At 70.1% G+C, this 56,422-nt stretch carries 55 protein-coding genes (2 of these 55 only partly in view); 30 read left to right on the forward strand and 25 right to left on the reverse strand.

Annotated elements, in window-relative coordinates; translation table 11 throughout:
• From B2515_RS00305 to B2515_RS00320, 4 genes are all read left to right on the forward strand, one after another.
• Positions 1-338, forward strand: partial view of a tetratricopeptide repeat protein gene (locus tag B2515_RS00305; RefSeq protein WP_293872567.1) — the 3' portion only. It extends 628 nt beyond the left edge of the window; the window shows 338 of its 966 coding nt (coding positions 629-966); the start codon falls outside the window, past its left edge; its stop codon occupies positions 336-338.
• Entirely contained in the window at positions 301-1,314 is a 1,014-nt protein-coding gene (gene tilS, locus B2515_RS00310) for a tRNA lysidine(34) synthetase TilS (protein ID WP_293872569.1), read from the forward strand. Before B2515_RS00305 ends, tilS begins: the two co-directional genes overlap by 38 nt.
• A gap of 103 nt (positions 1,315-1,417) precedes the next feature.
• Complete coding sequence (gene ftsH, locus B2515_RS00315) at positions 1,418-3,400, forward strand: ATP-dependent zinc metalloprotease FtsH (protein WP_414711344.1); 1,983 nt, start codon at positions 1,418-1,420, stop codon at positions 3,398-3,400.
• A 78-nt stretch (positions 3,401-3,478) separates the two neighbouring features.
• Complete coding sequence (locus tag B2515_RS00320; RefSeq protein WP_293872571.1) at positions 3,479-3,859, forward strand: hypothetical protein; 381 nt, start codon at positions 3,479-3,481, stop codon at positions 3,857-3,859.
• Positions 3,860-4,038: 179 nt separating this feature from the next.
• On the opposite strand, the gene B2515_RS00325 is transcribed toward B2515_RS00320, so the two are convergent.
• Entirely contained in the window at positions 4,039-5,109 is a 1,071-nt protein-coding gene (locus B2515_RS00325) for a DUF3667 domain-containing protein (protein ID WP_293872573.1), read from the reverse strand.
• Positions 5,110-5,171: 62 nt separating this feature from the next.
• On the opposite strand from B2515_RS00325, the gene B2515_RS00330 reads away from it, so the two are divergent.
• The 13 genes from B2515_RS00330 (at position 5,172) to B2515_RS00390 (ending at position 14,630) form a co-directional block, all read left to right on the forward strand.
• On the forward strand, positions 5,172-6,431 hold the full coding sequence (locus tag B2515_RS00330) for a glutamate-5-semialdehyde dehydrogenase (protein WP_293872575.1): 1,260 nt from the start codon (positions 5,172-5,174) through the stop codon (positions 6,429-6,431).
• 36 nt (positions 6,432-6,467) lie between these two features.
• Complete coding sequence (locus B2515_RS00335; protein ID WP_293872577.1) at positions 6,468-6,728, forward strand: CopG family ribbon-helix-helix protein; 261 nt, start codon at positions 6,468-6,470, stop codon at positions 6,726-6,728.
• Positions 6,719-7,003: a type II toxin-antitoxin system RelE/ParE family toxin gene (locus tag B2515_RS00340; protein ID WP_293872579.1), complete on the forward strand. Its 285-nt coding sequence runs from the start codon at positions 6,719-6,721 to the stop codon at positions 7,001-7,003. Before B2515_RS00335 ends, B2515_RS00340 begins: the two co-directional genes overlap by 10 nt.
• Positions 7,000-7,620 (forward strand): nicotinate-nucleotide adenylyltransferase, encoded by a 621-nt coding sequence (locus B2515_RS00345; RefSeq protein WP_293872581.1) that lies wholly within the window; start codon positions 7,000-7,002, stop codon positions 7,618-7,620. Before B2515_RS00340 ends, B2515_RS00345 begins: the two co-directional genes overlap by 4 nt.
• A gap of 58 nt (positions 7,621-7,678) precedes the next feature.
• Positions 7,679-8,020, forward strand: a complete 342-nt coding sequence (gene rsfS / locus B2515_RS00350) for a ribosome silencing factor (RefSeq protein WP_293872643.1) — start codon at positions 7,679-7,681, stop codon at positions 8,018-8,020.
• Position 8,021: 1 nt separating this feature from the next.
• Complete coding sequence (locus tag B2515_RS00355) at positions 8,022-8,444, forward strand: 23S rRNA (pseudouridine(1915)-N(3))-methyltransferase RlmH (RefSeq protein ID WP_293872644.1); 423 nt, start codon at positions 8,022-8,024, stop codon at positions 8,442-8,444.
• A 2-nt stretch (positions 8,445-8,446) separates the two neighbouring features.
• Positions 8,447-9,670 carry a murein hydrolase activator EnvC family protein gene (locus tag B2515_RS00360; protein ID WP_293872583.1) on the forward strand — a complete coding sequence of 408 codons (1,224 nt, stop codon included), beginning with the start codon at positions 8,447-8,449 and terminating at the stop codon, positions 9,668-9,670.
• A gap of 110 nt (positions 9,671-9,780) precedes the next feature.
• The gene (locus B2515_RS00365; protein WP_293872585.1) at positions 9,781-11,115 is read left to right on the forward strand and encodes a S41 family peptidase; all 1,335 of its coding nucleotides are present in this window, start codon (positions 9,781-9,783) and stop codon (positions 11,113-11,115) included.
• Positions 11,112-11,606, forward strand: a complete 495-nt coding sequence (locus B2515_RS00370; RefSeq protein WP_293872587.1) for a disulfide bond formation protein B — start codon at positions 11,112-11,114, stop codon at positions 11,604-11,606. The genes B2515_RS00365 and B2515_RS00370 overlap by 4 nt, the downstream gene beginning before the upstream one ends.
• Positions 11,603-12,139 (forward strand): demethoxyubiquinone hydroxylase family protein, encoded by a 537-nt coding sequence (locus B2515_RS00375; protein WP_293872589.1) that lies wholly within the window; start codon positions 11,603-11,605, stop codon positions 12,137-12,139. The genes B2515_RS00370 and B2515_RS00375 overlap by 4 nt, the downstream gene beginning before the upstream one ends.
• Positions 12,140-12,150: 11 nt before the next feature.
• Positions 12,151-12,645, forward strand: coding sequence for a hypothetical protein (locus tag B2515_RS00380; RefSeq protein WP_293872591.1), 495 nt, complete (start codon positions 12,151-12,153; stop codon positions 12,643-12,645).
• Between the two features lie 73 nt (positions 12,646-12,718).
• Positions 12,719-13,219 carry a DUF2306 domain-containing protein gene (locus B2515_RS00385; protein ID WP_349676221.1) on the forward strand — a complete coding sequence of 167 codons (501 nt, stop codon included), beginning with the start codon at positions 12,719-12,721 and terminating at the stop codon, positions 13,217-13,219.
• Between the two features lie 4 nt (positions 13,220-13,223).
• Positions 13,224-14,630: a hypothetical protein gene (locus tag B2515_RS00390; protein ID WP_293872595.1), complete on the forward strand. Its 1,407-nt coding sequence runs from the start codon at positions 13,224-13,226 to the stop codon at positions 14,628-14,630.
• Here B2515_RS00390 and B2515_RS00395 read toward each other — a convergent pair.
• Positions 14,621-15,259: a DedA family protein gene (locus B2515_RS00395; protein ID WP_293872597.1), complete on the reverse strand. Its 639-nt coding sequence runs from the start codon at positions 15,257-15,259 to the stop codon at positions 14,621-14,623. The genes B2515_RS00390 and B2515_RS00395 overlap by 10 nt on opposite strands.
• A 76-nt stretch (positions 15,260-15,335) precedes the next feature.
• Between B2515_RS00395 and B2515_RS00400 the strand changes: the two genes are divergently transcribed.
• Positions 15,336-16,130 carry an aldo/keto reductase gene (locus tag B2515_RS00400; RefSeq protein ID WP_293872599.1) on the forward strand — a complete coding sequence of 265 codons (795 nt, stop codon included), beginning with the start codon at positions 15,336-15,338 and terminating at the stop codon, positions 16,128-16,130.
• 80 nt (positions 16,131-16,210) lie between these two features.
• Here the strand turns inward: B2515_RS00400 and B2515_RS00405 are convergent, their stop codons facing one another.
• The 7 genes from B2515_RS00405 to B2515_RS00435 all read right to left on the reverse strand — a co-directional run bounded on the left by B2515_RS00405 (position 16,211) and on the right by B2515_RS00435 (position 25,567).
• The gene (locus B2515_RS00405; protein WP_293872601.1) at positions 16,211-17,617 is read right to left on the reverse strand and encodes a UdgX family uracil-DNA binding protein; all 1,407 of its coding nucleotides are present in this window, start codon (positions 17,615-17,617) and stop codon (positions 16,211-16,213) included.
• Positions 17,618-17,825: 208 nt separating this feature from the next.
• Entirely contained in the window at positions 17,826-18,311 is a 486-nt protein-coding gene (locus tag B2515_RS00410; protein ID WP_293872603.1) for a hemerythrin domain-containing protein, read from the reverse strand.
• 63 nt (positions 18,312-18,374) lie between these two features.
• Positions 18,375-19,622 (reverse strand): putative DNA modification/repair radical SAM protein, encoded by a 1,248-nt coding sequence (locus B2515_RS00415; protein ID WP_293872604.1) that lies wholly within the window; start codon positions 19,620-19,622, stop codon positions 18,375-18,377.
• Positions 19,623-19,659: 37 nt separating this feature from the next.
• A complete protein-coding gene (locus B2515_RS00420) occupies positions 19,660-23,052 on the reverse strand; it encodes a chromosome segregation SMC family protein (protein WP_293872605.1) in 3,393 nt (1,130 codons plus the stop codon).
• 572 nt (positions 23,053-23,624) lie between these two features.
• A complete protein-coding gene (locus tag B2515_RS00425; protein ID WP_293872606.1) occupies positions 23,625-24,353 on the reverse strand; it encodes a thioredoxin domain-containing protein in 729 nt (242 codons plus the stop codon).
• Between the two features lie 21 nt (positions 24,354-24,374).
• Positions 24,375-25,055, reverse strand: coding sequence for a DsbA family protein (locus B2515_RS00430; RefSeq protein WP_293872607.1), 681 nt, complete (start codon positions 25,053-25,055; stop codon positions 24,375-24,377).
• Positions 25,055-25,567: a DUF721 domain-containing protein gene (locus B2515_RS00435; RefSeq protein ID WP_293872608.1), complete on the reverse strand. Its 513-nt coding sequence runs from the start codon at positions 25,565-25,567 to the stop codon at positions 25,055-25,057. The genes B2515_RS00430 and B2515_RS00435 overlap by 1 nt, the downstream gene beginning before the upstream one ends.
• A 26-nt stretch (positions 25,568-25,593) precedes the next feature.
• Here B2515_RS00435 and B2515_RS00440 point away from each other — a divergent pair, with 26 nt between their 5' ends.
• From B2515_RS00440 to nudC, 3 genes are read left to right on the forward strand one after another with little or no spacing between them, the layout of a single operon-like run.
• On the forward strand, positions 25,594-26,670 hold the full coding sequence (locus B2515_RS00440; protein WP_414711345.1) for an A/G-specific adenine glycosylase: 1,077 nt from the start codon (positions 25,594-25,596) through the stop codon (positions 26,668-26,670).
• Positions 26,667-28,007, forward strand: coding sequence for a serine hydrolase domain-containing protein (locus B2515_RS00445; protein WP_293872609.1), 1,341 nt, complete (start codon positions 26,667-26,669; stop codon positions 28,005-28,007). The genes B2515_RS00440 and B2515_RS00445 overlap by 4 nt, the downstream gene beginning before the upstream one ends.
• Positions 28,004-28,876: an NAD(+) diphosphatase gene (gene nudC / locus B2515_RS00450; RefSeq protein ID WP_293872610.1), complete on the forward strand. Its 873-nt coding sequence runs from the start codon at positions 28,004-28,006 to the stop codon at positions 28,874-28,876. The genes B2515_RS00445 and nudC overlap by 4 nt, the downstream gene beginning before the upstream one ends.
• 7 nt (positions 28,877-28,883) lie before the next feature.
• Here nudC and B2515_RS00455 read toward each other — a convergent pair whose 3' ends face one another.
• From B2515_RS00455 to B2515_RS00485, 7 genes are all read right to left on the reverse strand, one after another.
• Positions 28,884-30,194, reverse strand: coding sequence for a glycoside hydrolase family 130 protein (locus B2515_RS00455; RefSeq protein WP_293872611.1), 1,311 nt, complete (start codon positions 30,192-30,194; stop codon positions 28,884-28,886).
• 92 nt (positions 30,195-30,286) lie between these two features.
• Positions 30,287-31,537: a DUF885 family protein gene (locus tag B2515_RS00460; RefSeq protein WP_293872612.1), complete on the reverse strand. Its 1,251-nt coding sequence runs from the start codon at positions 31,535-31,537 to the stop codon at positions 30,287-30,289.
• Positions 31,534-35,298, reverse strand: coding sequence for a LamG-like jellyroll fold domain-containing protein (locus tag B2515_RS00465; protein WP_293872613.1), 3,765 nt, complete (start codon positions 35,296-35,298; stop codon positions 31,534-31,536). The genes B2515_RS00460 and B2515_RS00465 overlap by 4 nt, the downstream gene beginning before the upstream one ends.
• Positions 35,299-35,557: 259 nt before the next feature.
• Positions 35,558-36,871: an MFS transporter gene (locus B2515_RS00470; protein ID WP_414711346.1), complete on the reverse strand. Its 1,314-nt coding sequence runs from the start codon at positions 36,869-36,871 to the stop codon at positions 35,558-35,560.
• Between the two features lie 43 nt (positions 36,872-36,914).
• Positions 36,915-37,718 (reverse strand): 2-keto-4-pentenoate hydratase, encoded by an 804-nt coding sequence (locus tag B2515_RS00475; protein ID WP_293872615.1) that lies wholly within the window; start codon positions 37,716-37,718, stop codon positions 36,915-36,917.
• Between the two features lie 89 nt (positions 37,719-37,807).
• Positions 37,808-39,244, reverse strand: a complete 1,437-nt coding sequence (locus B2515_RS00480) for a mannitol dehydrogenase family protein (RefSeq protein ID WP_293872616.1) — start codon at positions 39,242-39,244, stop codon at positions 37,808-37,810.
• A complete protein-coding gene (locus B2515_RS00485; RefSeq protein ID WP_293872617.1) occupies positions 39,241-40,707 on the reverse strand; it encodes a UxaA family hydrolase in 1,467 nt (488 codons plus the stop codon). Before B2515_RS00485 ends, B2515_RS00480 begins: the two co-directional genes overlap by 4 nt.
• A 128-nt stretch (positions 40,708-40,835) precedes the next feature.
• Between B2515_RS00485 and B2515_RS00490 the strand changes: the two genes are divergently transcribed.
• The 6 genes from B2515_RS00490 to B2515_RS00515 all read left to right on the forward strand — a co-directional run bounded on the left by B2515_RS00490 (position 40,836) and on the right by B2515_RS00515 (position 47,943).
• Positions 40,836-41,867 carry a LacI family DNA-binding transcriptional regulator gene (locus B2515_RS00490; RefSeq protein WP_293872618.1) on the forward strand — a complete coding sequence of 344 codons (1,032 nt, stop codon included), beginning with the start codon at positions 40,836-40,838 and terminating at the stop codon, positions 41,865-41,867.
• A gap of 97 nt (positions 41,868-41,964) precedes the next feature.
• Positions 41,965-43,434 carry a glucuronate isomerase gene (gene uxaC, locus B2515_RS00495; protein WP_293872619.1) on the forward strand — a complete coding sequence of 490 codons (1,470 nt, stop codon included), beginning with the start codon at positions 41,965-41,967 and terminating at the stop codon, positions 43,432-43,434.
• Positions 43,435-43,461: 27 nt separating this feature from the next.
• Positions 43,462-44,301: a 5-dehydro-4-deoxy-D-glucuronate isomerase gene (gene kduI / locus B2515_RS00500; RefSeq protein ID WP_293872620.1), complete on the forward strand. Its 840-nt coding sequence runs from the start codon at positions 43,462-43,464 to the stop codon at positions 44,299-44,301.
• Positions 44,302-44,501: 200 nt separating this feature from the next.
• Positions 44,502-45,257 carry a 2-dehydro-3-deoxy-D-gluconate 5-dehydrogenase KduD gene (gene kduD, locus B2515_RS00505; RefSeq protein WP_293872621.1) on the forward strand — a complete coding sequence of 252 codons (756 nt, stop codon included), beginning with the start codon at positions 44,502-44,504 and terminating at the stop codon, positions 45,255-45,257.
• 120 nt (positions 45,258-45,377) lie between these two features.
• Positions 45,378-46,388, forward strand: coding sequence for a sugar kinase (locus tag B2515_RS00510; RefSeq protein WP_293872622.1), 1,011 nt, complete (start codon positions 45,378-45,380; stop codon positions 46,386-46,388).
• Positions 46,375-47,943: a carboxylesterase/lipase family protein gene (locus tag B2515_RS00515; RefSeq protein WP_293872623.1), complete on the forward strand. Its 1,569-nt coding sequence runs from the start codon at positions 46,375-46,377 to the stop codon at positions 47,941-47,943. The genes B2515_RS00510 and B2515_RS00515 overlap by 14 nt, the downstream gene beginning before the upstream one ends.
• Here B2515_RS00515 and rarD read toward each other — a convergent pair.
• Positions 47,940-48,839, reverse strand: coding sequence for an EamA family transporter RarD (rarD, locus tag B2515_RS00520; protein WP_293872624.1), 900 nt, complete (start codon positions 48,837-48,839; stop codon positions 47,940-47,942). The genes B2515_RS00515 and rarD overlap by 4 nt on opposite strands.
• Before the next feature lie 60 nt (positions 48,840-48,899).
• Entirely contained in the window at positions 48,900-49,325 is a 426-nt protein-coding gene (locus B2515_RS00525) for a cupin domain-containing protein (RefSeq protein ID WP_414711347.1), read from the reverse strand.
• A 109-nt stretch (positions 49,326-49,434) separates the two neighbouring features.
• Between B2515_RS00525 and B2515_RS00530 the strand changes: the two genes are divergently transcribed.
• Positions 49,435-50,391, forward strand: coding sequence for an alpha/beta hydrolase (locus B2515_RS00530; protein ID WP_293872625.1), 957 nt, complete (start codon positions 49,435-49,437; stop codon positions 50,389-50,391).
• Positions 50,392-50,431: 40 nt separating this feature from the next.
• The gene (locus B2515_RS00535; protein ID WP_293872626.1) at positions 50,432-50,662 is read left to right on the forward strand and encodes a hypothetical protein; all 231 of its coding nucleotides are present in this window, start codon (positions 50,432-50,434) and stop codon (positions 50,660-50,662) included.
• Positions 50,663-50,818: 156 nt separating this feature from the next.
• Here B2515_RS00535 and B2515_RS00540 read toward each other — a convergent pair whose 3' ends face one another.
• The 3 genes from B2515_RS00540 to B2515_RS00550 form a co-directional block, all read right to left on the reverse strand.
• Positions 50,819-52,120: a M20/M25/M40 family metallo-hydrolase gene (locus B2515_RS00540; RefSeq protein ID WP_293872627.1), complete on the reverse strand. Its 1,302-nt coding sequence runs from the start codon at positions 52,118-52,120 to the stop codon at positions 50,819-50,821.
• Positions 52,120-52,602 (reverse strand): hypothetical protein, encoded by a 483-nt coding sequence (locus B2515_RS00545; RefSeq protein WP_293872628.1) that lies wholly within the window; start codon positions 52,600-52,602, stop codon positions 52,120-52,122. The genes B2515_RS00540 and B2515_RS00545 overlap by 1 nt, the downstream gene beginning before the upstream one ends.
• Positions 52,603-52,975: 373 nt before the next feature.
• Positions 52,976-53,380, reverse strand: coding sequence for a MarR family transcriptional regulator (locus tag B2515_RS00550; RefSeq protein ID WP_293872629.1), 405 nt, complete (start codon positions 53,378-53,380; stop codon positions 52,976-52,978).
• Between the two features lie 285 nt (positions 53,381-53,665).
• Here B2515_RS00550 and B2515_RS00555 point away from each other — a divergent pair, with 285 nt between their 5' ends.
• Positions 53,666-54,187: a gamma carbonic anhydrase family protein gene (locus B2515_RS00555; protein WP_293872630.1), complete on the forward strand. Its 522-nt coding sequence runs from the start codon at positions 53,666-53,668 to the stop codon at positions 54,185-54,187.
• A 1-nt stretch (position 54,188) separates the two neighbouring features.
• Here the strand turns inward: B2515_RS00555 and B2515_RS00560 are convergent, their stop codons facing one another.
• The 4 genes in view from B2515_RS00560 to hmgA are tightly spaced (at most 37 nt apart) and all read right to left on the reverse strand, a layout consistent with a single transcriptional unit that may run on beyond the window.
• Entirely contained in the window at positions 54,189-55,154 is a 966-nt protein-coding gene (locus B2515_RS00560) for an alpha/beta fold hydrolase (protein ID WP_293872631.1), read from the reverse strand.
• A gap of 37 nt (positions 55,155-55,191) precedes the next feature.
• Positions 55,192-55,548 carry a Rieske (2Fe-2S) protein gene (locus tag B2515_RS00565; protein ID WP_293872632.1) on the reverse strand — a complete coding sequence of 119 codons (357 nt, stop codon included), beginning with the start codon at positions 55,546-55,548 and terminating at the stop codon, positions 55,192-55,194.
• The gene (gene maiA, locus B2515_RS00570; protein ID WP_293872633.1) at positions 55,545-56,174 is read right to left on the reverse strand and encodes a maleylacetoacetate isomerase; all 630 of its coding nucleotides are present in this window, start codon (positions 56,172-56,174) and stop codon (positions 55,545-55,547) included. The genes B2515_RS00565 and maiA overlap by 4 nt, the downstream gene beginning before the upstream one ends.
• Positions 56,171-56,422: the 3' end of a homogentisate 1,2-dioxygenase gene (gene hmgA / locus B2515_RS00575; RefSeq protein WP_293872634.1), read on the reverse strand. The gene runs 1,038 nt beyond the window's last position; only the last 252 of its 1,290 coding nucleotides appear in the window; its start codon lies off the right edge, out of view — the gene reads right to left on this strand; it ends in the stop codon at positions 56,171-56,173. Before hmgA ends, maiA begins: the two co-directional genes overlap by 4 nt.

Here is a 56,422-nt window from a genome sequence, read left to right on the forward strand (position 1 = left end):
AATATCCGCAGGCCGAGGCGCAGCTCAAGAAGGTGGTCGCCACCTATCCCAAGCACCGCCGCGCCAGCTATGCGCAGAACCTGCTCGGCCGCTCCTACCTCGATGAGGGCAAGCCCAGCCTCGCGTCGATGGCTTTCTACGACAATTACAAGAAGATGCCCGACGGCGAGCGCGCGCCCGACAGCCTCTATTATCTCGCCCAAGCGCTGATGAAGCTCAACAAGCCGGCCGATGCCTGCAAGGTGTACGGCGAGCTCACCGACGTCTACGGCAGCAAGGTTTCCGGACAGATGAAGGCCGATGTCGAGAAGGGCCGTACCGCCGCCAAGTGCAAGTGAGCCGCTGGCCGAGCAGGCCGACCGGTTTCGTCACGACCTGATCCGCACGCTAGGGCATGAGCCCCGCGGGGCGCTGCTCGTCGCCGTGTCCGGCGGCCCGGACAGCATGGCGATGCTGACGCTCGCCGCCGCCGCCTTCCCTGACGGCGTCCACGCCGCGACGGTCGATCACCGGCTGCGCGCGGATGCCGCGGCGGAGGCGGCGATGGTGGCGGCGCATTGCGCGCACCTCGCCGTCCCTCATGCGACGCTCGTCCCCGCGCAGCCGATCGCCGGCGCCAGCATCCAGGCGGCGGCGCGCCATGCCCGTTACGCGCTGCTCGCCGATCATGCGCGTGCGATCGCGGCGGAGGCGCTGGCGACCGCACATCATGTCGACGATCAGGCCGAAACCTTCCTGATGCGCGCGGCGCGCGGATCGGGCATCGCCGGTCTCGCCGGGGTGCGGCCGCGCACGACGATCGGCGCGGTGACGGTGATCCGGCCGCTGCTCGACTGGCGCCGCGCCGAGCTGCGCGCGATCGTCCGCCGGGCGGAGGTGCCGTTCGTCGACGATCCCTCCAACCTCGATCCGGCACACGACCGCACTCGCTTCCGCCGCCTGCTCGACGCCAACGAATGGCTCGGCCCGCCGCAGATCGCCCGCTCCGCGGCGGCGCTGGCGGAGGCGGACGGCGATGTCCGCGCGATCGTCGACTGGCTGTGGTCGAGCCGCGCGACGGTCGCCGGTCCGGTCGTGCGCGTCGACGTCGCCGACCTGCCGCGCGAACTCACCCGTCGCCTGGCCCGCCGCGCGATCGGGCTCGTGATCGAGACGGCCGGGATCGCCGCACCGAGGTGGAGCGAATCGGCCAATATCGAATCGTTGCTCGACGCGCTGGCGGCCGGAAAACGGGCGACGCAGGCCGGCGTCGTGGTCGGCCCTCAGGGCGGCGCGTGGCGCTTCCGCCCCGCTCCGGCGCGCCGTTCGGGCTGATCGACGCCGGGCGATCGCCAAATCGCCCGGATTCCTCGCCGGGCACCACGAATCCGGGCATCCGTTCCATTGCCATTAACCCGCATGCGCTTATCTTGGCGGGATGAACGACAACGACAAGCAGCCCCCGAACGGCAGCGGGAACGACGGCGGCAACAATGGCGGCGGCAGCCCCTGGATGAAGAGCCTGCTCATCTGGGTCGGCATCCTGCTCGCGCTGGCTTTGTTCGTGACCATATTCGACGGCCGCACCAGCGCCGGCGCCGGCAATACGGTCGCCTATTCGAAGTTCCTCGATCAGGTCGACGAAGGCACCGTGAAGGATGTCGCGATCAGCCGCGACGTCATCACCGGCACCTATTCCAGCGGCGACAAGTTCCGGACCTATCCGATCCAGGACCCGACGCTGGTGCCGCACCTGCGCCAGAAGAACGTGACGATCGCGGCCAAGCCCGACGAGGGCACGTCGATGTGGATGCTGCTGCTCTATCAGTCGCTGCCGTTCCTGCTGTTCCTCGGCATCGCCTTCTTCGTGCTCAAGCAGATGCAGAAGAATACCGGTGGCGGCGCGATGGGGTTCGGCAAGAGCCGCGCGCGCATGCTGACGCAGAAGGAAGGCAAGGTCACCTTCGACGATGTCGCCGGCATCGACGAGGCGCGGTCGGAGCTGACGGAGATCGTCGACTTCCTCAAGGACCCGACCAAGTTTGCGCGTCTCGGCGGCAAGATTCCCAAGGGCGCGTTGCTGGTCGGTTCGCCGGGCACCGGCAAGACGCTGCTCGCCCGCGCGATCGCGGGTGAGGCGGGCGTGCCGTTCTTCACCATCTCGGGCTCGGACTTCGTCGAGATGTTCGTCGGCGTCGGCGCATCGCGCGTCCGCGACATGTTCGAACAGGCCAAGAAGTCGGCGCCGTGCATAGTCTTCATCGACGAAATCGACGCGGTCGGCCGCCATCGCGGCGCCGGCCTCGGCAACGGCAACGACGAACGCGAACAGACGCTCAACCAGCTGCTGGTCGAGATGGACGGCTTCGAGGCCAATGAGGGGATCATCATCGTCGCGGCGACCAACCGTCCCGACGTGCTCGACCCCGCGCTGCTGCGTCCCGGCCGCTTCGACCGCCAGGTCGTCGTGCCGCGCCCGGATATCGAGGGCCGGATCAAGATCCTCGAAGTCCATATGAAGAAGGTGCCGCTGGCGCCCGACGTCGACGCCCGCGTCATCGCGCGCGGCACGCCGGGCTTCTCGGGCGCCGATCTCGCCAATCTCGTCAACGAGGCGGCGCTGACCGGGGCGCGCAAGGGCAAGCGCCTCGTCGCGATGGCCGAGTTCGAGGAGGCCAAGGACAAGGTCATGATGGGCGCCGAGCGCCGGTCGATGGTCATGACCGAGGACGAAAAGCGCATGACCGCCTATCACGAGGCCGGCCATGCGATCGTCTCGATCCACGAACAGGCGTCCGACCCGATTCACAAGGCGACGATCATCCCGCGTGGGCGTGCGCTCGGCATGGTCATGCGCCTGCCGGAACGCGACAGTTACAGCTACCATCGCGACAAGATGTACGCGAACCTCGCGGTGGCGATGGGCGGCCGCGTCGCCGAAGAGATCATCTTCGGTTACGACAAGGTGTCGTCCGGCGCGTCCGGCGACATCCAGTACGCCACCGGGCTCGCGCGCGACATGGTCACCAAATGGGGCATGTCGGACAAGGTCGGGCCGGTCGAATATGCCCAGCCGGAGGGCGAATCCTTCCTCGGCTATTCCTCGTCGCAGCCGGTCCGCATGTCGAACGCGACCGCGCAGTTGATCGACGACGAGATCAAGGGCATCGTCGAGGGCGGGCTGACCCGCGCCAAGCAGCTGCTGACCGAGCATGTCGACCAGCTCCACCTGCTCGCCGGCGCCCTGCTCGAATATGAGACGCTGTCCGGCGACGAGATCAAGAAGCTGATCGCGGGTGAGGAAATTGGTCGTCCCGATCCCTCGGGACCCAAGTCGAGCGTGCCGCGCGCCGGCACCTCGATTCCCAAGACCCGTCGTCCCGGCGGCCCGTTCGGCAATCCGGCACCGCTCGGCGCCTGATCCCGTCTTCGCGGCGCGGTTCATCGCGCCGTCAGCCGGATGCGATTAATCGGCGGCATTCCACCCGGAGTGCCGCCGATGTCGCGTAAAGTCCTGATCGCCCCCGCAATCGTCCTCAGCCTGATCTCGCTCGGGATCGCCGCCCCCGCCTCCGCCGCGATGACGGTTGCCACGTTCCTGACGAGGGCGGCACCACTGCGCGCCAACCCGTTCACCGCGCTGACCAACCCCGATTATCGGGTCCTCAAGGCAGAGGCGGACGCCGCAACCCGGCAATTGCGCGCCGAGGGCGCGGCGCGCGTCGCCGCGGGCAAGCGCCCGATCGCCTGCATGCCCGATGGCGAAAAGATCGGCATTCTCCAGATGCTCGGCGGCTTGGACGCGCTGTCCCCGGCAGAGAAGAAACTGCCGCTCAAGGACGGCTATGCGAAGGTTCTGGCCAAGACCTACCCCTGCTAATGCGGCGAGGGGTGGCGCTTGCGGCATCGTTTGCCCGTTGCCCACCGGCCGGGCACCCCGCTGCACGATCGCCGGACACCATTCCGCCCCGTCCTACACCGGTCGGCGCCTCTCCAGCCGCCCGCGAACGCACGGCGCAATCGTGGTCCTCTTGCCCATGTCGCCGCGCCCGCGACGGTTCAGTCGGTCAGTCCGTGCAGCGTCAGCAGCACGAGGAACAGCAACAGCGCCGTCCACGCGAAGACCAGCAGCACCGCGGTCCGCCACGCCGCCGATCGCTTGCGCAGCGAATAGGCGCCGCGCAACTGCCGGAACATGTGCACCGGGGGCAGCACATAGACCGCCAGCACCAGCCAGCCGGCACTCACCCCGACGACCCCCGCCAGCATCAGCGCGATGACCATCAGCATCATGAAGGCGAGGCTGTAGGTGACGAAGATCGCATGATCGTACAGCCCGAACCGCCGCCGCCACAGGAACAGCAGCGCGACGAGCGGCGTCGAGATCGGGATCAGCAGCCAGCTGTATTTGTACGTGCTGGTCTGCAGCTTGTAGAGGGCGAGGCCGGGGTTCTTGTTCGCCTTGTCGATGCCGTGATCAAGCGACGCCCAGCCGGTCTTGAACGTGGTCAGCTTGAAATCGGTGTCCGATGCATCGCCCGCCTGCGTCTTCTTCAACGCATCGCGCGTGGTGCGCAGCGCGGTGATCTCGCGGTCGATCTCGACCGTCGGCCTGCCCGCCGCGGCTAGGGTGGCGCGCTGTCCCTCCGCCTTCTCCAGCGCCGCCTCCGCCTTTTCCACCCCGCGGGCGAAGCCGACCATGTTGCGGCTCATCGATTCGGGCGACACCGCCTCGGCGATGTCCCCGCCCAGCGCGCTGATCGTCGCGAACATCAGAAAGACGGTGAACAGGAACAGCGCCAGCGGCGACACGAACCGTGCCCGCTCGCCCGCGACGTAGCGGCGGGTCAGGTCGCCCGGCCGCCACAGCAGCATCGGCAGCGTCCGCCAGATCTTGCCCTCGAAATGGAAGACGCCATGCGCGATCTCATGGCCGATCGCGCCGACCGAGCGATGGACGTGCGCCGATTGCCCGCAGGCATGGCAATGCGCCCCGATCAGGCGCGTCCCGCAATTGAGGCATAGCCCGCCATGCGCATGGCCGGAGCCTTCCCCCGCGTGCGGCTCCACCGACCGGGCGGCGAGCGCGCCCGTGATGAAGTCCCCTGCTGCTGTGATATCCCCCGACATGGCGCCGAGCCTAGCAATCCTCCGATCATGGCGCGAGAGGCTTTGACGTGGTAATGAATGCCATGGCCGACGCAGACAATCCGACCGAAATGATCGCCGACATGGGCTGCCGCGCCCGCGATGCCGCACGCGCGCTCGCCGGACTGCCGACCGCGACCAAGGCGGCGGGCCTGCGCGCCGCGGCCACCCGGTTGCGCGCCGCGGAGGCGGACATCCTCGCCGCCAACGCCCGCGACGTGGCGGCAGGCGCGGCGAGCGGGCTGACCGCGGCGCTGCTCGACCGGCTGAAGCTCGATCCTGTGCGGGTCGCCGGCATGGCCGCGGGGGTCGAGGCTGTCGCCGGCCTCGCCGATCCGGTTGGCCAGACGATCGACCGGGTCGAACGGCCCAACGGCCTGTCGTTGTCGCGCGTCCGCGTGCCGATCGGCGTGATCGGCATCGTCTACGAATCGCGGCCGAACGTTACCGCCGATGCCGCCGCGCTCTGCGTCATGGCGGGCAATGCCGCGATCCTGCGCGGCGGGTCGGAGGCGCGGCACAGCAACCGCGCGATCCACGCCGCGCTGGTCGCCGGCTTCGCCGATGCCGGCCTGCCTGCGGACGCGGTGCAGCTGGTGCCGATCACCGATCGCGCGGCGGTCGGCGCGATGCTGGCGGCGGAGGGGGCAATCGACCTTATCATTCCGCGCGGCGGCAAGAGCCTCGTCGCGCGCGTCCAGGCCGAGGCGCGGGTGCCGGTGCTCGCGCATCTCGACGGCATCAACCACGTTTATATCGATGCGTCCGCCGATCCCGACATGGCGCGCGCGATCGTCGTCAACGCCAAGATGCGCCGCACCGGCGTCTGCGGGGCGATGGAGACGCTGCTGATCGATCGCGCCTACCCGCAGACGGGCGCATTGGTCGCCGCGCTGGCCGAAGCGGGGTGCGAGGTGCGCGGCGATTCCGCCATCGCCGCGCTCACCGGCGTCGCGCCGGCGGCTGCGGCGGACTGGGACACCGAATATCTGGACGCCATCGCCTCCGTCGCGCTGGTCGATGGTGTCGACGAGGCCATGGCGCACATCGCCCGCCACGGCTCGCACCACACCGATGCGATCGTCGCGGCGGACGAGGCGGTGGCCGAACGCTTCCTCGCCGGGGTCGACAGCGCGATCGTACTGTGGAACGCCTCGACCCAGTTCGCCGACGGCGGCGAATTCGGTCTGGGGGCGGAGATCGGCATCGCCACCGGCCGCCTCCATGCGCGCGGCCCGGTCGCGCTGGAGGGGCTGACGACCTACAAATGGGTCGGCCGCGGGACGGGGCAGGTACGCGGCTAAGTTGAGAAGCCGGCGCGGGCGGTCTATAGGACCCATATGGCCAACCTTCAGCCGCTCCATGCCGACATCGATGCCGAGACGATGGCGCTCGTCGATCGCGTCGCGCGGCGACGGGGCATGAGCAGTCAGGCATTTGCGGCGCAGGCGATCCGTAGGGCGGCGGAAAGCGATGACGATTTCGACGCGTTCATCCAGGTCGGCGTCGATTCGCTCGATCGCGGCGAGGGCATTCCGCACGAACAGGTGATGGCCGAACTCGACGCGATGATCGCCAAGCATCGGGCACGATGCGGGTAATCTGGTCGCCGCCGGCGCTGGACGACCTGCGCGGCATCGACGACTGGCTGACGCGGGAGGCACCGCCCGGCTTCGCCTTGCGGACGCTGGCGGCGGTGCGCCATCGCGCCCGGTTTCTCGAGGATTTCCCCCGCGGTGGCCGTCCGATCGCCGATGGTCACCGCATTCTGCGCGTCCATGAGACGCCCTATCTGATCCGCTACCGGATCGTCGACGCGGTCGTGGAGGTCATTCGCGTCCATCACGAACGCGAGGACTGGCAGCTCGAACCGTGACCCCCACCGGCCTGCTCGGCGGCTCGTTCAACCCGGCGCATCGCGGTCATCGCGGCATCACGCTGGCGGCGATCCGCGCGCTCGATCTCGACGAGGCATGGTGGCTGGTGTCACCCGGCAATCCGCTGAAGGCGGGCGCGCGCGACATGGCGCCGCTTGCCGCGCGCCTTGCCTCGGCCCGGCGGATGGCGCGCCGCGCGCCGATCCGCGCAAGCGATATCGAGGCGCGGCTGCACACGCGCTACACGCTCGACACATTGCGCAAGCTCCAGCGCCGCTACCCGAAGCGGCAGTTCATCTGGTTGATGGGGGCGGACAATCTGGCGCAGTTCCACCGCTGGCGCGACTGGCGCGGGATCGCGCGCACGATGCCGATTGCGGTGATCGCCCGTCCGGGGTATGAGCGTTCGGCCCGCGCGAGTGTCGCGATGGGTTGGCTGCGGCGCTTCCAACGGCCCGCATGCCAGGCGAAGCATTGGACGACGTGGAGATTGCCGGCACTCGTGCTGTTGCGCTTCCGCCCCGACCCTACCTCCGCGACCGCGGCCCGAGCGGCCGATCCCGACTGGCACCGGCATTTTCCGGGCCGGCAACCCAGGAGTCACCTTGGCGAGTAACCCCCAGGCCGTTCGACCGGCCGACCCGGCCGAAGTCGAGGCCTTGCACCGGCTTATCATGGCGTCGCTCGACGACGACCAGGCGGAGGAGGTCATCACGATCCCGCTCGCCGGCAAATCCTCGATCGCCGATCATATGGTCATCGCCAGCGGGCGGTCGACGCGCCAGGTCGCGTCGATGGCGCACAAGCTTGCCGAGAAGATCAAGGCGGAATTCGGCCGCAGCGTACGGATCGAGGGCCTGCAGACCGCCGACTGGGTGCTGATCGACGCGAACGACGTCATCGTCCACCTGTTCCGGCCCGAAGTGCGCACCTTCTACAATCTCGAACGGATGTGGCAGTTCGGCGATACCGTCTCCTCGTCGCTCAAGCCGCTCCCGCCCACGACCGAGGCCTGACATTCTCCTCCACATCGTGGCGCGCGGACGGATCGGGCGCTCGCCCGAATCGGAGCTGGTCGACCGCTATCTGAAGCGAATCGTCTGGCCGACGCGCGTCACCGAACTCCCCGATACCGGCGGCAAGCTGCCCGCGCTCGATCCGCAGACCGTCCGCGTCCTGCTCGACGAAAAGGGCGAGGTGCTGGGATCGATCGACTTCGCGCGCCGGCTGGAACGCTGGCGCGACACCGGCACGCGTGAAATCCGCTTCATGATCGGCGCGGCGGACGGCTTCGGCGATGCCGAGCGGGCGGAGGCGGACCTGCTCCTCTCGTTCGGCCGCGCGACCTGGCCGCACATGCTCGCCCGGGCGATGCTGGCGGAGCAGCTGTTCCGCGCGACGGCGATCCTCGCGGGCCATCCCTACCATCGGGAGGGGTGACGGTGGGGACGGTCCTGTCCCGGACCCGCCACGCGCGGCGAGCGGGAAAGACGACGCCGAAGCGTGACGGCACGCGCACCGCGTGCACGGCGCTGGCGCTCCTTGCCCTGACGCTCCCCGCGCAGGGCCAGACGCCGCCAGACCAACGTCAGCGCCTCGCCGCCGCCAAGCGCGACGCCGCGATCGCCACGCGGAAAGCCGCAGACCTCGCCCGCCGCGCCACCGCCGAACGCGACGCCGCCGACAGGGCGCGCGCGGAGGAAGCCGCGCTCGCCGCCCGCGTCACCGCCGCCGAGGCGACGCTGTCCGCTGCCCGCGCGCGACAGGCGATCGTCTCCGGCCTGCTCGCCGACCAGCAGTACGCGCTCGGTGTGGCGCAGGCGCCGGTCGCCCGCCTGCTCGCCGCGCTGACCGCGCTCGCCCGCCGCCCGACGGTGGTCGCGATCGCGCAGCCCGGGTCGGTCGACGATCTCGTCCATGTTCGCGCGGTGCTCGGCGGCGCGCTGCCGATCGTCCGCGAACGGACGCAGGCGGTCCGCCAGCAGATCGCCCGCACCCGTGCGCTGGAGGCGGATGCCGCGCTCGCCGCGGTGGCATTGCGCGACAGCCGTGCGCGGCTGGAGGCGGATCGCACCGCGCTCGCGCAGCTGGCGGCGACGCATCGCCGCCGCAGTCAGGCGCTGGGTCGCAACGCGATGAGCGAATCGGACCGGGCGCTGGCACTCGGCGAGCGCGCGCGGGACCTCGTCGAGCAGCTCGACAGCGGCGATGCGGCGCGGGCGACCGCGGCCGGTCTCGCGACGCTGCCCGGTCCCTTGCCGAGGCCGCTTGCGCCCGGAACGGTCGCGCCGCGCCGGTCGGAGGGCGTCTACCGGTTGCCGGTGCGGGGCCGGCTGGTCACCGGGCTGGACGAAATCTCCGATTCGGGCGTGCGGTCGCGCGGGCTGACCTTCGCGGTCGCGGCGGCGGCGCCCGTCGTCGCGCCCGCGGCCGGCGTCGTCCGTTATGCCCGCGCGTTCCGCGATTATGGCGTCATCGTCATCATCGACCATGCCGATGGCTGGACGACGCTCGTCACCGGTCTGGGGCGGGCCGGCGTCGCGCGCGGGCAGCGCGTGGCGGCCGGGGCGCCGATCGGCGTGGCGGGCGGGGGCGAGGATCCGCGCGTGACGGTCGAACTGCGCCGTCGCGGCCGGCCGATGGACATCGCCGCGCTGCTCGGCTGAGCGGGAACGGGACCCCTCGTCGGGTCAGCCTGCATTCAGCGTCGCTGCGCTTTGCTCCGCGTCGATAAAGAGGCTAAACCCCCAGAGTTTTCCCGCCTTCAGGATGTTCGATGGCCCGTCCGCTGCTTACCGCGACCGCAATCCTCGGCTCGCTGTCCCTGATCCCGCTCGCGACGCAGGCGATGGCGGCGGTGGACACCGATACCTATCGCGAATTCGACCAGTTCCTCGACGTCTTCAACCGGATCAAGGCGGATTACGTCGACAAGGTCGACGACCAGAAGCTCATCAAGGGCGCGATTCAGGGCATGCTGTCCAGCCTCGACCCGCATTCGAGCTATGTCGACGCGCTCGATTACGACAATCTGCGCATCCAGACCGAGGGCAATTACGGCGGCCTCGGCCTCACCGTCCAGATGGAGGATGGCGCGGTCAAGGTGGTGGCGCCGCAGGAGGATACCCCCGCCTATCGCGCCGGCGTCAAGTCGGGCGACTATATCACGCATATCGACGGCAAGCTGATCTACGGCGAGACGCTGGACGAGGCGATCGGGCTGATGCGCGGCAAGCCCGGCACCAAGATCAGCCTGACATTGGTCCGCCCCGGCCAGGACAAGCCGGTCGATGTGACGATGAATCGCGAGATCATCATCCAGAAGCCGGTGAAATGGGAAGTCCGCGGCGATGTCGGCTACATCAACATCAACACCTTCTCCGAAAGCACCGGCGCCGACACCCGCGCCGCGATCATGGCGATCGACAAGAGCCTCGGCCATCGGCCGCTGGGTTATGTCGTCGATCTGCGCGACAATGGCGGCGGGCTGCTGACGCAGGCGATCGCGGTCAGCGACGCCTTCCTGGACCATGGCGAGATCGTCTCGCAGCGGGGCCGCGAAAAGGCGGATATCGAGCGCTATTTCGCCAAATCGGGCGACGATGCGCACGGATTGCCGGTGGTCGTGCTGACCAATCCCGGCACGGCGTCGGCGTCCGAGATCGTCGCCGGCGCGCTGCAGGATCACCACCGCGCGCTGGTGATGGGCGAGCGCAGCTTCGGCAAGGGATCGGTACAGACCCTGCTGCAGCTCGGCCCGCAGACCGCGCTGCGGCTGACCACCGCGCGTTACTATACGCCGTCGGGTCGCAGCGTGCAGGAAGGCGGGATCGAACCCGACATCCGCGTGCCGCAGATCAGCGACCCCGATTTCAAGACGCGCCCGGTCTTCCGCGAGGCCGACCTGCGGCGCCACCTCATCAACGAGGTCAAGGCGGACAACAAGGTGCTCGAGGAAGACACCAAGGACGATCCGCGCTTCGCGATGACGCCGGACCAGCTCAAGAAACAGGGCATCGAGGACTTCCAGCTTTACTATGCGCTGAAGACGGTCGCCCGCCTGGGCGGTGCGGCACAGGTCGCCGCCGCGACGAAGCCGAAGGTCAAGTGAGCCGCCCGCTGACCGCTGCCGAGCGCCGCGCGCGCTGGCTGGCGCTGCTGCTTCCTGCCGCGCTGCTCGCCGGCGCGTGGGGATCGCAGCTGATCGGGCATCTCTTCCCGTGCGAGATGTGCCACTGGCAGCGCTGGCCGCATTACGCCGCGCTGCCCTTCGCGTTGCTGGCCTTCGTCGTGCCGCAGCGGAGCATCGCCAAGGCGTTCGTCATCCTCGCCGCGCTGCTGATCGCCGTGTCGGGCGCGATCGGCGTCGCGCATGCCGGCGTCGAATATCATTGGTGGAACGGCTTCACCGCCTGCACCCAGACGGTCGACCTGCGCGGCCTCGGGCCGGAGGCGCGGCTGGATGCGCTGATGCGCGCGCCGGTCGTCCGTTGCGACGTGGCGCAATGGTCGCTGGCCGGAATTTCGCTCGCCGGGTTCAACGCGATCCTTTCGCTCGGCGGCGCGGGTCTTATCTTGTGGTGGATGAGGACATCCCGATGAGCCGCTGGAAACCGGGCGACCGGCGTGAACCGACGCAGGCGATGATCCGCGTCGATCAGGCCGGCGAATATGGCGCGACGCGCATCTATGCCGGGCAACTGGCGGTGTTCGGCGACCGGCACCCCGCCGCGCGCGCCATCCACCACATGGCGGCGCAGGAGGAGCGGCATCGCGCCTTTTTCGATGCGATGATCGTGCGTCGCGGCGTCCGCCCGACGCTCTTCCAGCCGTTCTGGGACAAGGCCGGCTTCGCGCTCGGCGCGATCACCGCGGCGATCGGCCCCAATGCCGCGATGGCCTGCACCGCGGCGGTGGAGACGGAGATCGACAAACATTATCAGGCGCAGCGCGACGAACTCGGCGGCAGCGATCCCGAACTGTCGGACGCGATCGCCGATTTCCAGGCGGAAGAGCTGGAGCATCGCGACCATGCGCTCGCCCATGGTGCGGAGCAGGCGGTCGGCTATCCGGTGCTCAGCGGCCTCATCCGGCTGGGCTGCAAGGTCGCGATCGCGGCCGCGAAGAGGATTTGAGAGGAGTGACGATGCGTACGATCATCGCGACCGCGCTGATGCTGACCGCCGGCCCGGTGCTGGCGCAGCAAACGGTTCCGCAGGCGACACCGCAGGCGGCGCAGGTCACCCAGACGCCGGCGCTGCCCGGCGCGGCCAAACCCGTCGTCATCGGCGCGCAGGGCGAGGTCGCCAAGCGCGCACCGGTCAACGGCGTGCTCGTCCTCTACGGCAACGAACGCTGCCCGACCAACAACGACGGCGACGAGATCGTCATCTGCGAACGCCGCAGCGCGCGCGAGCAATATCGCGTGCCCAAGGAGTTGCGCGAATTCGCGGTGACGCCGCAGAACGAAAGCTGGGCGGCGCGTGCGCAGGGCACGCTCGACGCCGGCGTCGGCGCGAACAGCACCGGCAGCTGCTCCACCGTCGGGGCGGGCGGCCAGACCGGCTGCTTCCTCCAGAACGCCCGCGCCGCGCGCAAGGAGAACAAGGCGCGCAAGGTCGAGGAAGCGCGCGTCCCCTGACGCTTGCATGCCGGACCCGATACGATACCGTGATCCGACGGGGACACGGATCGGGGGATCGATGGCGACGGTGATGACAGGGTCCGCGACGGCGACGAAGCCGGTCGCGGTCGACGGTTATGAACGCGGGCTCGCGGTGGCGGCAATGGTGCTGATCGTCGCCGTCATCGCCGCGCTGCTGCGCGGACAGGCGGAGTGGCGCGCGGTGCCGCCGTTCGTCTGGGCGCATATCGCCACGATCCTCGTCGCGCTCGTGCTGACCCCGGTGATCCTGCTCGGGCGTCGCGGCAACCGGCGCCACCGGGTGCTGGGCACGATCTGGGTGATCGCGATGCTGCTGACCGCGGCGCTGTCGTTCGGGATCCGCCTCAGCCAGGCGGGCGGGTTCGGCCCGATCCATATCCTGTCGGTCTGGGTGCTGATCCAGGCGCCGATCCTGTGGCATACCGCCCGCACGCATCAGGTCGCGCGGCACCGGCGCAGCGTGCGCGGGCTGGTCACCGGCGCGTTGCTGATCGCGGGCTTCTTCACCTTCCCGTTCGACCGGCTGCTCGGCCACTGGCTGTTTGGCTGAGCCGATGCGCGCCGTCCGTATCCTGCTGTTCGCGCTGGTGTGGTTCAGCTGCGCGTGGTTCGGATCGTGGGAACTCAACGCCAACAATGCGACGCGGATGTTCGCCGCCGTCAGCCTGGTCGAGGACGGCGATGCGACCATCGACGAATTCGCGCCGCTGACGATCGACAAGGCGGTGTTCGACGGCCACGCCTATCTCGACAAGGCGCCCGGCATGACGCTGATCGCGCTGCCGGCGGTGTGGCTCGCGAACGTGGCGAGCGGCGAGCGTAGTGCCGACTTCGGCACGGCACCGGCGGGGCCTGCGTTCGAACGATTCCTGCGCCTGCGGACGCGGCTCGCGGTGGCGACCGGTCCCGCGCTGCTGACCGCGCTGGCGGCGGTGCTGCTGTTCGACATGGCATCGGGCATCACCGGCAGCGCGGCGGCGGGCCTGTTCGCGGGCCTCGGCTATGCGCTGGGTACGCCGATCTGGGGCTGGTCGACGACCCTGCTCGGCCATGCGGTGGTCGCGGACTGCTATGCCATCGCGCTGTGGGCGGTGTGGCGGGGGACGCGACGGGCGGACGGCGGCATCGGTCATGCGCTGCTCGCCGGGGCGAGCCTCGGCTGGGCGGTCGCGGTCGAATACCAGGCGGTGCTCGCCGGTGCGGTCATCGCGCTCTGGGCGATCTGGCGGGTGCGGGAGCGGACGGATCGCTGGCGCTTGCTCGGTGCGGCGATGGCGGCGGGCGTCGTCGCGCTGCTGCCGCTCGGCCTCTACAATCTCATCGCCTTCGGCACGCCGTTCCGGATCGGCTATTCGGGCGTCGTCGGGTGGGAGGGCATGCATCAGGGGCTGTTCGGGCTCGGCGTGCCGCGGCTGCGGGCGTTGCAGGCAATCCTGTTCAGCTTCCGGCTCGGGCTGGTCTGGGTGGCGCCGGTGCTGGTACTTGCCCCGCTCGGCCTGTGGTTCTGGGTGCGGCACCGGCAGCATCGCGACGTTGCGCTGGTCGTGATCCTGACCGCGCTGGTCGTGCTGCTGGTCAACGCGGCCTATGTCTATTGGGATGGCGGCAACACCACCGGGCCGCGCTTCGCCATGCCCGCCGTCGCGCCGCTGGCGCTGGGGCTCGCGGCGGAGTGGATGCGATCGCACAGCCGCGGCGAGCGCACCGCGATGACGCTGGTGCTGACGCTGTCGATCGCGGTGAATGCGGCCATCGCCTCGGCCGACATCTTCGCGCCGCCGGTCACCGCCTTTCCGGTGTGGCAATGGGTGATCGCGGGCAATTTCGCCAACGGCTATCTGCGCAATGTGCCGGGCGAATGGTTCGGCTGGAGCGCGTGGGCCGGGTTCTACTGGTGGGCGGCGCTGGCGCTGCCCGCGATGGCGTGGCTCGGCTGGCGGGTGCGCACCCCTCAGGCGTGAGGCGCGCGCTTCAACCCGCGGACGCGGTGCCAGACGTAGAAGGCGACGAGCGCGACGAGGACGACGCCGATCAGCAGGTCCGCCTGATGAAAGGCCGCCTTGACGCGGGGGTCGCTGTTCCACTTGTCGCCGAGTTTCATGCCGACCCAGGCGAGGCCGAAGCACCACGGCCAGCTGCCGATGAAGGTATAGACGTGGAACGGCACCAGCCGCATGCGGGCGACGCCCGCGGGGAAGGCGATGAAGCTGCGGATCACCGGCAGCAGGCGACCGATCAGCACCGCGGCCGAGCCCCAGCGCGCGAAGAAGCGGTCCGCCGCGTCCAGTTCGCCCGGCCCGATCAGCACGTAGCGGCCCCAGCGTTCCGCCATCGGCCGGCCGCCGCGCTTGCCGACCTCATAGGCGACGATCGAACCGAGGTTGCAGCCGATCGCGCCGGCGGTCGCCGCCAGATACAGGTCGAACCGCCCGGTCGAAACCAGATAGCCGGCAAACGGCATGATGATCTCGGACGGCAGCGGGATGCATGCGCTCTCGATCGCCATCAGGATGGCGATGCCGACATAGCCGCCGCTGGAGATCACCCAGATGGTGAAGGTGGCGAGGACGCCCAGGATCTTCTCGAACATGGGCGTGGGGCTTGGCGGATCGCCGCGACAAAGGGAAGGGGGGAACCGACCGCCGGGGTGGCGCGCTCAAGCGGACATGACCGATCTGACCTTCAACGATGGCCGCACCATGCCCCAGCTGGGCCTCGGCACCTGGAAACTTCCCGACGGGCAGGCCGCGGGGGTGGTGCGCCGCGCGCTCGACCTCGGCTATCGCCTGATCGATACCGCCGCCATCTACGGCAACGAACGCGGCGTCGGCGACGGGGCGCAGGGCAGCGAGGCGTTCGTCACCACCAAATTGTGGAACGACCGGCAGGGCGACCCCGCCGCGGCGCTGGACGAAAGCCTGTCGTTGCTCGGGCTCGAGGCGGTCGACCTCTATCTGATGCACTGGCCGGTGCCGAGCCAGGACCTCTACGTCGATGCGTGGAAGGCGATGGTTGAGCTGCGCGAGGCGGGCAAGACCCGATCGATCGGCGTATCGAACTTCCTGCCCGAGCATCTCGATGCGATCATCGATGCGACCGGGGTGACGCCGGTGCTCAACCAGATCGAGCTTCACCCGCGCCATCAGCGGCGCGAGGAGCGGGCGTATCACGAAGCGCATGGCATCGTGACGCAGGCGTGGAGCCCGCTGGGGCAGGGCGGCGACCTGTTGCGCGATCCGGCGATCGTGGCGGTGGCGGAAAAGCACCGGCGCTCGGCGGCGCAGGTGGTGATCGCCTGGCATCTCGCGCACGGATTCTCGGTGATTCCGAAGGCGGCCGACCCCGAACATATGAGCGACAATCTCGCCGCGCTGGACCTGACGCTGGACGCGGACGACGTGGCGGCGATCGAAGCGCTCGATTGCGGCGAGCGGATGGGGGAGGATGCCCGCGCGATGTGATGCGTGAGGTGCGGGACCAGAGCCCGCATCAACGTCACCGCGGAGCATGTCCGGGGTGACCCGGCGATTGGCGGACGCTCCTACGCCAGCGCCGCCTTCGCCAGTTTCAGGTCTTCCACGAACCGCGCAAATTCGTCCTGCTTCTGCGCTTCGTCGGGCAGGCGCAGTAGATAGCTGGGGTGGACGGTGATCCACGCCTCGCCGCCTTCGGGCAGCGTCACCGGACGGCCGCGCTCGCGACCGATCGTCACCGTGCGGCCGAGCAGCGAGCGGGCGGCGGTGGCGCCGAGCGCGACCGTCACCTGCGGGCGGATCAGCATCCGTTCCTGTTCGATCCACCAGCGGCAGGCGGTGATCTCGCCGGTGTCGGGTTTGGCGTGGATACGGCGCTTGCCGCGCTGTTCGTATTTGAAATGCTTGACCGCGTTGGTGACGTAGACGCGGGCGCGATCGATCTCCGCGGCGGCGATCGCACGGTTGAACACCTGCCCCGCCGGGCCGACGAAGGGGGTACCGGCAAGGTCCTCCTGATCGCCCGGCTGCTCGCCGACGAACATCATCGCGGCATCGACCGGGCCTTCCCCGAACACGGTCTGCGTCGCGTGCCGGTAGAGGTGACAACGGGTGCAGCTCGACGCCTCGTCGCGCAGCGCCTCCCAGGCTGCTTGGGCATTGCCGCCGATTCCGGAGGCCGCCTTGTCGCGGGCGGTGTCGATCATGCCGCTCTCCCGTGCCTGTGCGCCCGCGATCAACTGGCCGACCAAAGCGGTTTCGGGCATGTTCTTCCAGTATTTGCGGGGCATTTCCTTGAGCATCGCGCCGATCTTCACCCGCGCGGGATTGAAGATGCTGGCGTAATAGGTCTTCCACACCTCTTCGGTCGGGTCGCCCTCGGGCGCGTCCGCCTTGCTCGCGCCGGGACCCTCCGACAGCGCCTTGCCGTCCCAGTGGAGCGACACCTCCGGCGTCAGGATCGACCAGCGCATGCTGGCGAAGCGGTTGACGAAGAAGGCGGCATTGGCGCGGACGATATGATGCTCGGGCTCGAACCAGGCGACGTAGCGGCTGGTGCCGTCATCGTCCTGCATCTCGCGAAAGCGCAGGAACGCGCGCATCTTGTGGATATCCCGGCGGACGTTCTTGGCGATCACCTCCAGCCGGCGGACCAGCGGATCGGCCTGATCCTCCATCAACTTGGGTTCGCGGCGCAAGCGGCTGAGTGCGGTGTAGAGCAGCGAAAACCGCTCGGGCTCGTCCGCCATGACGACGCTGCGGGCGAGGTCGATGAAGGCGCGGGGGACGGAAAAGGGGCTCGGCGCCTGCGTTGCGGGCGCGTCGTCGGGTGGTGCGGTGGCGAACAAGTCATCCGGCGTGTCGCCGACCTGCCAGACCACATCGTCAGGCGGCACTTGCTCGGCGGCAAGCGCGCGGGCGGTGTCGCGCCATGCGTCGAAGTCGTCGGGGGCGGGAAGTATGGCTATGCGCATGGGTTAAGGCGTTCGTCCGATCGAGGATTGCCGGAAGCAGTCATTCCCTCCTTCCGTTCCCCGGCGAAGGCCGGGGCCCAGTTGCACCAACATTTGTGAGAATCGGCGCGATGCCATCCGAAAAGCGTACCCAACTGGGCCCCGGCCTTCGCCGGGGAACAGGGCGGGACAAGGGGCCGGAGTCTCACATAGCGCGCCCCTCACGGCGTCAGTCGCGCTCGTCGCCGCCGGGCGGGTCGGCCTTGGCGATCTTCAGCTCCTCGGGCTTGCGCTCCTCGTAGATGGTCGCGAGTTCGTCCTCGGTCGCGTCATCGAGTTCCTCGGCGGCGGCGGGGAACATCTCTTCCTCTTCCTCGGTGATGTGATGCTCGTAGCGGCGGCGCATGTGGAAGAACTTCTCGCTCCACGCGTCCGATCCGAAATCCTCGTCCGCCATCTCGCCGAGCAGGTCGTCGACCTCCTTGTGCTCGCTGACCGAATGGCGGGCGTCGTCGCGCAATTCGGGATCGCGCAGCATCGTCGCGTACAGTGATTCCTCCTCGGCGGCGGCATGGCTCTGGATTTCGAGGCGGAATGCCTCGAACAGTTTCTGGCGCTTGGCGCCGTCGCCCTGCAGCTCCGCGAGCTCCTTCAGCATCGCGCGCTGCTTGTCGTGGTCCCGCTTCAGGTCCGCGTAAATCTGTGCCAGCGCCATGGTGAAATCTCCTTCGTCGCTCCAACCGGCGACGGGCGCGGGCGTTTCACCCGCGAGTCATTCTCACGCCGCGAACAGCTCGAGCTGCTGTTTCCGGGGCGCGACCAGCGGCCGCAGCTCGGCGCGATCGGTCAGCGCGACCGGGCGCCAGTCCTCGGTGACGATGAAGGGACGCATCTTGGCGATGCTGACGGTCAGCCGCGCGACATCGTCGAGGCGCAGCCGGCGCCAGCGGCGGCTGGCAAGGATGCGGTTGACCGCCTTCACCCCCAGCCCGGGCACGCGCAGCAGCATCTCGCGCGGTGCACGATTGACGTCGACGGGGAAGCTCTCGCGGAACTTGAGCGCCCAGGCGAGCTTGGGATCGATATCGAGCGGCAGCATGCCGGTGGCGTCGTCCGCCGCGGCGACGACCTCGTGCGGGCTGTAGTCGTAGAAGCGCATCAGCCAGTCGGACTGGTAGAGCCGGTGTTCGCGCATCAGCGGCGGGCGTTGCAGCGGCAGCACCGTGCTGGCGTCGGGGATCGGGCTGAACGCGCTGTAATAGACGCGGCGCAGCCCGAACCGATCGTAGAGTGTCGAGGCGCGGGTGACGATCTCGCCATCGGTGGCGGCGTCGGCACCGACGATCATCTGCGTCGACTGGCCGGCCGGCGCGAAGCGGGGCGCGGACCTGTACTTCTTGCGCGCATCGCCGTTGTCGACGATCGCGGTCTTCACGTCCTTCATCGCGCCCTCGATCCGCGCGCCGTCCTTTTCAGGGGCGAGGCGCTTCAGGCCGCTGACGGTCGGCAGTTCGACGTTGATCGACACGCGATCGGCATAGAGCCCGGCCTGATGGACCAGCTCCGGATCGGCATCGGGGATCGTCTTGAGATGGATGTAGCCGCGGAAATGATGGTCCTCGCGCAAGGATCGCGCGACCTCGACCATCTGCTCCATCGTATAGTTCGAGGACTTGATGATCCCTGACGACAGGAACAGCCCCTCGATATAATTGCGCTTGTAGAAGGCGATGGTGAGATTGACGACTTCCGCCGCCGTGAACCGTGCGCGGCGGACGTTGCTGCTCTTGCGGTTGATGCAATAATGGCAGTCGAAGATGCAGCTGTTGGTCAGCAGGATCTTGAGCAGGCTGATGCAGCGCCCGTCCGGCGCATAGGCGTGGCAGATGCCCATGCCCTCGGTCGAACCCAGCCCCTTGCCGTCGCGGCTGTCGCGTTTCGCCGTGCCGGACGAGGCGCAGGAGGCGTCGTATTTGGCGGCATCGGCGAGGATCGCGAGCTTTTCACGGGTGTCGAGCTGCGCCATCCGTTCGATATACGTTCTTGTTCAGTCACCTACAAGGTCACTCCGCCACCAACCGCGTCGCCGCGCCCAGATCGACCGACACCAGCCGGCTGACGCCGCGCTCCACCATCGTCACGCCGAACAGGCGGTGCATGCGGCTCATCGTCACGGCATTGTGGGTGACGATCAGATAGCGCGTGTCGGTTTCGCGCGTCATCCGGTCGAGCAGGCCGCAGAAGCGTTCGATATTGGCATCGTCCAGCGGCGCATCGACCTCGTCGAGGACGCAGATCGGCGCGGGGTTGGTGAGGAACAGCGCGAAGATCAGCGCGACCGCGGTCAGCGCCTGTTCGCCGCCGGACAGCAGGGTGAGCGATTGCAGCCGCTTGCCGGGTGGCTGCGCCATGATCTCCAGCCCCGCCTCGAGCGGATCGTCGGCATCGACCAGTGCCAGATGCGCCTGCCCGCCGTCGAACAAAGTCGTGAACAGGCGGCGGAAATGGCCGTCGACCGCTTCGAACGCCGCGAGCAGGCGCTGGCGCCCCTCGCGGTTGAGCGTGCCGATCGAGCCGCGCAGCCGGGCGACCGCCTGGCCGAGCTCGTCGCGTTCGGCGGCATTGCTCTTGCCGGCGGATTCGAGCGCGGCGAGCTCGGTGGCGGCAACGAGGTTGACCGGGCCGATGCGTTCGCGGTCGGCGGTCAGGCGTTCGTGCGCCTGCGCCTCCTCGCCCGGCGTGCGGACCGTGGCGGCATCGAAGCCGAGCCGTTCGGGCAGCACCGGCGCCGGGCAGGCGAAGCGTTCGCCCGACAGCCGGCCCATCTCGACCCGGCGGAGGTCCTGGTTCTCGAGCCGTGCCGCCGCGCCGGCGCGCTGTTCGCGGGCATGGGCGAGCGTTTCGGTGGTGCGGCGGTGGTCGTCCCCGGCGCGGGCGAGCACGCGATCGGCGTCGCGTTCGGCACCGGCCTGCGCATCCGCTTCCGCGCGCGCGGCCTCGTGGTCCGCCTCCTTCGCCCCGATCGCGGCGTCGAGTGCGGCGGGGCGGTCGGCGATTGCCTGTGCCTCCGTGGCGAGCGCGGCGTCGCGCCGGTCCATGTCGGCGATGCGCTTGGCCGCCTCGCCGGCGCGGGCGCGCCAGCTGCGGCCATCGGCCTGCGCCGCGGCGAGCCGCTCGCGATTCGCCTGTACCGCGCGGTCGAGCGTGGCGCGGCGTTCGCGCGCCTCCGCCACCGCGGTGCGGCGCCGGTCGGCGTCGTGCGCGCATGTCGCGACCGCAGCGGCGGCGTCATGTCCGTCGGGCAGCGCGTCGCGGACCGCGCCGGCGGTGGCGAGATCGGCCTGCGCCTCGGCGACGTCGCTGGCGATCCGCGCGGCGCGGGCGTCGAGGTCGGCGCGCTGCCCGGCGAGACGTTCGAGCGCGGCGGTGGCGCGATCCTCCGCGCGGTCGGCCTCGCGGACGGCGGCTTCGGCCTGGGCGAGGGCGGTGCGGCCGGCCTGCGCGGCGGCGCGCGCGGCGGCGATCGCCCGGTCGACCCCGGCGCGCGCGGCGTCGGCGGTCGCGACCGCGGCGGCGGCGTCGGGGCGGGCGGCGTGCAGCGCGTTCAGGCGGTTGAGCCGTTCGAGGCGTTCCGCGGCGGCGGCGCCGTTGCCGCTGGCGACGAAGCCATCCCAGCGCCGCAAGCGGCCGTCGCGCGTGACCAGCCGCTGGCCGGCGGCGAGCGGCTGGCCGCGATCCTCGGCGACGAAGGTCTGCGCGAGGCGGCGGGCGAGTGCGGCGGGCGCCTCGACCTGCGTGGCGAGCGGCACGGCGTCGGCCGGCGGCGCGGGGTCGCCCGGCTGCGGGGCGGCGCCGGTCCAGGCGGCGAGGCCGACCTCGAGATCGTCGCCGAGCGCCGCGGCGAGCGCGCGTTCGTAGCCGGCGGCGGGGACGAGATGGTCGAGCAGGCGGTCGCGGCCGCTGCGCTGCGTCGTCCGAATCAGCGCGGCGACCTCGCTGTCGAGCGCGGCAAGATCGGCGCGGGCGGTGGCGCGGGCGCTTTCCGCCGCATCGCGGCCGGCGACGGCGATCCGCTCCTCGGCTTCGGCATCCGCCAGCGCCGCGCGGGCGGTGTCGGCGCTCGTCAGCGCGGCGCGACGGCGCGCGGCGGCGTCGTCGCGGGCGGCGGCGAGCGGCGCTGCGTCGCCCAGCGCGGCGATCCCCTGCGCGATCTGCGCGGCGTCGCGGGCGGCGCGATCGGCGCGGCCTTGTGCGGCGGCGAGCGCGGCGGTGGCGACACGGGCCTCGGCCGCCTCGCTCGCCTGTCGGCTCAACGCCCGGGCGAGTGCGACCTCGGCATCGCGCGCATGTCGCTCGGCCTCGGCGAGCGTCGCGTCGAGGCCCGGGCTGTCCTCGGCGGCGGTCAGGATCGCGCGGTCGAGCGCCTTCACCTCCTCGCCGAGGCGGGCGAGCGCGTCGGCGGCATCCGCGGCGAGCGTGCCTTCGCGCGCACGATCCGCGGCGATGCCGCGGCGGGCGTCGGCGAGGTCGGCGACCCGGCGTACCGCGGCGTCGCGCTCGGTGCGCAGCGTGGCGAGCGCGTGGCCGGCCGCGCCGGCGCGGTCGCGGGCGGCGAGCGCGGCGGCCCGCATGGTGGCAACAGTCGCGGCGGCGTCCTGCTGCGCGCCCGCCGCGGCCCGTTCGGCGGCGGTGGCGGCGGCGACCTGCGCCTCGGCGGCCTGCGCCTCGGCACGGGCGGCATCGGCGGCGGCGACCGCGTCGCGCCAGCGGGCGAAGATCATCCGCCCCTCGGCGACGCGGATCTGTTCGGACAGCGCGCGATAGCGGTCGGCGGCGCGGGCCTGCCGGCGCAGCGCGGCGGCGCGGACATCCTGTTCGGCGATCAGTTCGTCGAGGCGGAGAAGGTTCGCCTCGGTGGCGCGAAGCTTCTGTTCGGCGTCCTTGCGGCGGACGTGGAGGCCGGCGATCCCCGCCGCCTCTTCCAGCATCGCGCGGCGTTCGGCGGGCTTGGCGGCGATGACCGCGCCGATACGGTTCTGGCTGACCAGCGCCGGGCTGTGCGCGCCGGTGGCGGCATCGGCGAACAGCAGCGCGACGTCCTTCGCGCGGACGTCGCGGCCGTCGATGCGATAGGCGCTGCCGGCGCCGCGTTCGATCCGGCGGACGACCTCGCGCTCGTCCGGGTTGGCGGCGTCGCCGGTGTCGAGCAGGATCGACACCTCGGCAAAGGCGCGCGGCGGCCGGGTGGCGGTGCCGGCGAAGATCACGTCCTCCATCCCGGCACCGCGCAGCGACCGTGCGCTGTTCTCGCCCATCGTCCAGCGCAGCGCCTCGAGCAGGTTGGACTTGCCGCAGCCGTTGGGGCCGACGACGCCGGTCAGGCCCGGCTCGATGCGCAGATCGGCAGGGTCGACGAAGCTCTTGAAGCCGGCGATGCGGAGCCGCTTGATCTGCACGGGCGTGGGGTGCCGGGTTCCGGGTGGGGTTTCAAGCTCTGCGCGCGGCGGCGGGCGTCAGGAAGAAGGTGGTTCACGCGGAGACGCGGAGAAGAAGGGGGCGCCGGGGCGCTGTCGTCCGTCTTCCTCCGCGATCTCCGCGCCTCTGCGCGCAGAAAATGTCACGCGAAGGCGCGAAGCCGCGACGATGAAGCGGCTTCGCGGAAGAGGGGGAGATGCCACGGGTGGAACACCTCCGCGTCTCCGCGTCTTCGCGTCTCAGCGCGAAAGCCCCTCTTACGCGCCCGCCGCCTTGAGCAGCGGCTCCCTCTGCGCGTGGCGATGCGCGTCAGGAAGAAGGTGGTTCACGCGGAGACGCGGAGACGCGGAGAAGAAGGGCGCGCCGGAGGCGCTGTCGTCCGTCTTCCTCCGCGATCTCCGCGCCTCTGCGCGCAGACATGTCACGCGAAGGCGCGAAGCCGCGACGATGAAGCCGCTTTGCGGAAGAGGGGGAGATGCCACGGGTGGAGCGTCTCCGCGTCTCCGCGTGAACCCCTTCTTCGCGTCTTCGCGTCGTCGCGCGAAATCCCCTCTTACGCGCCCGCCGCCTTGAGCAGCGGCTCCAGCTGGCCCCAGGTCACAGCTTCGGCCTTCTTGCCGTTGATGAGCAGGGTCGGCGTGCCGGCGACGGTGCCGTCGGCGCTCTTGTCCTGCGTCTGCTTGGTCCAGCGGTCGATCTGGGTCATGTCGGCGAGGCAGGCGCGGGCCTTGGCTTCGGGGATGCCGCGCTGCTTGGCGAAGTCGACGAGGCCCATCTGTTCGGCCATGATGCGGATCGCGTCGACCGGCTTGGCAGACTGCAATTGCGCCTGCACCGGCTGCGGCGTCGCCTGCAGCTTGGTGTTGAAGCCGTCCTGCGCCTGATACATCTGGTCGAGGATCGGGAAGAAGGCGGCGGGATCGGTGCAATTGCCGAGCAGCGCGGGCGGCAGGTCGGGCGCGCCGTGGACGAGGAATTCGCGATATTCGAAGCTCACCTTGCCCGACTTCACATAGGTGTTCATCAGCGGCCCGAAGCTTTCGCGGGCGAGCGCGCCGCAGGTCGGGCAGAGGCGCGAGCCATATTCGACCAGCTTGATCGGCGCGGCCGGATTGCCGACGATCGTCCCCTCGGCGGTGCGCGAGACGGTGTCGGTCCAGTTCTGGCCCGCCGGCGCGGTGACCGCGGCGACGGGCGAGGCCGGTGCGGACGGCGTGCCGGTTTCCTTGGAACAGCCGGCGAGCGCCAGCGGCAGGACGAGGAAGGACGCGAGCAACTTCATGATTTTACGCTCCATAAACGATCACTTGACCCCCTTGGCACGCAAGACGGGTTCGAGCTTGTCCCAGACCAGCGGCGGCTGGAGTTCGCCGTTGACATAGAAGGTCGGCGTGCTGCGCACCTCGATCGGCGCATCGCTGGTCATCGCCGTGATGCGGTCGATCGCGCCCTTGTCGGCGAAACAGGCCTTGATCGCGGCCGGCTTCAGCCCACGCGCCTGCATCACCGCGGTCAGACCGGAGGCATCGGCATAGCGGCGCGCCTGCGCCACCAGCGGCTGCTGGTCGATCGTCGGGTTCGCCTGCTGATAGGCGGCGACCTTGGCCAGCCACGTTTCCTGCGTCGCGAAGATCAGCGCATGCGCCGCACCGAAGCCGCGCGGCCCGGCGCAACGCGCGAGAATCGCGGCGCCGAGGTCGGCGGGATCGCGGATCAAATGGCGATATTCGAGGCTGAGCTTGCCCGACCGGATCATCTGCCCCTTCAGCACGGGCGCGCTGGCATTGGCGAAATCGGCGCAATGCGAACAGGTGTAGCTGCCATATTCGACCAGCTTCACCGGCGCGGCGGGGTTGCCGAACACATAGGCGCCCTTCGCGGTCGGGCGCGCGACCTGGCTCCAGTCGGTCGCCGGCGCCGCAGCGATCAGTGTCAGGGCGAGGGGGGCAATGGTGAAAGCGAGCGGGACCAACGGGCGCATCATCAACCTACCTTGGGGATGCCGCGGGTGGCGTGGACGCCTGCGGCGAGCGATTCGAGCACGGCGCGCAATTCGGGATCGCCGATGACCTTCAGGCCCTCGCCGATCTCGGGCGGTGCGGGTTTCAGCGACGGCGGTGCGGTGCGCGGCATCGGCTTGGCGACCTCGCCCTGGCGGATCGTCAGCCGGGCGACCGCGGCATAGCCGAAGAAGCGGTTGACCCGCTCGATGATCTCGGGCGCGATATGCTGCATCATCGGCGCATGCGCGCCGCGCACGACGATGGTGAGCACGCCGTCCGCCTTCTTGCCCGGCGGGAAGCGCAGCGATTCGGGGTTGGAGGCGGCGGCCCAGCGCGCGCCGACGATCTCCGGCCAGCGGGTGACCAGCGCGCTCTGTACGAAGCCGAATCGCTTGAACGCGGCGCCATGGATCGCGGGCAGCAGTTCGCTGACCGCGCGGGCGCGATTCTGGCGGGGGGCTTCGACTGGGGGGGCGCCGGCGCGCTTGCTCATCGCGCGACCCATGCCATAGCCGGGGCGTGGACGCTACACGCTCTTGCCCCCGCCCCGATCCGATCCCGAACCCCGCGGCGATCGCGCCGCTGCTGCTCGCCTGGTACGATTCGCACCGCCGCGCGCTGCCGTGGCGCGCGCTGCCGGGCGAGATGGCGGACCCCTATCGCGTCTGGCTGTCGGAGGTGATGCTGCAGCAGACGACGGTCGCGGCGGTGCGGCCGCGGTTCGAGGCATGGACGGCGCGCTGGCCCGATTTCGCCAGCCTCGCGGCGGCGGACGAGGCCGAGGTGATGGCCGCCTGGGCGGGGCTCGGCTATTATGCGCGGGCGCGCAATCTCGTCGCGGCGGCGAAGGTCGTGGTGGCCGAGCATGGCGGCGCGTTTCCGCAGGACGAGGCGGTGTTGCGAACGCTGCCGGGCCTCGGCGCCTATACCGCGGCGGCGGTGGCGGCGATCGCCTTCGGCCGGCGCGCGGTGGTGGTCGATGCCAATGTCGAACGCGTGGTGGCGCGCCTGTTCGCGATTCGGGAGCCGTTGCCGGGTGCGCGGGCGGCGATTCGCGCGGCGGCGGACCGGGTGACGCCCGACGCGCGCGCGGGCGATTTCGCGCAGGCGATGATGGATCTGGGGTCCGGCATCTGCACGCCGAAGAAGCCGACGTGCCTGCTCTGTCCCCTTGACGAGGAATGCCGCGGCTATCGCGAGGGCGCGCCCGAACGCCTGCCGGTCAAGGCCGCGAAGAAGGCGAAGCCGCAGCGTCACGGCACGATCTTCTGGCTGCAGCGCGGGGAGGAGGTGCTGCTCGTGCGCCGGCCGGACAAGGGCCTGCTCGGCGGGATGCGGGCGCTGCCGACCGGGCCGTGGGGGGATGAGCCGCCCGGGCTGGCGGGCGCGCCGGTCGATGCCGCATGGGAAATGCGCAACGCCACCGTGTCGCACGGGTTCACGCATTTCGACATCGAACTGACGCTTGCCGTCGCCAGGGTGCAGGCGCATCACGCGGACGATGGCCTGTGGTGGCCGATCGCGGCGCTGGACCGCGCCGGGCTGCCGACGCTGTTCGCCAAGGCCGCGGCGGCGGTGACGAGGAGGGATGGATGAAGCGACTGTACGGGATCGTCGGGCTGGGCCTCGCGGGGCTGATCGCCGCGGCCGCGGTGAACGGGCAAGCGATGCGGTCGCCCTATCCGGGGGCGGGCGATGATGTTGCCGTCTCCCCGCTGCCGACGACGCAGGCGCTGTTCGACGGCTATGTCCGCGACGGCAAGATGCCGGGCATCGTCGCCGCCTTCGGCGTCGGCGATCGCCCGACGATGTTCGTGTCCGCCGGCCGGCTCGCCACCGATCCCGCCGCGGCGCCGGCGACGCCCGACAGCCTGTGGCGCGTCTATTCGATGACCAAGCCGGTCACCGCGATGGCGGCGATGATCCTGATCGAGGAGGGGAAGATCGGCCTCGACGATCCGGTGTCGAAATACATCCCCGCCTTCGGCTCGATGAAGGTCGCGACCAGCCCCGCGACCAGCCTCGCCAGCGTGCCGGCGAAGACGCCGATCACGATCCGCATGCTGCTCACCCACACCTCCGGCATTACGTACAACATCATTGCCCAGGGCGCGCTCCTAAAAGAATATGAACGGCTCGGCATCCTGCCGGCGGCGGTCAGCGCGTCGATCGAGCCGATGATGCGCCGCACTCGTCCGGCGACGCTGGCGGAATTCGCCGACCGCGTCGCGCAGGCGCCGCTGATCGCGCAGCCGGGGACGGCGTGGAATTACTCGGTCGGCCTCGATGTGATGGGCCGGGTGATCGAGGTGGCGTCGGGCCAGCCGTTCGACGCCTTCGTCAACACCCGCATCTTCGCGCCGCTGAAGATGACGTCGAGCTACTGGACCGTACCCAAGGCGCAGGCGGGGCGGCTGGCGACCAATTACGCCTGGACCGGCGAGGTGCTGGCGCCGCTCGATCCCGCCGCGACCTCGGTCTACCTCCAGCCGCCGAGCTTTCCCTATGGCGGCGCGGGGCTGGTGATGTCGGCGCGCGATTACGACCGGTTCCTGCACATGCTCGCCGACGGGGGGACGCTGGACGGGGTGCGGATCATGAAGCCCGAGACGGTGCGTCTCGCCATGTCGAACCTGCTGCCCGCCGGCGTCACCTTCGGCGGGGTTGGCGGCGCGACCGGCGGGGCCGCCGCCGGTGCGACGCCGATGGGCTATGGCGCGGGTGGATCGGTCTACCTCGCCGACGGGCCGGGCGGCAGCCCGTCGAAGGGGACCTATGGCTGGGGCGGTGCGGCCGGCACCGTCGCCTTCGTCGATCCGGTGAAGAGGGTGCGCGGCACGATCATGGTCAATTACTTCCCCGCGGACCGTTGGCCCGTGCGGCAGGAGGCGGTGCGCGCGCTCGTCGCCGATCTGTCGCGGTTCGCACGATGAGCCCCGGTTTCACCGGCGGCCTGCTCGACCGCGCCGACGCGCTGCGTCACGATCCCGCCGGCCTGTCCGCGAAGCTCGACTGGCGGGCGCGACTGCTCAAACTCGACGGGCTGATGCCGCAGGTTGAGGACGGGCGGCTGGCGTGGACCAGCCTCGCCGACCTGCCGCAGGAGGCGGAGGTGATCCTGCTCGGGCTCGACGCGCAGGATCGCGCGCATGTCGCCGCGCTGCTGCCCGCCAGCGGCGAGGGGACGACGCCCGCGATGCGCTCGCCGGCGCTGATGACGATGCTGGCGGCTCTGGAGCCGGGCGAGGCGGCGACCTATGCCGCGGCGCGCAGCCTGCTCGACTGGCATGCACGGCATCGCTTCTGCGCGCGCTGCGGTTCGACCACGCACCTGTTCCGCGCCGGCTGGGGGCGGCAGTGCGACGCCTGCTACACCGAACATTTCCCGCGCGTCGACCCTGTCGTCATCATGATCGCGGAGCATGACGGGCGGGCCTTGCTCGGTCGCGGCAAGGGCTGGCCCGCGGGGCGCTATTCCGCGCTCGCCGGCTTCGTCGAACCGGGCGAATCGGTCGAGGAGGCGGTGGCGCGCGAGATCCACGAGGAGGCAGGCGTGCGGGTGCGCGACGTCCGCTACGTGGCGAGCCAGCCGTGGCCGTTCCCGTCGTCACTGATGATCGCCTGCATGGGCGTAGCGGAGGACGATGCGATCACGCTCGACACCACCGAGCTGGAGGATGCGATGTGGGTGCCGCGTGCGATGGTGCGCGCGGTGTTGGCGGGCGAGCCGGGGCCGTTCGTCCCGCCGCCGGCCTATGCGATCGCGCATACGCTGTTGACCGAGTGGGCGTCGCGGGGGTGAACCGACCCTAACGCATCGCCGCGAGCAGCTCGTCGAGCGGCGCGACCGCGAAGGTCGTCATGTCGTCGGCGAGCGCATAGGGCAGCAGCAGCGTGCGGCCGCGGACCAGCCCGCCACAGGTATAGGCGACGTTGGGGACATAGCCGTCCCATGTCTCGCCATTGGGCTGGATCAGCGGTTCGGCGAGCCGCTTCAGCACCTTGGTCGGATCGTCGCGGTCGAGCAGGACGGCGCCGATGCAATAGCTGCGGACGATGCCGACGCCATGGGTGATGACCAGCCAGCCCTCGTCGATCTCGATCGGGGAGCCGCAATTGCCGATCTGCACGAATTCCCACGGATATTCGGGCGTCATGATCTTGACCGGGTCGTTCCATTCCAGCGGCGTGTCGCTTTTGCCGAACCACAGGTTCTCGTTGTCGTGGCGGAACAGCGCGGCGAACTGGCCGTCGATCTTGCGCGGAAACAGCGCCATGCCCTTGCCGATCGACACGGGGCCGCCGACCGGATGCATGTGGAACAGGCGGAAATCCTCGGTCTGCAACACCTCCTGCCGCGCGCTCTCGTTGCCGACGGCGGTATAGGTGCCGATATAGGTCTCGCGACCGTCGTCCTCGCGGAACCGGACGAGGCGCAGGTCCTCGATGCCGCGGCTCTGGCTTTCGATGACCGGGAACAGCACGGTTTCCGACGGTTCGCGCGCGTCGCGACAATTGAGCTGGATGAGTGCCTTGGCGCCGATCTGGCGGACCAATTCGGGGTCGGGCTGTTCGATCAGCGGGGGGACGCCCTGATGGCTGGGTTCGTCGATGACGAGGTCATTGTCGTCCGGACCCCAGGTGCCGGTGCGGAAGGTGACCGAGGACAGATGCCCCTCGCCGATCCCGCGCAGCGACAGGACGAAGCGGATGCTGCCTTCGGGACAATCGCCCTGATCGGGATGGGGGACGATGCTGGGGTTGAACAGCGCCGCCGCCTCGAACGAATATTCGGCGCTGAAATAGCCGCCGATCAGCATCTTGCGCTTCTCGGACAGGGTCGTGTCGAGCTTCAGCTCGGCCGCGACCTCGTCGAAGCGGCGCATCAGTAGCGCCGGTACTTCTCGATGGCGGGCGCCGAGCCCGTCTAGGATGATCTCGACCAAAGCCTCGACCTCGTCGTCGGGCATGGCCAGCGTGCGGGCGACGATCCGGTCGCCGCGCGGCTGGCCCTCGACGCGAAAGGGATCGGGATCGCCGGGCAGGAACGGGCGGATCACCGTGCGTTTGGGATCGGGATAGAGCGTCGGTTCGAGATGGCGGACGAAGGAAGCGGCCACATTACCCTCCGGGAACGCAGGCCGGAATGCGCATGCGTGCGGGATCAGACGCGCGAAACCCCGGGTAGGTCCGTGGCGGTGGCGGTTTCGTGTCAGGAAGTGTTGCCGACCGCGTCGCTGCGCATCCGGCCGTGGCGCAGCAGGCGCTGGTGGACCGCGATCCGGGCCGCGCCGCGCCGGTCGCCGACCGCATCGGCGATGGCGAGCCAGGCCATCGCCTCGCCGACGCGGACCGCGGGTTCGGCGGCGATGCGCGGCAGTTCGGTGGCGAAGGGGGCGAAATAGGCGGGCTCGCCCTGCCATGCGACCAGCCGTGCCTGCGCGTCGTCGCGCGACCAGCCGTCGAGGTGGATGCCGAGATCGACCAGCGCGCGCGCGACGCGGAAGATCAGCCAGTGGAGGTGACCGAGCATCGCATGCGGATCGGCGAAGGCGCCGTCGCGCGCGGCCAGCGCCTCGGCATGGATGCCCCAGCCCTCGACGAAGCTCGCGGCATAGGCGATGCGCAGCGGGTGCGGCGGCACGATCCCCTCCAGCCCGAGCTGGATCATATGGCCGGGCAGCAGCTCGTGCGCGACGACGCTCGGCAGCGTCCAGGCGGGACGGCGGCGCAGCTGTTTGAGGTCGACGATATAGACGCCCTGCTGCGTCGGGGTCGGGGCGATGCGATAGCCGTTGCGGTCGGCGGCGATTTCCTCCGCGGACAGCGTGCGGACGACGGTGTCGGTGCACCAGTCCGGGACGGCGCCGACCTTCGCCGCCACCCGCGTGCGGGCGTCGGCGAGCGAGCCGGTCATCGCCGCGACCGCGGCGGCGGGGTCGGCGTAGAGGAAGCGGTCGTCCTGCCACAGGCGGGTATAGCGTTCGCCGATGCTGCCGGTGGTGAGGCCGATCGTGGCGAATGCCGCGGCGGCGCGGGCGTGGAGGCCGGCAAGCTCGCGAGTCAGGCGGGCGCGGGCGGCCTGCGGGGTGACCGGGCCGAGCGGGCGGGCGAGCAGCAGCGCGTAATGCGCGGGCGCGATCGGCCCGGTGACGGGGCGGTATCCGCCCTGGCTGCCGCGGGTGCCGGGCAATGCGGCGAGCTGCGCGTCGATCGCGAGGCCGGCGCGGGCGGTCGTCAGGTCCAGTCGCTGCGCCATCGCCAGCGCGCGCGGGTCGAAGCCGGCGAGGCGGGCGAGCGCCTCCGCCGGCGGCAGCTGCGCGGCGGCGTCGAGCGCGGCGGGCAGGGCGGGATCGGGCCGGGCCGTCGTGGCAAGGTCGCGCGTGCAGGCGGCGGTGACGGTCGCGCCCAATCCGGCCAGTATCGCGCGGCGATGCGGACGGGGGAACGGCGGTGGCGTCACCGTGCCGCCACCGGCACCGCATTGTTGAGCAGCGTCACCTCCGGCGTATCGCCGGTCAGTGCCACGCGCGCGGTCAGTCCGGCGACGCCCCCCGGCGCCGACAAGCGCACCTGCGCCGTTCGCGGCCGGAGGTCGTTCGGCGCGTCCAGCGGCGGGATCGCGGCCGAGGCGACGACGCGACCGTCCTCCGCGACCAGCGTCGCGGTGCCCGCGCCCGACGGCACCGAACCGAGGCCGTGGACGGTCAGCGTCACGCTGCGGCCCTTTACCGCGACGTCGTCGCTGCCGATGCCGATGTCCGGCCGTGTCTCGACCGGCGTGGTCGGCTGGACCAATGTCGCCTCGATCACCGTCGTCGTGTGCGGCGCGAAGGTCACCGTGGTTCCGGCGCTACGTTCCAGCGGCACCGTCACCGGGGCACCGGCCGGGACCAGCGTCCTGCCGCCGTCGCTGCTGGTGCTGGTCCGCACCTGCCATTGCCCCGCGGTGACGTTCCACGTCGACATCCTTGCCTGCTGCGCCGCGTCGCCGGTGTTGTAGGCGATCACCCGGAAGGCGTCGCGCGTCGCGCCGGGGACGAGGATCGCGACCCGTTCCGCCGCGCCCGGCGTCGCGAAGCGCCAACTGACGATGTTGCCCGGCCACGTCTGGTTGCGGCGCAATGCGATGCCGCCGAGCCGTTCGCGTTGCAGGATGTCGGTCGGCTGGTCGACCCGGTCGGACCACCAATGGCCCTCCGTATACATATAGTGATGCTGCGCCTTGTCCTGCCATGCGTCGGCATGCAGGCCGGCGAGGATCGCGGTGTCGCCGGTCGTCGTCCAGGCGGCGTAGCGGGCGAACGGGTCGTTGCTCGCCGCCTTCGCGACCTTCGCACGCAGCGCCGCGCCGCCGGGCATCAGGTCGAAGGCGTTCTCGTTGAATTCGCCAAGGCCGCTGCCCGACTTGCCGACCCGCGCCATGATCGGGCGCAGATATTTGTCGTCGCCGGTGAAGCGCCATGCGGCCCAGGCGCCCTGCAACGGCGTCGAGACGCCGCCGCCGTCGCCGACGCGCGTCGCATCGGTCTGCCAGTTGATCTCGTTCGGATAGCTCCAGCTGCCGTCGGCGCCCTGCGTGCCGTGCGCCATCCAGCCGTCGATCACGCCGGTGACGAGACCGCGCGCGGCCGGGCTGGCGTTGTAGAGGCCGAGCAGCATCGGACCGTGGAGCACGGTGAAGCTGTACGGTTTCTGCCACGCGAACGCGCCCTCGCGGTACATCTTGCGGCCGCCGTACCAGTTGGTGGCGAAATGCATGTGGCCGGCGGGATTTTTGAGGATGACGCCCTGCAGCGCGCGCGTCGTCTCCATGATCCGCTCGACCGCCTTCGGCTCGCCCCAGTTGAGGTAGAGCCGCTGAGCGTCGGAGTTCAGCCCTTCCTCATAGGCGTGCAGTTCGTCGGTGGTGATATAGCCGAGGCCGCCCACCCGCATGCCGTTGGCGAAGACGGCGTCGGACACCGCGCGCAGCGAGGCGTTCACCTTGTCCGGTTCGACCCCCATCAGCGCGAGGCCGGGCCATTGCTGAGTGAGGTCGGTGTCGTCGGACAGGCCGCCGCCGAAGTCGCCGTAGGGCACCTGGCGATGGTCGATCCACCATGTCACGAAATCGCGGGTGATCTTCAGGTCGTCGAGTTGCCGCGCCGCCCAGGCGGGCACGCCGGCGGCGACCGGCGGCAGCGCGACCGCCGGCATATTCTCCGGCCGGTAGTTGATGTCCGCCCAATAGGCGCGGCCCTGCACATGGTCGGGATCGACGCGCAACAGGTCGGAGATGTCGGCGAAGACGCGCCGGTACAACCCCTCGCGCTTCGACGCGGTATGTTCCTCGACGAGGAACCCCCAATTGTCGCGGACCTGGTTGAAGCGGTCGGCGACATGCTCCGCCTTCGCCGCGTCGCGCGGCTTGAAGACGAGGCGGATCTTCGCGCCGTTGAGGCTGTCCGCGTCGAAGTCCGCCGCGCCCGATGCGACCGTCAGGAACAGGCCGTCGTGGGACAGGATGCGATCGCGCAGGTCGAGCCACAATGTCCGCGCCTCGCCCGCGCGGACCGACACCGACAGGTCGATCATCGCCCGCGCCGGCCAGATCGGATCGGCGATGCGGATGTTGAGCGGGATGATCGTGCCCGCCTTGCCCTTCAGCGCGGGCAGGTCGATCGCGATGCCGTCCAGCCCGTCGTACATATTCTGCCAGCCGTAATCCCACGCCCGCGCCAGCGGCCGGTCGGGATAGGCGTCGCCGAAGCTCGCCGGGATCAGGACGTGGACGATCGGCTTGCCCGGCGCGCGCCGGATCGCGGCGGTGCCGCCCGCCGCCCCCGCGCCGACCGCGACGCGCATGCCCGACGACGGCATCGCCAGCACGGTCGCGCGCTCGTCGGCGGGATAACGGCCGGCGATATAGGCGTTGAGCGGGTCGAGGCTGGCGAGGCGGGGCGAGGCGGCGGCGTCGACCGTGTAGCTCAGCTTGAAGCTGCCCGCCGGTTCGGGCGCGGCGCCGACGTCATAGGCCCACAGCTCCTGAATCGGCTGTTCCTGCATGACATTGACGAAGCTCAGCACGCCGCCGGTGCGGGGGGCGAGCGCTTCGACGCTGCGCACCACGCCCTTCGCGCGGGTAGCGACCGCGGCGTCGTTCCACCGCAGCGTGCCATAGGCCGCGCCGCGGATCTCGACGCGGTTGACGCGCTGGCCGGCGGGGATGGTCAGGTCGTAGCGCTTGCCGCCCTCGACATAGACGTTCCAGTCGGGCAGCTCGAAATAATCGTCGCGACCGGGCAGCTTCGACCGGTTGTAGACGCCGGGCCAGGTCGTCTCGGCGATGCCGTCGACGCCCTTGTACATCCATTGCTTGAGATCCTTGGCATCGGCGAATTCGATGCGGCGGACGCTGGTGACGGGGTCGGTCAGCACCGGCGGCGCGCCCTTGTCCCAGCCGTAGCGGTGCAGCCACGCGCTGCGCTGCGCGGCGGCGGTATCGGCGGGGGCGAGCGTGGGTTCGCGCTTGGCCGCGAGCGTGGCGACATCGGCGGCGGCGAGCATCCGGTCGTAGACGCGGATCTCGTCCAGATCGCTGCCGCGCATGAAATTGTAGCGGCTCTGCACCTGATGCGGGCTGATGACGCGGCCCGCCATGCCGAACTGGTCGAGCCCGGAATCGAGATCGGCGGTCTGCGCCAGCCGCGCGACCTCCCTGCCGTCGACGAACAGTCGGACGCCGACCGTCTCGTCCCAGGCGAAGGCGATATGCTCCCATTGTTCGGGCGTGGGCTGCGTCGGCATCCGCCACGACACGCGCAGCCGCGACAAATTGGCGTCGGTGACGAAGGCGTCGAAGCCGTGGCCGTTCCAGTCGATGCGCAGGAACGCCATGTCCCAGCTGCTGTGGTCGGCGAAACCGGCGCGGAAGATCACGAACGGCGCGTCGGTGACGGCATCGCGCGCGCGCCAGAAGAAGGCGAGCGTGCCGCGCTGCGCCAGCATGTTGCCCGGCGCAGACCAGGCCACATAGCCCTCGTCCGCCCAGCGCGCCGCGCCGCCGATCGCGCCGTCCGGCGTGACGGTGACGGCGCTGCGGAAGTTGGGAACGGGATCGCCGCCCGCCTTGTCCGCGGTGAGGTCCTTGTCCGCCGATACGCGGAAGAGCAGGCCGTCCTGCGCGGTCGCGGGGGTGGCGAGCAGCGCCGTGGCGATGGCGAGCAGCGAGGTGGGTTTCATGCGGCCTCTCCAGGGCAACTCACCCTCACCCCGCGCCGCCTTCGGCATCTATCCCTCTCCCGTCGGGAGAGGGAGGGAGGCGCGCAGCGCCGGAAGGGTGAGGGTGATGTACGTGCTAGGGTCGATCGACATTCAGCCCTGACGGCCTGCAAACGGCGGTTTCGTGCGCTTCCGGTGCTCACGTACCGAAAGTACGCTGCGCTCCGGGTCACGCGAAACCACCGTTTTCGGCACGTCATCATCTGAATGTCGATCGACCCTAGGCGGCGTCCACCCGTGCCAGCCGGGGGCTGAGCAGGTGGATGACGATCACCGCGATCAGATAGGTCGATCCGGCGACCGCGAAGATCGGCGTGTAGCTGTGCGTGGTTTCGAGGATGTAGCCGGTGAACTTCGACATTAGCATGCCGCCGATCGCGCCCACGGTGCCGCCGATGCCGATTACCGACCCCACCGCCCCGCGCGGGAACATGTCCGACGGCAGCGTGTAGAGATTGGCCGAAAAGGCCTGATGCGCGGCGGTGGCGAGGCCGACGATCGCGACCGCGGTCCATACGCTGCTGGCATATTGCGCGAAGAAGATCGGCATCACCAGGATCGCGCAGACCAGCATCGTGATCTTGCGCGCGGCATTGGCGGTGAACCCGCGCTTCATCAGCCGCGACGACGACCAGCCGCCGGCGACCGAGCCGATGTCGGAGATCAGGTAGATCGCGACCAGCGGCGGGCCGAAGCTCTTGAGATCGAGATTGTAGGTCTTGGCGAGGAAATCGGGCGTCCAAAACAGGAACAGCCACCAGACCGGATCGATCAGGAACTTGCCGAGCGCGAACGCCCAGGTTTCCTTGTAGCGGATCAGCCGGCCCCAGGAGATCGGCTCGACCGGATCGGCGGGGTCGCTCTCGATATAGGCGAGCTCGTCGGCGCTGACCTTGGTGCTCTCGCGCGGGCGGCGATACAGCGCGATCCACGCGACCAGCCAGCCGAGGCTGGCGATGCCGGTGATGATGAACGCCATCCGCCAGCCGAGGCCGAGGTCGATGACGATCCACGGCACCACCAGCGGCGTGACGATCGCGCCGATATTGGCGCCGGCGTTGAACACGCCCGTCGCCAGCGCGCGCTCCTTGGCGGGGAACCATTCGGTCACCGCCTTGATCCCGGCGGGGAAGTTGCCGCTCTCGCCGATGCCGAGCACGACGCGGGCGAGGCTGAACTGGAAGGCGGTGTTAACGAAGCCGCACAGGATGTGGCCCGCGGTCCAGATGACGAAGGCGACCGAATAGCCGATCCGCGCGCCGACCACGTCGACGATCTTGCCGAAGCTGAGATAGCCGACCGCATAGGCGGCCTGGAACCAGAAGATCACGTCGGCATAGGTGGTTTCCGACCAGCCCAGCTCGGCGGAGATCGTCGGCTTGAGCACGCCGATCATCTGCCGGTCGACATAGTTGATCGCGGTCGCGGCGAACAGCAGCGCGCAGATCACCCAGCGATAGCGGCCCACAGTCGTCGCAGCGGCAGCGACCTGCGCCTCCCGCTGGTCCCTGAGGGTCCGTTCGTTCGTCCCCATCGTCTCTCTCTGGGCCATCATCTCTCTCCGGGAAATCAGCCTCTTAGCGGGCGTTGATCGTGCAGCCGACGGTGTAGCGACCATCGAAGGTGGCGGTGACGCTATCACCGACGGCGACGGGGTGCACGCCCGTCACCGCGCCGCTGGAAATCCACTGTCCGGGCTTCAGCGCGATGCCGCGTGCCGCCATATGTTCGAACAGGAAGCGGGCAGCGCCGATCGGGCCGTCCAGCATCGTCGCGGCGGTCGCCGCCCCGATCCGGGTGCCGTTGATGTCGAGCGTGATCGGCCATTGGTTGAGATCGGTGTCGCGCCAGTCGGGGATCGCATCGCCGATCACCAGCCCGTTGTTGTTGCCGAAATCGGAGATGGTCACCGTCGGCCCGTGCGTGTTGATGCCGGGGAAGGGCGAACTCGCGATCTCGATCCCGACATGGACGGCGTCGATCAGCGCGCGCGCCTCGTCCATCGTGTAGCTGGTCTGGGCAGGATCGGGCGCGGTGCCGATGCGGATCAGGAATTCCGCCTCGGCTGCGCCGAAGCCGTCGGCGAAGATCGGCATCGGCAGGTCGCCGTCGGTCGCATCGAACACGGTGTCGGCAAAGATCGGGCCGCTCAGCCGGTCGATGCCGTCGATCGCGGGGTTGATGCGGCCGACCTTCCAGCCGACGACCTCGCCCGTCGCCAGCGCCAGCGCGGCGTCCTGCACGCGATAGGCGGTGGCGAGGTCGGCGGGAATGGCACCCGGATAGTCGGGCAGGGCGTGGCCGTCGCGGCGCGCGGCGACGAAGGCGCGCGCGATGGCGTGGACGGACGCGGGGTCGATCTGTGTGTCGGTTTGTGGCATCGGATCGGGCTGGCGCCCCCCTCTCTCGCTAGTCTTTGATCGTTGGTCGAATGGGTATGGGAAACCGGTGTCAATGACAAGCGCCGGGATCAGGCGAGCAGCGCGTCCCAGCGCTTTTCGTGCGCCGCGACGGCGGCCCGTTCGATGGCGGCGAGCAGGGGCGCGTCGCCGGCAACCTGCGGCGGCAGACCGAGGCCGGCCTCGGCGAGGCGGCGGACCAGCGACGTCGGATCGGCGCCGTGCGCGGCGGCGGCGAGGCGGTCGCCGGCGGGATCGACGATCGCATGCCCCTGCCGCGTCCGCGCGATCAGGAAGGCGACCCAGCCGCCCAGCGCGGCGACGACCTGCGCCGGCATCCGCCCGGCGGCGCGATTGGCGGCGAGCGTGTCGCCGAGCCGGTAGGGCAGCTTCTGCGACCCGTCCTGCGCGATCTGGTCGAGCCGGTGGACGATCGCCGGATTGCGGAAGCGGGCGAGCACCTGCTCGCGATACGCGTCGAGGTCGAGCCCCGGCACCGCGGGCAGCATCGGCATGATATCCCGCCGGATCATCGCATCGACGAAGCCGGCGAGGTCGGCATCGCCCATCGCCTCCGCCACGCTGGCATGGCCGCGCAGCAGGCCGAGATAGGCGAGCGTCGAATGCGCGCCGTTGAGGATGCGCAGCTTCGCCTTCTCATAGCCGGCGACGTCGCTGGTGACGGTCGCGCCGGCGGCGGCGAGATCGGGGCCGAGCGGGATGCCGACGTCCTGGATCACCCATTGGGTGAAGCGTTCGCGCTGGACGGCGGCGCGATCCTCCAGCCCGAGCGTGTCGGCGACCGCGGCGTAGAGCGCATCGTCGGAGGCGGGCGTGATCGAATCGACCATGGTCGAGGGCACCCGCACCTCGCCCGCGATCCAGTCGGCGAGGCCGGCGTCGCGCGCCTGCGCGAAGGCGACCAGCGCGGCGTGCAGCTTGGCGCCGTTGCTCGCCAGATTGTCGCACGGCATCGGCACGAACGGCGCGATGCCCGCGACGCGGCGCGCGGCGAGACCGGCGACGATCCAGCCGATCACGCTCGCCGGCACCGGCGCGCCGGCAAGGTCGCGGACGATATCGGGGTGATTGCGGTCGAGCGTGCCGTCGCCGCTCAGGCAATAGCCCTTTTCGGTCACCGTCGTCGTCACCAGCCCGACCGCGGAGTCGGCGAGCAGCGCATGCGTCTCCGCCGCCGCATCGGGCGCGAGGAAGCGCCGGTGTGCGCCGATCACGCGCATCACCGATTCGGCATCGCGGATCGCCAGCGTGTAGAGGCCGTCCTGCTGCTCCAGCGCCTCGACCGTGCCGCGGCTGCGCATCGACACCGCGGCGATGCCCCAGCGCGGATCGTGCCGCAGGACGGTGTCGACATAGGCCGCCTGATGCGCGCGGTGGAAGGCGCCGGGGCCGAAATGGACGATACCGACCTGCGGTTCGGGCCGCCCGCGCGGACTGGCGATGGTCGCGGGCAGGCGGTCGAGCGTCGCACGGGTCAGTCGGATCACAGCGTCACACCTCGTTTCCAGATCGCGATCTCGCGCTCGTCGTTGGTTTCCGCCGCGGTCGGCGCCCCCGATGCGATCGCGCAGATGCGGTCGATCAGCAGCGTCTCGGTGGCGGCGAAGCCGCGGTCGAGCACCGCGCCCGCATCGAAATCGATCCAGCCCGGCTTGCGCGCGGCGAGATCGGAGTTGGACGCGATCTTCACCGTCGGCACCGGAAAGCCGAGCGGCGTGCCGCGCCCGGTGGTGAACAGGATCGCGGTCGCGCCCGCCGCCGCCAGCGCGGTGGAGGATACCGCATCGTTGCCCGGCGCCTCCAGCAGGGTCAGGCCATCGGCGCGGATGCGTTCGCCATAGCCGATGACGTCGGTGACGATCGCGCGCCCGGCCTTCTGCACCGCGCCGAGCGACTTTTCCTCGAGCGTGGTGATGCCGCCGGCGACGTTGCCGGGGGAGGGATTCTCGCTGATCGGTTCGCCGTGATCGATGAAATACTGGCGGAAGCCGTTGATGACGCCGACCATCCGGTCGAACACCTGCGGGGTGGCGGCGCGGTCCATCAGCATCTGTTCGGCGCCGAACATCTCGGGGATTTCGGTGAAGACGACGCGCCCGCCCGCCTCGGCGACGCGGTCGCTGATCCGGCCGACGAGGGGGTTGGCGGTGAGGCCCGACAGCCCGTCCGACCCGCCGCATTTGACGCCGAGCACCAGCCGGTCGAGCCCGACCGTCTGCCGCGGCGTCGCCGCCTGCGCGGCGAGTTCGGCGACCAAGGCGCAGCCTTCCTCGACCTCGTCGGTGCTGAACTGCGCGGTGAGGTAGCGGATCGCCGCGTGCCGTTCGGGCGGGATCGCGGCGAGCAGCTCCTTGACCTGATTCTCCTCGCAGCCCAGCCCGACGAGCAGCACGCCGCCGGCATTGGGATGGCAGGCGAGGCTGGCGAGGATCGCGCGGACGCCGTCGAGATCCTGCCCCAGCTGCGAACAGCCGTGCGGATGGGTGAAGGCGTGGACGCCGTCGATCTGCCCGGCGAGCGCGGCGCCCGCCTGCTTGGCGATCCGCTCGGCGGTGCGCGCGACGCAGCCGACGGTGGGCAGGATCCAGATTTCGTTGCGCGTGCCGACGCGGCCGTCGGCGCGGACATAGCCTTCGAAGGTCGCGGTGGTGCGCGCGTCGGCGACCGGCGGCGCCTTCGGATCGTAGGTGTAGGTGCCGGTGCCGGACAGGCCGGTCGCGAGATTGTCGCTGTGGACGTGCTCGCCGGGCGCGATCGCGCGGCGGGCGCGGCCGATCGGAAAGCCGAACTTGATGACCGGGCCGTCCGGATCGATCGGGGTCAGCGCGACCTTGTGGCCGCGGGGTACGTCCGCGGTCAGGACGACATCGGCGACGGTGTCGCCGGCATGCCCGTCTTCGAGCAGCGTCGCAACGCTGTCGCCGGACGCGATCGTGAGCGCCTTGGTCATGTATCCTCTCTCGTCCCGCAATCTGGGAACCGGTGTCAAACTCATGGCCTACGGACGGCGCGAGCGCAAGGTCGACGCGCCGGGCGGCGCACTGGCGGATCGCGAAACCCGCGTCTATCGTGCCCGCCATGCGCAAGACCGGACAGCCGACGATCAACGATGTGGCCCGGATCGCGGGCGTGTCCAAGAAGACGGTGAGCCGGGTCATCAACCGCTCGCCGCTGCTCAACGACGACACGCGCAAGCGCGTCGAGGAGGTGATCGGCGACCTCGGCTATATCCCCAATCCGCAGGCGCGCGCGCTGGCGCTGCGCCGCAACTTCCTGATCGGCCTCGTCCACGACAATCCCAATGCGCAGACGGTGATGAACGTCCAGCAGGGCATGCTGGAGGCGCTGCACGATACCGAATTCGAGATGGTGGTGCGGCCGGTCGATCGCGGATCGGCGACGATGCTGGAGGATCTGCGCCACTTCCTCGAACGCCAGCGCCTGTTCGGGGTGCTGCTGATGCCGCCGATCAGCGAGAACGACAGCGTCGCCAGGCTCTGCGTCGATATCGGTTGCCGCTACGTCCGGATGGGATCGGCGGCGCTCGACGGGCCGGCGCACATGGTCGCCTCCAACGATCGCGAGGCGGTGCATGCGGCGACCGACTATCTGATCGCGCAGGGGCACAAGAGGATCGGCTTCGTCGGCGGGCCGCACGGCTTCCGCTCGGCGCGCGAACGGCGCGCGGGGTTCGAGGAGGCGCTGGCCGCCGCCGGCATCGCGCTGCCGCGCAGCATGATCGCCGACGGCAATTACACGTTCGAATCCGGGCTGGTCGCCGCCGAGCGCCTGCTCGACGTGATCCCGCGGCCGACCGCGATCTTCTCGAGCAACGACGAGATGGCGGCGGGCGTCATCCATGCCGCCCGCCAGCGCAATCTGGACATCCCGCGCGACCTGTCGATCATCGGTTTCGACGACACGCCGATCGCCGCGCACGTCTGGCCGCCGCTGACGACGGTGCGCTGGCCGATCGCGTCGATGGCGCGCTCCGCCGCGCTCAAGCTGATCGCGGGCGAACAGGAGGGCGAGGCGGACGTCGAGGAGCCGTCGCTGTTCCTGTCGACGCTTATCCGCCGAAGCTCGGTCGCCTCGCCGCCGGGCGGGTGACCCCGTGCCGGCGCGGATTCGGAATGACGGTTGCACGGATATCTGACACCGGTTACCAGATTGGTGATCGCCAGAAACGACGGAGAGGACCAAGGCTGTGACGCGGCGTCTCGAACTGCACCCCGACCGGCTGTTGCCCGCCGACCCGACCACGCGCGCGATCGCGCGGGCGCTCTATGCCACGGTCGCCGATGCGGCGATCGTCAGCCCGCACGGCCATACCGATCCGGTCTGGTTCGCGGAGAACGCCAACTGGACCGACGCGACGACCTTGCTGCTCGCGCCCGATCATTATCTCTACCGCATGCTCTACAGCCAGGGCGTCGACCTCGACGCGCTCGCGATCCCGCGGCGCGACGGCGTGCCGGCGACCGATACCCGCGCGGCGTGGCGCGTGCTGGCGGACCATTACCATCTGTTCCGCGGCACCCCGTCGCGGATGTGGCTCGACCACGTCTTCAGCGAGGTGTTCGGCCTCGACGTCGCGTTCGAACCCGCCACCGCCGATCTGTATTTCGACGCGATCGGCGAAAAGCTGGCGACCGAGGCGTTCCGCCCGCGCGCGCTGTTCGACCGCTTCCGCATCGACTTCCTCGCCACCACCGAAGGCGCGCACGACAGCCTCGATGCGCACCGGCGCATCCGCGACAGCGGCTGGGACGGCCGCGTCGTCACCACCTATCGCCCCGACGGCGTCATCGACGTCGAGCATGAGCAATTCGCCGGGGCTATGCGGCGCTTCGCCGAACTGACCGGCGAGGACGTCTACAGCTGGCAGGGCTATCTCGCCGCGCATCGCAAGCGTCGCGCCGATTTCCGCGCCGCGGGCGCGACCGCGACCGATCACGGCCACCCGACCGCGGCGACCGCTAACCTCTCCACGCCCGCATGCGAGGCGCTGTTCGCGCGCATCACCGGTAACGACTGGACGCCGGCCGACGCCGAGCTGTTCCGCGCGCAGATGCTGACCGAGATGGCGGGAATGAGCGTCGAGGACGGCATGGTCATGCAGATCCACCCCGGCAGCGTGCGCAACCACAATGCCGGCCTGTTCGCCAGCCACGGGCGCGACAAGGGCGCGGACATTCCGGGGCGGACGGATTACGTCCACGGCCTGAAACCCCTGCTCGACCGGTTCGGCACCTCGACCGATCTGTCGATCATCCTCTTCACGCTCGACGAGAGCGTCTACGCCCGCGAACTGGCGCCGCTGGCGGGCCATTATCCATGCCTGAAGCTGGGGCCGAGCTGGTGGTTCCACGACAGTCCGGAGGGCATGCGCCGGTTCCGCGAGATGACGACCGAAACCGCGGGCTTCTACAACACCGTCGGCTTCAACGACGATACCCGCGCCTTCCTCTCGATCCCGGCGCGGCACGACGTCGCGCGGCGGATCGACTGCGGCTTCCTCGCCCGCCTCGTCGCCGAGCACCGGCTGGAGGATTGGGAAGCGGCGGAGCTGGCGCAGGAATTGACCAGCGGGCTCGTCCGCCGTGCCTATCGCATCGACGACGGTGCTGATAAAGGCGTGGGAAGCCGTTCCAATATTTGCAACATCGCCGCCTGACCGCGGCAGCCAACGTCCGGAGTCCTCATGTTCGACCGCACCTATTACGCCACGCATCCCGACATGATGGAGTGCGTCTCCAACGACGAACTACGCGATCGCTACCTGATCCAGAACCTGTTCCGCGCCGGTGAATGCGTGCTCAACTACACGCATGCCGACCGTTTCGTGATCGGAGGCGTCCATGTCGAGAGCGGTTCGGTCGCGCTGCCCGCACAGGAAGAGCCGGCGTCGGCCAAGGGCCACCCGTTCCTCGAGCGGCGCGAGCTGGCGATCGTCAACGTGTCGAACGTCGAAGGCACCGTGACCGTCGATGGCGAGACGTTCAGCCTTGGCAACAAGGACTGCCTATACGTCACGATGGGCGCGACGGACGTCCAGTTTTCGGGCGACGGCGCCCGTTTCTATCTGGCGTCCTGCCCGGCGCACAAGGCGTTCCAGACGCGCAAGCTGTCGATCGCCGACGCCAATGCGCTGGAGCGCGGCAGCCTCGAGGAATCGAACGAGCGCACGATCTTCCAGCTCGTCATTCCCGGCGTCTGCGACAGCGCGCAGCTGGTGATGGGCCTGACCGTGCTCAAGCCCGGTTCGGTGTGGAACACGATGCCGCCGCACATCCACGAGCGGCGCAGCGAGATCTATTTCTACTTCGAGCTGGACGGCCCGAACGACCGCGTCATGCACTTCATGGGTGAGGGCGAGGCGATGCGGCACATCGTCGTCGCCAACGAGGAATCGGTGATCTCGCCGCCCTGGTCGATCCACATGGGCTCGGGCACCAAGGCCTATGCCTTCATCTGGGCGATGGCGGGCGAGAACCAGGATTATACCGACATGAACGTGCTGGATATCTGCCAGCTGGCTTAAGCCGTCGTTCGCTCCCCTCCCTGCAAGGGAGGGGGCGGGGGTGGGTCGTGTCCGGGTGGTATGGCGGCCCCAATGCGCGCTGAGCCGCAGCGCGAGCACACCACCCATCACCGGGTGGATCATGCCCCCGGCATAATCCAGAAATGCCCGGGGGGCATTTCAACCCGAGTGATCCTCCCTGGCAGGGAGGGGAGGAGAAGATGATGAATCCCTTCGATCTGTCCGGCAAGGTCGCCATCGTCACCGGTGCCAACACCGGTATTGGCCAGGCGATCGCCGTCGCGCTGGCCGCCGCCGGGGCCGATGTCGCCTGCGTCGGCCGTACCCCGGCCGAGGACACCGTCGCGCGGATCCGCGCGCTCGGCCGGAAGGCGGAGATCGTCTCCGCCGATCTGTCGTCGATCGAACCGGTCGGCCGGGTGGTCGACGAGACGGTGGCGAAGCTCGGCGGGCTCGACATCCTCGTCAACAATGCCGGCATCATCCGCCGCGCCGATGCGGTGGACTTCACCGAGGAGGATTGGGACGCAGTCGTCGATACCAACCTGAAATCGGTGTTCTTCCTCTGCCAGGCGGCGGGGCGGCACATGATCGCCAACGGTGGCGGCAAGATCATCAACATCGCCTCGATGCTGACGTTCCAGGGCGGTATCCGCGTGCCGAGCTATACCGCGTCGAAGAGCGGCATCGGCGGCCTGACCAAGCTGCTCGCCAACGAATGGGCGGGCAAGGGCATCAACGTCAACGCGATCGCGCCGGGCTATATCGCGACCAACAACACCGCGGCGCTGCAGGCGGACGAGACGCGCAACAAGGCGATCCTCGACCGTATTCCCGCAGGGAAATGGGGCGATGCCGACGACCTCGGCGGGGCGGCGGTGTTCCTGGCGAGCCGCGCGGCGGATTACGTGCAGGGGCATATCCTCGCGGTCGACGGCGGCTGGCTGGCGCGGTGACAGAATAAGGGGCTGACCTCACCCTTCGCCGCCTTCGGCGTCTTTTCCCTCTCCCGCCGGGAGAGGGAGGGAGGCGCGAAGCGCCGGAAGGGTGAGGGCAGCGGACATGGGAGAGATACGGTGGCCAAGTTCCTGGCGTTCGGCGAGATCATGTTGCGGTTGTCGCCGCCGGGGCGCGAGCTGCTGCTCCAGACGCCCAGATTCGACGTATGGGTTGCGGGCGCCGAGGCGAACGTCGCCACCGCGCTCGCCAAGCTCGGCCATGACGTCGGTTTTGCCAGCATGGTGCCGGACAACGACCTCGGCCGCTCCGCCATCGCGACGCTGCGCGGCCATGGCGTCGATACCGCCGCGATCCAGCTCGGCGGCGACCGGATGGGACTGTATTTCGTCACCTCCGGTGCCGGCATGCGTGCGACCGAGGTGATCTACGACCGCGCCTATTCGTCCTTTGCCGAAGCGCCGGTCGCCGCCTGGGACTGGGACGCGCTGTTCGACGGGGTCGACTGGTTTCACCTGTCGGGGATCACCCCGGCGCTGGGGCCGGTGCCGGCGAAGAGTGCCATCGCCGCGGTCAGGGCCGCCGCGGCGCGCGGCATTCCGATCTCGTTCGACGGCAATTACCGCGCGAAGCTGTGGGAGCGCTGGGACAGCGATCCGCGCGGGCTGCTGATGCAGCTGGTCGAGCATGCCGACCTGATGTTCGGCAACCATCGCGATATCGCCTTGCTGCTCGATCGCGATTTCGGCGGCCATGACGGCGAGGATCGCCGCCGCGATGCCGCCGACGCCGCCTTCGATGCCTTCCCGAAGCTCAAGACGATCGCCTCGACCGCGCGCCATGTCGAGAATGTCGACCTGCACCGCGTCTCCGCGCGGATCGACACGCGCGACGGCCATGCCCAGACCGAGGAGGTGGTGCTCGCCGGTATCGTCGACCGGATCGGCGGCGGCGACGCCTTCGCCAGCGGCGTGCTCCACGCGTTGCGCACCGGCGGCGATATCGGGGCGGCGGCGGCGACGGGCCTGGCGCTGACCGCGCTCAAGCATTCGCTGCCCGGCGATGCCTCGCTGTTCCGGCAGGCGGATATCGACGCCTATCTCGCCGGCGGGCTGGATGTCCGCCGCTAGCGGGGACGGCGACGGCCTGACCCGCCGCGCCGCGATCGGTGCGGGGGTGGCGACGCTGCTGACGGCCGGCGTGCGGGGGCAGGGGCCGGCGGCGGTGCGCGCCCCGGCGGGCGATTTCGTCGGCACCAGCGAGGGCGGCGTCCATGCCTTCCGCGGGATCCGCTACGGCCGCGCCGAGCGGTTCCGCGCGCCGACCCCGGTCGCGCAGCCGGGGCAGAGCGTGCGCGCGCAGGCGTTCGGTCCGGTCTGTCCACAGAAGGGGCCGTACGGGCCGCAATCCGAGGATTGCCTGTTCCTCAACGTCTGGACCGCCGCGCCACGCCGGGGCGCGAACCAGCCGGTGATGCTCTACATCCACGGCGGCGCCTATGCGACCGGCAGCGTCACCGATCCGCTGAACGACGGGCAGGCGCTGGCCGCGCGCGGCGACGTGGTGGTGGTGACGGTCAACCATCGGCTCAACGCGCTCGGCTACCTCTATCTCGCGCGGCTCGACCCGCGCTTTCCCGACAGCGGCAATGCCGGGCAGCTCGACCTGATCCTCGCGCTCCGCTGGGTGCGCGACAATATCGCGGCGTTCGGCGGCGATCCGGACCGCGTCATGGTGTTCGGCCAGTCCGGCGGCGGCGCCAAGATCGCGACGATGATGGGGATGGCGGCGGCGAAGGGCCTGTTCCACCGCGCCGCGACGATGAGCGGGCAGCAGGTGACGGCGTCCGGCCCGCTCAACGCGACCGCGCGGGCCAGGGCGTATCTGGCGCGGCTCGGCGCCGGCTCGGGTATCGGTGACGTCGCGACGCTGCCGGTCGCGAAGCTGGTCGAGGCGCTCGATGCGACCGATCCGATCCTCGGCGGCGGCGTCTATTTCGGGCCGGTGCTCGATATGCGCTGGCTGACCCGTCACCCGTTCTGGCCCGATGCCGATCCGCGTGGGCGCGGCATCCCGATGATGCTCGGCAACACGCATGACGAGACGCGCGCGTTCATCCGCCTCGATTCGCCGGCGATGCGCGGGCTCCGCTGGGACAATCTGGCGGCGCGGATGGCGCCCGAGCTGCGGATCGACATCCTGCCCGAATGGGTGGTCGCGCAATATCGCACGCATTATCCGACGTGGAGTCCCGTGGACGTCTTCTACGGCGCGACCACCGCGGGGCGCAGCTGGCGCGGGCAGGTGATCGAGGCGGAGGCGCGCGCGACGGCGGGCGTGCCGGCCCATGTCTATCAGGTCGATTACGGCTCGCGCACCGACCCGCGGCGCGGGGCGTTCCACACGATGGACATCCCGCTGGTGTTCGGCACGCTGGCCGCGAAGGGATCGGAGACGGGGACCGGCGCGGATGCGCGTACGGCGAGCGCGGCGATGCAGGACCGCTTCGTCGCGTTCGCCAGGACCGGCGATCCCAATCCTGCGGGCGCGGCGCGCTGGCCCGCCTATACGCTGGACCGGCGTGCGACGATGATCTTCGACGTGCGGTCGCGCGTCGAGCACGATCCGCGGCGCTGGGAACGGGAGCTGTTCGCGCGCGTGCCGTATATCCAGCCGGGCACCTAGGCCCGGGCGGCGGTCGCCATCCGCCGTGACGCGGCGATGCTGCTCCACGCATAGAGGCCGCAGCCGAGCCAGATCAGCGCGAAGGTCGCCAGCTGCGCGAGCCGGATCGGTTCGTGGTAGATCAGCACCGCCTCGAGGAACTGCAGCGTCGGCGCGATGAACTGGAGCAGCCCCATCGTCGTGTAGCGCAGCCGCTTCGCCCCCGCCGCGAACAGCAGCAGCGGCGCCGCGGTGACCGGGCCGGCGAGGATCAGCAGCAGGTCCATCGTGCCGTCGCGCCCGAAGGCGCCGCTGCCGCTGGTGCTTGCGTAGAGCAGCACGGCGAGCGCGACCGGCGCGAGGATCGCCGTCTCGATCGTCAGCCCGCCGAGCGCGTCGATCGCTGCGACCTTGCGGATCAGGCCATAGAAGCCGAAACTGAGCGCGAGGCTGAGCGAGATCCAGATCGCGCCGCCGCCGGTCGCCGCGAGGATCAGCACGCCGACGCCCGCCAGCGCGATCGCGCCGCCCTGCAACCGGTCGAGCCGTTCGCCGAGCAGCAGCACGCCGAGCGCGACGTTGATGAGCGGGTTGATGAAATAGCCGAGGCTCGCCTCGACCAGATGCGCGTTGGCGACCGCCCAGATATAGACGAACCAGTTCACCGCGATCAGCGCGGCGCTGCCGGTCAGCATCAGCAGCACCCGGCCGCGCGCGACCGCGACCAGCGGGCGCAGCCGCCGCGTCGCGATCACCACCGCGGCGAGCAGCAGCAGTGACCACAGCACCCGGTGCGAGAGCACCTGCGCGGGTGGAATGTCCTTGAGCAGATGCAGGTAGAGCGGCAGTACGCCCCACAGGGCATAGGCGCCGATGCCATAGAACAGCCCGGCGCGGGTATGAGCGATCGTCCCCATGCGCCCGCCTGTGCCGCGTCGCCAGCCGCGGTGCAACGAAGTGTTGCTTTGCGCAGCCCCTTATCGCGTTGGCTGTGCCACCGGATAGGCGACGATCAGCGTCAGCGGCGTCCTGCCGACCTGGCGGATGCCGACGGTCGCGCCATCGTAGAGATAGGCCGCCATGCCGGGCTTGAGCGGCCGCGTGTCCGCGCCCGACGAGACGATCCCCTCGCCCGACAGGACGTAATAGACCTCGTCATGCGCCAGCGGATGCGGGCCGATCGCGGCGCCGACGTGGAGCACGCGCTTGCGGAATTCCATCGTCCGGCCCGGCACCGCATCGCTGATCCGATAGGCGGTGCTCATCCCGATCCGGCCGTGCGGCGTCGGCTCGTCGCGTTTGACCGCGGCCTCGACGACGACGACCATCGGCCGTTCGGCGGCGGTCGGCGTGGGAGTGGGCGCGGCCTGCAGGGTCGCGAGCAGGGCGGCGGCGAGGATCATGGCCATAATCGTCTCCATCAATGGCGCTGCCCCGGGTTATTGACAGTCGCAGAGTGGCGCCGCATCGTTCTGACACCGGTTACCACCAATGCGCAAGGGTGAGGATGTCATGATCGACCGGCGACAGGCGCTGCTCGCCACGCTCGCGGCGGGGCTGATCCCGGCCGGCGCCGGCGCTGTGCCAGCCGATCCGGTCGAGACGATCGACCTGTGGCCGGGCGCTGCGCCGGGCATGCCCCATGTGCCGCCGGTCGAGGAGACGATCGAGCGCAGCACCGACCCCGCCCGTCCCGACCGCGCGCTGCGCGGCATCAGGCGGCCGCGGCTGACGGTGTTCCGCCCGGCGCGCGCCAACGGATCGGCGCTGCTGGTCGCACCGGGCGGCGGCTATGCGCGCGTCGTCATCGACAAGGAGGGGTTCGAGATCGGCCGCTGGCTGGCGGCGCGCGGCTGGACGGTGTTCGTGCTCTTCTATCGCCTGCCGGGCGACGGCTGGGCGGCGGGACCCGATGTCGCGCTGTCCGATGCGCAACGCGCGATGCGGCTGATCCGCGCGCGCGCGGGCGATTACGGCATCCGGCCGGACCGCGTCGCCGCGATGGGCTTTTCGGCGGGCGGCCATGTCTGCGGCGATCTCGCGACGCGGTTCGCGACGGCGACCTATGCGCCGGTCGATGCCGCCGACCGGCTGGATGCGCGCCCGGTGCTCGCCGCGCCGATCTATGCGGTCCAGTCGATGACGCGGCCGCTGGCGCATGCTGGATCACGCGACCTGCTGATCGGCAGCCGGGCCACGCTGGCGCTGGAGGCGGCGCACAGCCCGGCCTGCAACGTCTCGGCACGCACGCCGCCCTGCTTCCTCGTCCATGCCGAGGACGATCCCGCGGTCGACGTCGGCAACACGCTGGAATTCCGCGCCGCGCTGAAGGCGGCGGGGGTTCCGGTCGAGACGCATCTGTTCGCCACCGGCGGCCATGGCTTCGGGCTGCGCGGCGTGGCGGGCAAGCCGGCGGCGGCATGGCCCGGCCTGTTCCAGGGCTGGGCGCAGGAGCACGGGCTGGGCTGATCGGCTTTCCTCCGCCTTCGCACGGCGTTAGGGCGGCGCGATGACCAGCGGCGCGCTCCACGACCTGTTCCTGTCCACGCTCGTGCGCCGCGCGGGCGGCAACCGGCGGCGCTGGCGGCTCGTGATCGGCGAGATCAAGGTGTATGCCACCGCCACCCATCCGCATTGCAACTGGGCGCTGACCCCGACCGGCTCGGCGGGCGAGAACGACATCGTCGAGCGGATCGCCGACGAACTGCGCGTCACGCACCCGATCGTGCGCGCGGACTAGGGCCGATCGCCATTCGGCCCTGACGGCCTGCAAACGGCGGTTTTGCGTGCTTCCGGTGCTCACGTACCGAAAGTACGCTGCGCTCCGGGTCACGCAAAACCACCGTTTTCGGCACGTCATCATCTGAATGGCGATCGGCCCCAGGGGGGAATCGACCTAGCGCGCCTCCGCGCTCAGCCGCGTCATCAGGATCGCGGCGCGCTTGGCCTGGCGGCGGATCGTCGAGAGGTCGACGACCTCGTCGGGGGTGTGATCGCCGCGGCTGGCGGTGCCGAGCCCGACCAGCCCGTCGACGTCCGCCGCCACCCAGGAAATGTCGCCCGCGCCGCGCTTCAGCGGGTCGAGCGCGGGCATGGCGGGCAGGCCGAGGTCGCGGTTGACGCCGTTCAGCCGGGCGAGCAGCGCCTGGTTGCCGGCGGTCGGCGCCATCGCCGGATAGCCGCTCTTGAACGCGATCGTCGCGTCGGTGCCGGGCGCATGGGCGGCGACGATCGCGGTCATCTTCGCGCGCACGCGCTGCGTCTGCGCCTCGCTGAGCGTGCGGAAATCGCCGCTCGCCACCGCCTGCGCCGGGATGATGTTGCTCTTGCCCTGCGCGCTCGCCTTCGATCCCGTGGCGTCGATGCTGGCGGTGACGCCGGCGGCGAGCAGGCCGGTGTTGAAGGTGAGATCGGGTTCGGGCAGCTGCGTGCGGAAGGCGGCGAGGATGCGCGCCGCCTCGTTCACCGCGCCATCGCCGAAGCTGTCGCTGAAGATCCGCGAGCTGTGGCCGCTCCTGCCGGTCACCGTCAGCGTCCAGTCGTTGACGGATCGGCGCGCGATCGATCCCATGTCGCGCCCCTCCTCGATCGCCAGCCCCTCGAAATCGAGCGCGACGTCGGCGCGCTTGCCCGCCGCGATCAAATCGGCGCGGGCGATGGCGACCGGGTCGCCCGAATCCTCCTCGTCGCCGGTCAGCACGATCTCGACATTGGCGGGCTTCAGCGTGCCTGCGGCCTGCATCGCGCGCAGGGCGGCGAGCATGACGACCATGCCGCCCTTGTCGTCGCCGGCGCCGGGGCCGCTCGCCTCCTCGCCCTTGCGGACGAAGCGCTGGAAGGGGGAATCCGCCTCGAACACCGTATCGAGATGGCCGATCAGCAGCAGCCGCTTCGTGCCGGGCTTGCCGGCATGGACGGCGACGATGTGGCCGGCGCGCCCGGTCTGCGGCAGCGGTTTCCACGTCACGACGAAGCCCAGCGCGCGCAACTGTTCGGCCATCATCGTGCCGACCCGGGCGACCCCGGGCAGGTTCATCGTGCCGCTGTTCTGGTTGACCAACTGCTCGAGCAGCGCGACCGAGCGTTCGTATTCGGCATCGACCGTCGTCGCCATCCGCGCCTCGGTCGCCGACAGGCGGGGCGGTTCGGCTGCGGCGGGCGCGGCGGCGAGCAGCAGCGGCAGGACCAGCGCGCGCATCAGCGGGGCACCGCCGCGACCATCAGCGACAGGTCGCGCGTCTTGCTGCCGGCGATCTGGATCAGGTAGCGGCCGGGGGCGAGGTCGAAATCAACCATCTTGCGGATCGGCGAACAGGCCGGACCATGATCGTGCGCGACGGAGGGAAGCAGGCGATCCCCCTGCACCACGTCGATCCAGGCGCCGCCGCCGAGCGCGACGCGATAGCGGCCGGCGCGGGCGATGGTGACGGCGAACAGGCCGCCGAAACTGTCCGCGGCGCCTGCCTTGGCGGGCGGTCGCGCATAATCCAGCGCGGCGGGCGCGACCAGCGTCGCGGTGGCGCCGCGGCCGATCGTCAGCGGTGCCGCGGCGGCGGCGCTGGTGCCGGCCGCGAATCGGGCGCCCTGCTGCCAGCCGGCGAGCGCGGCGGGCAGCGGCGGCGGCGTGCAGGGGGGCGCCGCCGCTGCCTGCGCGGCGGCACCCGAGAGCAGCGATGCCATCCATCCGGCAACCGTCAATCCAACCGTCGACATCATCGCGTTCCCTACCGTCAATGCCGGCAGGATAGCGGATCGCGGCCCGCTGTCACGCGCTTGCATAGCCGCCCGATCCGCAAGCAGACCTCGACCTAAAGTCCGAAATGGACAAAAATTCAAAGCACTTGTATGGTAGATCGTCTCGACGGGATGCGCGGTGGCCGATTGCTGCCGGTGCAAAAACACGATGGCATGGAAGAAAGGGCAGAAATGAAGAGCGGGACACGCGATCACATTTGCGCGCTATTGTTGGAAGCGCTGCTGCTGCTCGACGAGGAGGGCGAGATCGTCGCCGGTATTCACGTCAACCAGGCGCTGGAGGCGCTGGGCTGCCCGGTCAGCGATCCGGTGTCCCGGGCTGCGCGATCGGCAGCGCAGCGATCTGGTCCAGCCACGTGCGGATCGTGTTCCGGCCCTGCGGGCTCAACGCCAGCATCGTGACGCGGCGGTCGCTGATATCGTCGCTGCCATGCACCAGCCCGCGATCCTGCAACAGCTTGATCCAGCGCAGCGCCGTCGTGCGGGGCACGCCCGCGGCGGCGCAGCAGGCGTTGGTGGTCACCGTCGCGCCGTCCAGCCCTTCGGCGAACAGGAACAGCATGATGTCGAGGCCGGGATTGGCGAACAGCGACGCCTCGAGGTGCGTGCCGAGCTTGCGGCGCGCGGACGTGATGCTGCGGGCGACGTCGGCGAGCGCCGTTTCATGCGGGTCCTGTCCCTCCGCAGACGGCGAGACAGCCATCGCGACGACGCTATTGCCACCGGTGTCCCTGCCATTCTGGCCAGCGACGGGCTGTTGGCGTAATCCGGCATCCATGTGGTCGTCGCTCCCGTAAAACGCGGTTCGGCATAGCCGGAGACGATCCGGAAGCAAGCCACGTCGTTCGATGTCCGTCCGGCCGGCGAATCCCTTTGGGGGCGATCGCGGTCGAGCGATTCCGCTACGCTAGCGTCGACTTGACCCGGTGTCACGGGTAACCTTGGCATCGATGCGCCGGTATCTGTCTGAAATTCGGAAAGGATCGCGATGACTTGCTATGCCCTCGACGGTGTCGCGCCCGAGATCGGCGCGGACGTGTACGTCGCGCCGGGGGCGCAGGTGATCGGCCGCGTCGTGCTCGGGGAGCGCGCCTCGATCTGGTTCGGGGCGGTGCTGCGCGGCGACAACGACCCGATCCGGATCGGCGCGGAGAGCAATGTGCAGGACGGCGCGATGATCCATGCCGATCCCGGCGTGCCGACGACGATCGGCGACGGCGTCACCATCGGCCATCACGCGATCGTCCATGGCGCGACGGTCGGCGACCGCAGCCTGATCGGCATGGGCGCGACCCTGCTCAACCGCGCGGTGATCGGCGCCGACTGCATCGTCGGCGCGAACGCGCTGGTGACCGAGGGCAAGGCGTTTCCCGACGGATCGCTGATCGTCGGATCGCCCGCCCGGCTGGCGCGGCCGCTGACCGACGCGGAGATCGCCGGGCTGCGGCTGTCGGCAGCGACCTATGTCGCCAATGCGCGGCGCTACGCGACCGGGCTGACGCCCCTGTAGGTCAGGCGAAGCGCGCCGAGGCGTCGGCGACGAAGCGGGCGGTCGCATCGGGCGCGGTAACCGGGATCATGTGGCCGCCGTCGATCACCTCGATCCGCGCGCCCGGGATCGCCGCGGCGGTGGCGTCGCCATGCAGCGTCGCCGACAGGATCGCATCGTCGCGGCCGAACAGGATCGCGGTGGGCATGGCGAGGGTCGGATAACGCGCGGCAATCCCCGCCATCTCGTAATGCGCGGCGGCGAGGTCGGCCGCGGCGGCGGCGATGCTGGCGGGCCGCTGCGCCAGCGCGCCGCCGCCGCGAGTCGCGAAATCGGCGGGTGGCTGTTCCGGCGCGAACACCGCGTTCAGCGTCCGCTCTGCGGTGAGCCGGCTCAGCGGCGTGCCCAATGTGTGCGCCATCAGCCGGCGTATCGAGGCCGGGATCGCGGCCAGCCCCTTGAACGCCTCCGGCACCGCCTCCTGCGGCTGGGTCAGCGGCGCGATCAGCGCGAGGCCGCGGATCAGATCGGGCCGTGCCAGCGCCAGCGACAGCGCGACGGCGCCGCCCAGCGAATGGCCGACGAGCAGCGGCCGCTCGATCCCCAGCGTCTCGATGAAGCGGGCGACGATCGCCGCCTGGTCGGCGATGCCCGGCTCGGTATCGTCGTCGGCGGTCGAATAGCCCGATCCCGGGCGGTCGAGCAGGATGACGCGATGGTCGCGGGCGAGCGGTCCGAGCATGCCGTAGCCGAAGTTGCGCAACTGCCCGCCGAGGCCGTGGACCATCACGATCGCCGGGCCGCTGCCCCGTTCGACATAATGCAGCCGTGCGCCCATGACCTGCAGATGGCGGCCGTCCTGCGGCACCAGCCGCTCCGCCTCGCGCGCGATCCGGTCGGCATAGAAGGACAGGCCGAGTCCGCCCGCGGCGGTCAGCGCGGCACTGCCGAGCAGGGTCCCCAACGTCCAGCGTGCGCCGCTCTGCATGTCCGCCTCCCTCGCCAAAGAGGCCGAGTGTATCACGTCAGGCGGTGGTGACGATCCCGTTCGTGACGGTGACCGGCCAGGCGGTCAGCCGCTGGCCGACGCACGGGCCGCCGACGCACAGCCCGTCGTCGACCCGGAACAGCGCGCCATGCCAGCTGCACGCGATCAGGTCGCCCGCGGGCGTGACGTAATCGTCCAGCCGCTGCGCCAGCGGCACGCCGGCATGCGGGCAGCGATCGACATAGCCGATTGCCCGGTCGCCCTGCCGCACGATGAAGCCGTGGAACCGCCCGGCGCGCATCTGCAGGACGAAATTGCGCGCCTTGCCCTCGGCGATCTCCGCCAGCGGCGCGAGTGCGACCCCCGCCGGGGTGGCGGTCAGGCGTTCCGTCATGCGTCGGCGTCTGGCTGGCGGCTTGGATGCGCGGCGGCGGCGAGGGCGGCGGTGCGCGCGCCGGCGGCGACCAGCTGCGGATGGGGCGTGGTATCGACGCCGAACCGTTCCGCCGAATAGAGCGCCGGCACGATCACGCAATCCGCCAGCGTCGGGTTCGCGCCATAGGCAAAGCCGTCGCCATGCCGGACGATCAGCGTTTCCAGTGCGGCGAAGCCGTCGGTCATCCAGCGCGCCATCCACGCCTGCACCTGGTCTTCCGACGCACCGAGATCCTCGCGCAGCGCCTTCAGCGTGCGCAGATTGTGCAGCGGATGCACGTCGGTGACGATCGCCTGCACCATGCTGCGCACGATCGCGCGGCCATCGGCATCGGCGGGCAGCAGAGGCGGGTCGGGGACGCGTTCGTCGAGCCATTCGAGGATCGCGACGCTCTGCGTCAGCACCAGCCCGTCCGTCTCCAGCGCCGGCACCAGCTGCTGCGGGTTGAGCGCGGCATAGGCCGGGTCGGCCTGCCCGCCGGTGCGCAGGTCGTGGTTGACCTGCGCATAGTCGAGCCCCTTCAGCGCCAGCGCGATCCGCACGCGATAGGCGGCGCCGGATCGCCAATAGCCGTGCAGGATCATGGCAGCACCGCTTTCGGGAAATCCGCCCAGACCGCGTCGTAATCGAGCTGCGCATGGTCCAGCGCGTAGGTCGTCGGCCGGTACGGCCAGCAGCTTTCGAGCATGAACGCCATCGTGCCGTCGATCCGGTGCGGCTTGAGGTCGGCGGCGGAGGCGCCCTGCCAGCTGGCGAGGTCGGGCCCGTGGCCCGCCATCAGATTGTGCAGCGAGATGCCGCCGGGCGCGAACCCCTCCGCCTTGGCATCGTA

This window comes from Sphingomonas sp. UBA978, from assembly GCF_002292295.1.
Lineage (GTDB): Bacteria > Pseudomonadota > Alphaproteobacteria > Sphingomonadales > Sphingomonadaceae > Sphingomonas.

Bases quoted from the DNA above. Each gene is read 5' to 3' on its own strand.
- B2515_RS00560 (WP_293872631.1), bottom strand. From the start codon at position 55,154: ATGCAGAGCGGCGCACGCTGGACGTTGGGGACCCTGCTCGGCAGTGCC.
- B2515_RS00335 (WP_293872577.1), top strand. From the start codon at position 6,468: ATGGCCAACCTTCAGCCGCTCCATGCCGACATCGATGCCGAGACGATG.
- B2515_RS00485 (WP_293872617.1), bottom strand. From the start codon at position 40,707: ATGACCAAGGCGCTCACGATCGCGTCCGGCGACAGCGTTGCGACGCTG.
- B2515_RS00330 (WP_293872575.1), top strand. From the start codon at position 5,172: ATGGCCGACGCAGACAATCCGACCGAAATGATCGCCGACATGGGCTGC.
- rsfS (WP_293872643.1), top strand. From the start codon at position 7,679: ATGGCGTCGCTCGACGACGACCAGGCGGAGGAGGTCATCACGATCCCG.
- B2515_RS00400 (WP_293872599.1), top strand. From the start codon at position 15,336: ATGACCGATCTGACCTTCAACGATGGCCGCACCATGCCCCAGCTGGGC.
- B2515_RS00385 (WP_349676221.1), top strand. From the start codon at position 12,719: ATGACAGGGTCCGCGACGGCGACGAAGCCGGTCGCGGTCGACGGTTAT.
- B2515_RS00535 (WP_293872626.1), top strand. From the start codon at position 50,432: ATGACCAGCGGCGCGCTCCACGACCTGTTCCTGTCCACGCTCGTGCGC.
- B2515_RS00375 (WP_293872589.1), top strand. From the start codon at position 11,603: ATGAGCCGCTGGAAACCGGGCGACCGGCGTGAACCGACGCAGGCGATG.
- B2515_RS00415 (WP_293872604.1), bottom strand. From the start codon at position 19,622: ATGGCGCAGCTCGACACCCGTGAAAAGCTCGCGATCCTCGCCGATGCC.
- B2515_RS00475 (WP_293872615.1), bottom strand. From the start codon at position 37,718: ATGCCACAAACCGACACACAGATCGACCCCGCGTCCGTCCACGCCATC.
- B2515_RS00395 (WP_293872597.1), bottom strand. From the start codon at position 15,259: ATGTTCGAGAAGATCCTGGGCGTCCTCGCCACCTTCACCATCTGGGTG.
- B2515_RS00445 (WP_293872609.1), top strand. From the start codon at position 26,667: ATGAAGCGACTGTACGGGATCGTCGGGCTGGGCCTCGCGGGGCTGATC.
- nudC (WP_293872610.1), top strand. From the start codon at position 28,004: ATGAGCCCCGGTTTCACCGGCGGCCTGCTCGACCGCGCCGACGCGCTG.
- kduD (WP_293872621.1), top strand. From the start codon at position 44,502: ATGATGAATCCCTTCGATCTGTCCGGCAAGGTCGCCATCGTCACCGGT.
- B2515_RS00435 (WP_293872608.1), bottom strand. From the start codon at position 25,567: ATGAGCAAGCGCGCCGGCGCCCCCCCAGTCGAAGCCCCCCGCCAGAAT.
- rarD (WP_293872624.1), bottom strand. From the start codon at position 48,839: ATGGGGACGATCGCTCATACCCGCGCCGGGCTGTTCTATGGCATCGGC.
- B2515_RS00410 (WP_293872603.1), bottom strand. From the start codon at position 18,311: ATGGCGCTGGCACAGATTTACGCGGACCTGAAGCGGGACCACGACAAG.
- B2515_RS00545 (WP_293872628.1), bottom strand. From the start codon at position 52,602: ATGGCATCGCTGCTCTCGGGTGCCGCCGCGCAGGCAGCGGCGGCGCCC.
- B2515_RS00380 (WP_293872591.1), top strand. From the start codon at position 12,151: ATGCGTACGATCATCGCGACCGCGCTGATGCTGACCGCCGGCCCGGTG.
- B2515_RS00365 (WP_293872585.1), top strand. From the start codon at position 9,781: ATGGCCCGTCCGCTGCTTACCGCGACCGCAATCCTCGGCTCGCTGTCC.
- B2515_RS00320 (WP_293872571.1), top strand. From the start codon at position 3,479: ATGTCGCGTAAAGTCCTGATCGCCCCCGCAATCGTCCTCAGCCTGATC.
- B2515_RS00340 (WP_293872579.1), top strand. From the start codon at position 6,719: ATGCGGGTAATCTGGTCGCCGCCGGCGCTGGACGACCTGCGCGGCATC.
- B2515_RS00555 (WP_293872630.1), top strand. From the start codon at position 53,666: ATGACTTGCTATGCCCTCGACGGTGTCGCGCCCGAGATCGGCGCGGAC.
- B2515_RS00430 (WP_293872607.1), bottom strand. From the start codon at position 25,055: ATGATGCGCCCGTTGGTCCCGCTCGCTTTCACCATTGCCCCCCTCGCC.
- B2515_RS00515 (WP_293872623.1), top strand. From the start codon at position 46,375: ATGTCCGCCGCTAGCGGGGACGGCGACGGCCTGACCCGCCGCGCCGCG.
- B2515_RS00490 (WP_293872618.1), top strand. From the start codon at position 40,836: ATGCGCAAGACCGGACAGCCGACGATCAACGATGTGGCCCGGATCGCG.
- ftsH (WP_414711344.1), top strand. From the start codon at position 1,418: ATGAACGACAACGACAAGCAGCCCCCGAACGGCAGCGGGAACGACGGC.
- B2515_RS00525 (WP_414711347.1), bottom strand. From the start codon at position 49,325: ATGATCCTCGCCGCCGCCCTGCTCGCGACCCTGCAGGCCGCGCCCACT.
- B2515_RS00405 (WP_293872601.1), bottom strand. From the start codon at position 17,617: ATGCGCATAGCCATACTTCCCGCCCCCGACGACTTCGACGCATGGCGC.
- tilS (WP_293872569.1), top strand. From the start codon at position 301: ATGTCGAGAAGGGCCGTACCGCCGCCAAGTGCAAGTGAGCCGCTGGCC.
- B2515_RS00565 (WP_293872632.1), bottom strand. From the start codon at position 55,548: ATGACGGAACGCCTGACCGCCACCCCGGCGGGGGTCGCACTCGCGCCG.
- B2515_RS00325 (WP_293872573.1), bottom strand. From the start codon at position 5,109: ATGTCGGGGGATATCACAGCAGCAGGGGACTTCATCACGGGCGCGCTC.
- B2515_RS00390 (WP_293872595.1), top strand. From the start codon at position 13,224: ATGCGCGCCGTCCGTATCCTGCTGTTCGCGCTGGTGTGGTTCAGCTGC.
- B2515_RS00540 (WP_293872627.1), bottom strand. From the start codon at position 52,120: ATGCGCGCGCTGGTCCTGCCGCTGCTGCTCGCCGCCGCGCCCGCCGCA.
- B2515_RS00465 (WP_293872613.1), bottom strand. From the start codon at position 35,298: ATGAAACCCACCTCGCTGCTCGCCATCGCCACGGCGCTGCTCGCCACC.
- B2515_RS00470 (WP_414711346.1), bottom strand. From the start codon at position 36,871: ATGGGGACGAACGAACGGACCCTCAGGGACCAGCGGGAGGCGCAGGTC.
- B2515_RS00425 (WP_293872606.1), bottom strand. From the start codon at position 24,353: ATGAAGTTGCTCGCGTCCTTCCTCGTCCTGCCGCTGGCGCTCGCCGGC.
- B2515_RS00530 (WP_293872625.1), top strand. From the start codon at position 49,435: ATGATCGACCGGCGACAGGCGCTGCTCGCCACGCTCGCGGCGGGGCTG.
- B2515_RS00550 (WP_293872629.1), bottom strand. From the start codon at position 53,380: ATGGCTGTCTCGCCGTCTGCGGAGGGACAGGACCCGCATGAAACGGCG.
- maiA (WP_293872633.1), bottom strand. From the start codon at position 56,174: ATGATCCTGCACGGCTATTGGCGATCCGGCGCCGCCTATCGCGTGCGG.
- kduI (WP_293872620.1), top strand. From the start codon at position 43,462: ATGTTCGACCGCACCTATTACGCCACGCATCCCGACATGATGGAGTGC.